Here is a 54,358-nt window from a genome sequence, read left to right as displayed (position 1 = left end):
CGCCGAGGGACTCGTGGGCGTCGGCGGCGGCGGGGCCGGGTACGCCGTCGGGGACTGTGAAGCCGCGGTAGACGCCGGTGACGATCGAGCCGAGCAGGGCGATGCCGAGGGCCGCGCCGAGTTCGTACGCGGTCTCGGAGACCGCCGAGGCGGCGCCCGCCTGTTCCTTGGGGACGCTGGAGAGGATCACGTCGGCGGTGACGGTGAAGGAGAATCCGGCGCCGGTGCCGACGACGAGCAGCACCGCGCCGAGGATCGGGTAGGGCATGTCGCCGTGCACCCAGATCAGCACGGCCAGGGAGATCCCGATGGCGGCCAGGCCGCCGGCGACCACGCCGCGTACGGAGTAGCGGCGGGCGACCTTGCCGGCGAGCAGGCCGGCGGTGACCGCGCCGACGGCGGCGGGCAGTTCGGCGAGTCCCGCTTCCAACGGGCCGCGGCCTTGGACCAGTTGGAGGAACTGGGAGAGGAAGAAGACCAGCCCGGACAGGCCGAGGATGGTCAGCAGGTCGGCGAGGACCGCGCCGGAGAAGCCGCGGTGGTGGAAGAGGCGCATGTCGAGGAGCGGCGCGGGCAGCCGGAGCTGGCGGCGTACGAACCACAGCAGCGCCAGCACGCCGACGACGCCGGCGGCGGCGATGTCCCAGCGCATGCCGTGCGCCGCCGCCTCCTTGATGGTGTAGACGACGCCGACGATGCCGATCAGCGAGAGGGCGACGCTGCCGAGATCCCAGGGGCCGGGTGAGGGGTCGCGGGACTCGGGCAGCAGTTTGATGCCGACGAGGACGAGGACCACCATCACGGGCAGGTTGATCAGGAAGACCGAGCCCCACCAGAAGTGCCCCAGCAGGAAGCCGCCGACGACGGGCCCGACGGCGGCGCCGGCCGAGGCCATCGCGCCCCAGATGCCGACGGCGAGGCTGCGTTCCTTGGGGTCGTGGAAGATGTTGCGGATCAGGGCGAGGGTCGACGGCATCAGCGTCGCTCCGGCTATCCCCAGCAGGGCGCGGGCCACGATCATCAGTTCGGGGCTGGTCGCGTAGGCGTTGAGCGCGGACACCGCGCCGAACGCGACAGCACCGGTGAGCAGCAGTTTCTTGCGGCCGATGCGGTCGCCGAGGCTGCCCATGGAGACCAGGAGCCCGGCGATGACGAAGGAGTACACGTCGCCGATCCACAGCAGCTGCGTGCCGGACGGCCGCAGGTCCTCGCTGAGGAACGGCGTCGCGAGGCCGAGCACGGTCGCGTCGACGGCGACGAGGAGCACGGCGAGGACGAGGACGGCGAGCGCCAGCCAGCGGCCGGGCGCGGGAACGCCGGTCCCCGTCGCCGGCAGGGCCCGGGTCTTCTCTGCGGACTCGCTCATTTCTCCATGCTCCGTCGGGCGCCGCCGAGCAGCAGCTCGACGATCGAGTAGTTGAGGTCCTTGCGGGCGACGCGCCCCTCGTGCACGGCCCAGGCGCCGGAGCCGATCAGCCCGTACAGCGCCTCGGTGAGCCAGACGGAGCTGAGGTCGATCCGGAAGTGTCCCTCTTCCTGGCCGCGGCGGAAGACGGCGTTGATACGGGCGTCCAGCCGGTCCCAGCCCTCGTGGGTGTCGCCCTCGAACAGCTGGTTCTCGGTGCAGAGGAAGGCCATGAAGGCGAAGACGGGCTCGGCCTCGGCGAGCAGTCGGCGCAGCGCCCCGACGGCGTCGCCCTCGTCGAGCCGGGCGGCGTCGAGGGCCTGCCCGAACTGGGCGATGCCCAGTTCTTCCAGGGCTCGTATGAGTGCGTCGCGCCCGGCGAAGTGACGGTGCAGGGTGGCGCGGCTGATGCCGGCGGCCCGGGCGATCTCGTCCATGGAGGCCGTGGCCTTGCGGCTGAGCAGGCCGGCGGCCTCTTTCAGTACGTGTTCACGATCAACGGCCATGAGACGCACCTTACCCGAATGAGACAGTGACGTCTCATTCGGGCCACGGTGCGCCCCGGCCGGATCTCAGGACCAGGGCAGCTGCGAGCGGTGCCGCCAGTAGGCCGCGGGAGCTTCGGCGAGCGCCGCCAGACGGGTGAGCTGGTCGTCGGTGAGGCCGAGCCGCACCGCGCCGACGTGGGAGTCGAGCTGCTCGGTGGTGGCCGCGCCGGAGAGCACCGTACCGGCCCACGGCTGGTGGAGGACGGCGGCCACGGCCACCGCGTCGGGGGCGGCGCCCGTCTCCTCGGCGATGCGCAGCAGCTCCGGCGGCGCGTACGCGGCACTCGCCAGCCGCCCGTTGGCGAGCGCCTCCTTGACGATCACCGATACGCCCGCCTCGTGGGCCTCGGCCAGCGCCGCGCCCGCGGCGGGCTCCAGCACGTTGTACGTGGACTGGACGGTGCGGAAGAGCGGCTCGCCCTCCCAGGTGACGCCGAGGGCGGCGCGGATGGCGTCGGCCTGGGCGGGGCCGCTGGTGGAGAGGCCGACCGTCACGCCGTCGGCGGCGAGAGCGGCCAGCCGCTCGTGCAGCGCCCGGTCGGTAAGGGCCGGGCTCTCGGGGGTGACGGAGTGGATCTGGTAGAGGTCCAGGCGCGGCCCGAGCAGGGCGTCGGTCTCGGCGCGCTGCCGCTCGTACGCGGCGACGCTGTGGTCCTTGACCTCGTGCACGTCGGCGTCGGTGCGCCAGTCGGCGACGTAGGTGTAGCCCCACTTGCTGCCGATCACCGCGTCCTCGGCGTCGGGGCGGCGCCGCAACCAGTCGGCGAGGAACTCCTCCGAGCGCCCGTAGGACCGCGCCGCGTCCAGATACCGCACGCCATGCCCGTACGCGGCGTCCAGCAGCAGGTGGGTGCGGTCGCGCAGCGCGTCGACGGTGCGCTGGGCCGGGAGGTCCCGGTCGCGGCCGTGGTTGATGTAGCCGGGGCGGCCGACGGCGGCCAGTCCCAGTCCGATGCGGGACGCCGGGGCGGCGGCTTCCGCGAGGCGCGCGAACGCCATGATGTTCTCCCGAGGGCCGATGTTTGTGCTGGTCGGATCGTTTCACCGTACCGGCAGCGGGGGCGGGGACCGGTCACCCGGCCCCCGCCCCTCCCCCGCCCTCAGCGCTTGGCGTCCGCCCAGGCCCGCTGCGCGGCGAGGTCGGTCTTGACCTCGGCGAGCTGCGCGGCCACCGCCGACGGCGCGGTGCCGCCGCGCCCGTTCCGGGAGGCGAGCGCGCCGGGCACGTCGAGGACCGTGCGGACCTCCGGCGTCAGATGCGGCGAGATCTTCGCGAACTGCTCGTCGGTGAGCTGGTCGAGCTCGATGCCGTGCGCCTCGCACTCCTTGACGCACTCCCCCGCGACCTCGTGCGCGACCCGGAACGGCACGCCCTGCTTGACCAGCCACTCGGCGATGTCCGTGGCGAGCGAGAAGCCGGCCGGGGCCAGCTCCGCCATGCGCTCGCGGTGCACGGTGAGCGTCGCCATCATGCCGGTGAACGCGGGCAGCAGCACCTCCAGTTGGTCGCAGGAGTCGAAGACCGGCTCCTTGTCCTCCTGGAGGTCGCGGTTGTACGCGAGCGGGAGCGCCTTCAATGTCGCCATCAGCCCCGTCAGGTTGCCGATCAGCCGGCCGGACTTGCCGCGCGCCAGCTCCGCGATGTCCGGGTTCTTCTTCTGCGGCATGATCGACGAACCGGTGGAGAAGGCGTCGTGCAGGGTGACGAAGGAGAACTCCTTCGTGTTCCAGATGATGACCTCCTCCGCGATGCGCGAGAGGTTGACGCCGATCATCGCGGTGATGAAGGCGAACTCCGCGGCGAAGTCCCGCGCCGCCGTGCCGTCGATGGAGTTGGCCGCGCTGCCGTGCTCGAACCCGAGGTCCGCCGCGACCGACTCCGGGTCGAGGCCGAGAGAGGAGCCGGCGAGCGCGCCCGAGCCGTACGGGGAGACCGCCGTCCGCTCGTCCCACTGCCGCAGCCGCTCCGCGTCGCGGGAGAGGGACTGGACGTGGGCCAGGACGTGGTGGGCGAAGAGGACCGGCTGGGCGTGCTGGAGGTGCGTACGGCCCGGCATGGCGACGTCCGGGTGCGCCTCGGCGAGGGCGGTCAGCGCGTCCTGGAGGTCGGCGATCAGGCCGCCGATGATCCGCGCGTGGTCGCGCAGGTACATCTTGAAGAGGGTCGCGACCTGGTCGTTGCGCGAGCGGCCGGCCCGCAGCTTGCCGCCGAGGTCGGGGCCGAGCCGCTCCAGCAGCCCCCGCTCCAGGGCGGTGTGCACGTCCTCGTCGGCGATGGTGCCGGTGAAGGAGCCGTCCGCCACGTCCGCTTCGAGCCGGTCGAGGCCCGTGAGCATGCGCGTGAGCTCGTCGGTGGTGAGCAGCCCGGCCTTGTTCAGCACGCGCGCGTGGGCGCGGGAGCCCGCGATGTCGTACGGGGCCAGCCGCCAGTCGAAGTGGACGGACGCGGACAGCTTGGCCAGGGCCTCGGCCGGCCCGTCGGCGAACCGACCGCCCCAGAGCCGGACATCACCGCTGTTGCCGTTGCTCACTTGCTCTGCTCCTCATAAGAGATGAGTTGAACCCGGCCCCGACCCATGCGCCCGCCCGGCGGTCGAGGACTTCCGGGAAGGGGCGGAGTGGGGAAATCTACATCTACACGCAGATGGCATAACTATGCAAGTCAATGCATGATTCGTCAATGCCGCCAGAGAGCGAACCTCGCGGGAAACCCGTACGTCAGGCCCCCGCCCGCCGCGCCGCCCGCACCACCTCGGCCAGCACCGGCACATGCCCGTGGTCGACGTCCTTGGTCGCGGTGAGCAGCGTGAGACGGCCGGACCCAGCCCGCTCGCACAGCTCCCGCACGGCCCGCTCCCCGTCCTCCTCCGCCAGCTCGGCGCGGTAGCGCTCGGCGAACTCGTCGAACTTGGCGGGGTCGTGCCCGTACCAGCGCCGCAGCTCGGCCGAGGGCGCGACGTTCTTGTCCCACTCGTCCAGCTCCGCCGCCGCCTTCGACAGGCCGCGCGGCCACAGCCGGTCGACCAGCACCCGCGTGCCGTCCGCCGCGTCGGGGGCCTCGTACACCCGCCGCACCCGCACCTCGTCCGTGTCGCGCGCCATCGCCTGCCTCCTGCCGTGGAGCGGTCCCCTCGCCCCATAATGCGAGGCATGGGAAAGGTGTACGAAAAAATAGAGGGCCGGCTGCGTACCTTCATCGAGGCGCAGCACATCTTCTTCACCGCCACCGCGCCGCTCGACGGGGACGGCACGGTGAATCTCTCCCCCAAGGGCCTGCGCGACTCGTTCGCCGTGCTCGACGAGCACACCGTGGCGTACCTCGACTACGCGGGCAGCAACGCCGAGACCATCGCCCATCTCCGCGAGAACGGCCGCATCACCCTCATGTGGTGCGCCTTCGACGGCCCGCCGAACATCGTGCGCGTACACGGCCGCGGCGAGCCGGTCTTCCGCGACGACCCGCGCTGGGAGGGGCTGCTGGCGCACTTCCCCGACAGCGACCCGGCGCAGCACGGACTGCGCGCCGTCATCGTCGTCACCGCCGAGCTGATCCGGGACACGTGCGGCTACGCCGTGCCGTTCATGTCGTTCGACGCGGACCGGGAACTGCACGGGAAGCGGTTCGCGCGCGAGACGGACGCGTCCCTGGACGCGTACTTCCACAAGAAGGAGCACATCGCGTCCAGCATCGACGGCCTGCCCGGCCTGCCCTTGCCGCTGCCACCGCTGCCCCCGGGCTCATGAAGGGCCGGGCCGCGGCGCTCGCCGCCGCGACGGCGCTCACCGCCGTCCTGGGCCTCGCGCCCCCGGCGCACTCCGCTCCCCCGCCCGTGCCCCCGCTCCCGTCCCGGATGGCCGACACCGGCGGCGGTACGCAGCTGATCACCGCGGAGGCGGCCCGTACGGACTCCACCACCGGCACCCTCACCTGGTGGGAGCGGCGCCGCGGCGGCTGGCGCGCGGCGGGCTCCGCCCCGGCCCGGTTCGGCGCCAAGGGCCTGACCGAGGGCCGCACCCGCGAACAGGGCACGAACACCACCCCCACCGGCCTGTACGCACTCCCCTACGCCTTCGGCAACGACGCCGCCCCGGCGGGCGCCCGCACCCCGTACCGCGAGGTCACCCCCGACTCCTGGTGGTGCGAGGACAACGCCTCCCGCTCCTACAACCGCTGGGTCGAGGGCCTGCCGTCCGACTGCGCGGCGAAGGAGTCCGAGCATCTCGCCGACTACCCCGTCCAGTACAGCCGGGCCCTGGTCATCGCCTTCAACTACACCCGGCCCGTCCACGGCCGCGGCGCCGGCATCTTCCTGCACGTCGACGGCCGCGGCGCGACCGCCGGCTGCGTCTCCGTCCCCGCGTCCGCCATGTCCGCGGTTCTCACCTGGCTCCGCCCCTCCGCCCGCCCCCACATCGCCATCGGCACCCGCTCCGGACCGACGGCGATCACCCGCTACTGACGCCGCCCGACGCCCTCCGGCGCCGTCGGGGACCCCCCGATTCGGCTCACCGGCCGGAACAGGGTATTTTCTTCTTGCACGCCCGACCGGGGAGAACCCCGGAGGCGGCGGGCACCGGGACGTGGCGCAGCTTGGTAGCGCACTTGACTGGGGGTCAAGGGGTCGCAGGTTCAAATCCTGTCGTCCCGACGGTGCAGCAGCGAGAGGGGCCCGGCGGCCGGAGTTGATCCGGCCGCCGGGCCCCTTCGCGTGTACGGGCCCGCTTCCCGCGTGTACGGGCCCGTACCCCGATCTCTCGGGTACGGGCCGCCCTGAATGCTCCCCCGCGTACGGGCTCTGGGAACGCGCCGGCGTCAGCTCGCCTTCTGGGCCAGCCGCAGCAGGTGGTCCGCCAGGGCCTGACCGCCGGCCGGGTCGCGGCTGATGAGCAGGAGGGTGTCGTCGCCCGCGATGGTGCCGATGATCTCGTGCACCCCCGCCTGGTCGATGGCCGAGGCGAAGAACTGGGCGGCGCCGGGCGGGGTGCGCAGGACGACGAGGTTGGCGGACGCTTCGGCCGAGATCAGCAGTTCGCCCGCCAGCCGCGCCATCCGCCCCTCGGTGGCCGACTCGCCGAGCGGCGCCCGGGGGGTGCGGTCGCCGCCTTCGGAGGGGACCGCGTAGATCAGTTCGCCGCCGGTGTTGCGGATCTTGACCGCGCCCAGTTCGTCGAGGTCGCGCGAGAGGGTGGCCTGGGTGACGGAGAGGCCGTCGTCGGCGAGCAGCTTGGCCAACTGGCTCTGCGACCGCACCGGCTGCCTGCCGAGGATGTCCACGATCCGGCGGTGGCGTGCGGTGCGGGTCTGCGGCACGGCCGGACCGCCCTGGGCCGGCTCCGCGGCCTCGGCCGCCTGGGCCGTCTCGGTCTCCTGCGCCTCGGTCATCGTTGTGTCAGTCCTCGGATCGTCGTTCCCCGTCGGCCGTGTCGGCCGCGTGCGTCCCGTGCGCCGCGTCGAGGACGGCGGGCAGCGCCCGCAGCAGCGTCTCCACCTCATCATCGGCGATGATCAGCGGCGGGGCGAGCCGCACCACGTCGGGTGCGACCGCGTTCACCAGGAGACCCGCTTCCTGCGCTGCCTGCTGCACCAGCGGTGCGAGGGGCTCGGTGAGGACAATACCCAGCAGCAGCCCGGAGCCGCGGACCCGGTCGACGAGCGGGTGTCCGATCGACGCGATCCCGTCACGCAGCCGCTCGCCGGAACGCTTGACTCCGTCGAGCGCCCCGTCGGCCGCCAGCGTGTCGAGAACGGCCAGGGCCGCGGCGCACGCGACGGGGTTGCCGCCGAACGTCGAGCCGTGCTGACCGGGCGTCAGCAGGTCGGCCGCGGCGCCGAAGGCCACGGTCGCGCCGATCGGCAGACCGCCGCCGAGCCCCTTGGCGAGGGTGACGACATCGGGCTCGACGCCCTGCGCCTGGTGCGCGAACCAGTGCCCGGTACGGCCGATCCCGGTCTGGATCTCGTCCAGTGCCAGCAGCGTCCCCGTGGCCCGGGTGATCTCGCGGGCCGCCGCCAGATAGCCCTCCGGGGGCACGACGACGCCGTTCTCGCCCTGGACCGGCTCCAGGACGACGAGCGCCGTCCGGTCGGTGACCGCCGCGCGCAGCGCCTCGGCGTCGCCGTACGGGACGTACGTGACGTCGCCGGGCAGCGGCAGGAACGGCTGCTGCTTCTTCGGCTGGCCGGTGAGCGCGAGGGCCCCCATGGTGCGGCCGTGGAACCCGCCGGCCGCGGCGACCATGTGCGTACGGCCCGTGAGCCGTCCGATCTTGAAGGCGGCCTCGACGGCCTCCGCGCCGGAGTTGGAGAAGTACACGCGGCCCGTGCGGCCGAAGAGCGCCAGGAGGCGTTCGGCCAGCGCCACCGGGGGCTCGGCGGTGAAGAGGTTGGAGACGTGGCCGAGGGTGGCGATCTGGTCGGACACGGCCCGTACGACCGCGGGGTGGGCGTGGCCGAGGGCGTTCACGGCGATGCCGCCGACGAAGTCGACGTACTCCTTGCCGTCGGCGTCCCAGACCTTGGCGCCCTCGCCGCGCACGAGCGGGACGCGGGGCGTGCCGTAGTTGTCCATGAGGGCGCCCTGCCAGCGCCGCGTCAGGCCGGCGTTGGTGTCCGCCGCCGCGCCCGTACCGGCCGTCGCGTTCGTCATGCCGTCCCCTCCTCGTCGGGCACGACCATCGTGCCGATTCCTTCGTCGGTGAAGATCTCCAGCAGGATCGAGTGCTGCACCCGGCCGTCGATCACCCGGGCGGTGTTGACGCCGTTGCGCACCGCGTACAGGCAGCCCTCCATCTTGGGCACCATGCCGCTGGCCAGCTCCGGCAGCAGCTTCTCCAGCTCCTTCGCGGTGAGCTGGCTGATGACGTCGTCGCTGCTCGGCCAGTCCGCGTACAGGCCCTCGACGTCGGTGAGGACCATGAGCGTCTCGGCGCCGAGGGCGGCCGCGAGCGCGGCGGCGGCGGTGTCGGCGTTCACGTTGTAGACGTGGCCGTCGTCCTCGCTGCGGGCGATGGAGGAGATCACCGGGATGCGGCCGTCGTCGAGGAGCGCCTGGACGGCGCCCGCGTCGATCCGCGTGATCCGCCCGACCCGGCCGATGTCGACGCGCTCGCCGTCCAGTTCGGCGTACCGCTTGGTGGCGCTCATGGTGTGCGCGTCCTCGCCGGTCAGGCCGACGGCGAGCGGCCCGTGCTCGTTGAGGAGGCCGACCAGCTCACGCTGCACCTGGCCCGCCAGCACCATCCGGACGACGTCCATCGCCTCGGGCGTCGTCACGCGCAGCCCGGCCTTGAACTCCGTGACCAGCCCGAGCCTGTCGAACTGCGCGGTGATCTGCGGCCCGCCGCCGTGCACGACGACGGGCTTGAGCCCGGCCTGCCGCAGGAAGACGACGTCCTGGGCGAACGCGGCCTTCAGCTCCTCGTCGACCATGGCGTTGCCGCCGAACTTGATGACGACGGTCTTGCCGTTGTGCCGGGTGAGCCAGGGCAGCGCCTCGATGAGGGTGCGGGCCTTGGGCAGGGCGGTGTGTTTGCGGGCGCTCATGACGAATACGCGCTGTTCTCGTGGACGTAGTCGGCGGTGAGGTCGTTGGCCCAGATGACGGCGGTCTCGGCGCCGGCCGAGAGGTCGGCGGTGATCCGGACCTCCCGGTAGCGCATGTCGACGAGCTCGCGGTCCTCGCCCACCGAACCGTTCTCGCAGACCCAGACGCCGTTGATGGCGACGTTCAGCTGGTCGGGGTCGAAGGCGGCCGCGGTGGTGCCGATCGCGGACAGGACGCGGCCCCAGTTGGGGTCCTCGCCGTGGATGGCGCACTTGAGGAGGTTGTTGCGGGCGATGGACCGGCCGACCTCCACCGCGTCGTCCTCGCTCGCGGCCCCCACGACCTCGATGCGGATGTCCTTGGACGCGCCCTCGGCGTCGCCGATGAGCTGCCGGGCCAGGTCGTCGCAGACGGCCCGTACCGCCTCGGCGAACTCGTCCCGCGCGGGCGTTGCCTCGGACGCGCCGGAGGCGAGCAGCAGCACGGTGTCGTTGGTGGACATGCAGCCGTCGGAGTCGACGCGGTCGAAGGTGGTACGGGTCGCCGCGCGCAGCGCCTCGTCGAGCTGGTCCGCGTCCACGTCGGCGTCGGTGGTCAGCACGACGAGCATGGTGGCGAGGCCCGGGGCGAGCATGCCTGCGCCCTTGGCCATGCCGCCGACGCACCAGCCGTCGCCCTCGGCGACCGCGGTCTTGTGCACGGAGTCGGTGGTCTTGATGGCGATGGCGGCCTTCTCCCCGCCGTGCTGGGAGAGCGCGGCGGCGGCCGCGTCCACGCCGGGGAGCAGCTTGTCCATCGGGAGGCGCAGGCCGATGAGGCCGGTGGAGGCGACGGCGATCTCGCCGGCGTTCAGGCCGAGCGCCGCCGCGGCCCGCTCGGCGGTGGCGTGGGTGTCCTGGAAGCCGAGGGGGCCCGTACAGGCGTTGGCGCCACCGGAGTTGAGGACGACGGCGGAGACCTGACCGCCCTTGAGCACCTGCTGGGACCAGAGGACGGGGGCGGCCTTGACGCGGTTGGAGGTGAACACGCCCGCGGCCGCCGAACGCGGACCCGTGTTGACGACGAGCGCCAGGTCCGGGTTGCCGTTCTCCTTGATCCCGGCGGCGATGCCCGCCGCCGTGAACCCCTTTGGTGCCGTGACGCTCACTTCATCTCCTCGTGTGGTGCCGTGGTTGGTGTGCCGGCCGTGCGGCTTGTGGCGCCTATGGCGCCTGTGATGCCCATGGCGCCTGTGATGCCTGTGGCGCCTGTGATGCCTGTGGCGCCTGTGATGACTGCGCTGATGGGGCGGTTCCGTGCCTGTACGGGGCCGGCGCTCACGACATGGTCCGTGCCCGTACGGGCCGTGCGGTCCTTACAACCCGTATGGCCCGTACGGTCCGTGGCGCTCGTACGGCCCGTGGCGCTCGTGCGGTCCGTATGCCGTCCGTACCGCTCACGGCGCGATCGCGGCCGTGGTCAGGCCCAGCTCCTCGGGGAGGCCGAGGGCGACGTTCATGCTCTGCACCGCGCCGCCGGCGGTGCCCTTGGCGAGGTTGTCGATGGCGCTGACCACGACGATCCGCCCGGCCGCGGCGTCGTACGCGACCTGGATCAGCGCGGCGTTGGAGCCGTACACGGCGGCGGTGGCGGGCCACTGCCCCTCGGGCAGGAGCGTCGCGAACGGCTCGTCCTGGAGGGCCTTCTCGTAGGCGGCCCGTACGGTCTCGGCGGTGACGCCGGGCTTGGCCTTCGCGCTGCACGTGGCGAGGATGCCGCGGGGCATGGGGGCGAGGGTCGGGGTGAAGGAGACGGTGACGGGCTCGCCCGCGGCGGCCGACAGGTTCTGGATCATCTCGGGGGTGTGGCGGTGGCCGCCCCCGACGCCGTACGGGCTCATGGAGCCCATGACCTCGCTGCCGAGCAGGTGCGGCTTGGCGGCCTTGCCCGCGCCGGAGGTCCCGGACGCGGCGACGATCACCGCCTCGGGCTCGGCGAGCCCGGCCGCGTAGGCGGGGAAGAGCGCGAGCGAGACGGCGGTCGGATAGCAGCCGGGCACGGCGACGCGCCGGGCCCCGCGCAGCGCGTCCCGCGCGCCGGGCAGCTCGGGAAGCCCGTACGGCCAGGTGCCCGCGTGCGGCGAACCATAGAAATTCTCCCAGTCCCCCGCGTCCGCCAGCCGGAAGTCGGCACCGCAGTCGACGACCAGCACATCGTCGCCGAGTTCGGCGGCGACGGCGGCGGACTGCCCGTGCGGCAGCGCGAGGAAGACCACGTCGTGCCCGGCGAGCGCGCTGACGGCGGTCGGCTCCAGCTCACGGCCGGCGAGCGGCAGCAGATGCGGCTGGAGCGCCCCGAGGAGCTGTCCCGCGTTGGAGTTCCCGGTCAGCGCACCGATCCCGGCGGCCCCGACCTCGGGGTGCCCGAGCAGCAGGCGCAGGATCTCCCCTCCCGCATACCCGCTCGCCCCGGCCACCGCCGCACGTACCGCCATCGGAAAACCCTCCTCGTTGATGGCATGACTATACGTTGCCCGACAGTGTTATGCAATGGCGCGCATATCTACGCGCTGCCCGGCCGGCGTGACCCAGCGGTTCAGTCGGCACTTGAGCACTCTTGAGCACTTCAGTCGGCACCGTGAGCGCTTGAGATGGCAGCGCGAGTCACTGGCACAACCCGCTGATCAGAGGCTTTTACATACTGACACTTCCGGCCGCCGACCAGCTGCGGCCGGCCGGCCAGCGGGCTCGCGGCCGCCTGACCCGCGCGAAGCCGAGGCGCTGCGGCCTGGGGCGCTCTTGTCCGAACATGCCGCAGGTCTGCGACCTATGCGGCGACCGGGACGGGATACGCCGGGAGCCGCCAGTCGCCGCCGCGGTCCTCCTTGGCGAACCGCGCGACGAGGTCGGGGATGCGGAAGAAGCAGGCGAGAGCGGTGGCCGTCTGGAAGGCGCTGATCGAGTGCCGGTTCATGGGCATGCCCACGCGCAGCAGGCGGGGGTTGACCTCGGCCTGGATCTCGTCGACGAAGGGCCGCAGCACGCGGTCGTAGTTCGCCAGGGCGGTGGGCAGGTCGTCGGCGTGCCGGTTGATCTCACCGGCCAGGACGTAGGCGCCGACCAAGCCGCCGGAGATGCCCATGCCGCTGTAGGGGGAGGCGCAGTGCGCCGCGTCACCGGCCAGGACCACGCGCCCCTCGGACCAGGTGTCGGTGCGCACCTGGGCGATCTCCTGGGAGTAGAAGAACGGGCTCGTCCGCATGCCCTCGACGAAGCGGTCGGTCTGCCAGCCGGCATCGCTGAAGCGGCGGGCCCAGAACTCCCGCTGCCGCTCAAGGGGGGCTCGGTGGATCGCGGAGGCTTCCGCCGACTCCTCGCGCATGACGAAGTACACCTGTGTCTCCGTCGCGTTGTGGCTGCGCCGCATGATCTGGCGGCCGCCCGGGACCATGCAGGTGTCGCGGATGTTGGTGTCGGAGGCGATGCGCGGAACGAACCAGTAGGCCATGTGGATGCCGACGCGCCAGTACGGGTCGGAGCCCGCCGGCAGGAGCTCCCGCCGGATGCGCGAACCCTGGCCGTCCGCGCCGACCAGCAGGTCGTACTCCCCGGAGGTCCCGTCCGAGAAGTGGACGGTGACGTGGCGCTCGTCCTGGTCGAAGCCGTCGACGCTCTTGCCGAAGACGTACTCGGTGTCGTCCTTGGTCGCGTCGTGCAGGATGCGCACCAGGTCGCCGCGCATGATCTCGTACTCCGAGGTGAGGGTCTGGCGGCCCTTGCCGGAGGTGTTCGCCATGATCGTCGCCCTCGGCTTCCCGCTGGAGTCGACGAACGCGACGCCCGCCTCGTCCACCAGCTGACCGCGCACGGTATCGAGCAGCCCCATCCGTTCGACCGCTTCGATGCCCTGCCCGCGCAGGTCGACCTGGGCGCCCGAGGCGCGCAGCGTCGGGAAGCGCTCGACGACCGTCACCTGGTGACCGCCGCGCGCGAGCCAGAAGGCCAGCGCCTGTCCGGCGATGCCGCCACCGGCTACGAGAACCCGCAGTGCGGAATTCGTGGTTTTGCCCGTCATGACGACCGCCCCAAAATCTATCGGTGATTGATTCCTTTTCAGAGTCTTCTATCACCGATAGAATGTCAACATGACCAAGATGAACCGTGCGGCCGTCGTCACTGAGGCGCTGGACCTGCTCGACGAAGTGGGCCTGGACAACGTGAGCACCAGGCGCCTGGCCAAACGGCTCGGCGTCGAACAGCCGTCGCTCTACTACCACTTCCGGACCAAGAAGGACCTCCTGGCGGCCATGGCGGAGGCCGCCATGGCCGCCCACGCCACCGCACCGCTCCCGGCGCCCGGGGACGACTGGCGCGAGTGGTTCCTGGAGAACTCGCGCAGTTTCCGGCGCACCTTGCTGCAACGCCGCGACGGCGCACGCCTCCACGCCGGCAGCACCCCGATCGGCGACCTCGACCGGATCCGGCACAAGATGAACTTCTTCGTCGCCTCCGGTGTGCCCGAGAAGGACGCGCAGATGGCGATGCTGGCCGCCGGCCGGTACACGGTCGGCTGCGTGCTGGAGGAGCAGGCGGACGCGGGCCCGGAAGAGGACCTGCCGGCCGACGTCCCGGTCCTCGACCACGAAGCGGCATTCGAGGCGGGCCTGGCTCTCATCCTCGGCGGCCTCGTACAACGCACCGCCCCGACCGGCTCCACGGCCCACCGGGAATCCGAACGCTGATCCCCGCATCGCCGGATCGCCGCATCACCGGGGTGTCGGGTCACCGGGTCGCCGCGTCACCGCTTCACCGCTTCACCGCCAGGACGGACCACGCCGGTTCGCCATCGCGCCGCCGTCAGCGTGGTGGCCAGTGGATCGGCGAAGTCCGCACCGACAACCTCGGGCGCCTCCTAGCACCCGGTCCCGAGGCCGACCGAGTCCGCTGCCGCGTCGACAGCTACCTCCTCATCGGCGGCCTGTAGGCAGCACATACCGGGGCGTACCTCACCCGGCTGCGGTCGTTCCGCAGCCGACTCCTTACGGTGCCCCCGTCATCGTCGCTGTCGGCCGCGTGGTCCTCGTCGTCGACGGCGCGGAGCTCCAGTCACAGCCGGACAGCCGCAACGTTCGACGGCGACGCCCCGCACACCGTCAGCACTGGAGGCGATGGTGGGGTCAATGCCGGGGAGCGTCGTCGCCGTGGTCGGGCGCTTCGGCGGCCAGCAGGTGTTCGGCGGCGCCTTCGAGGGCTCGGGCCGTCTCGATCGAGCGGGGGAGCATGGTCTTCTCGTAGGTGCGGATGGCGTCGTCGACGGTGGCGGCGTTCGCGAGGGCGAGAGCGAGGTCGTTGGCGTCGAGCATGGCGAGGTTGGCGCCGACGCCCAGTGGCGGCATGAGATGGGCGGCGTCGCCGAGCAGGGTCACCGTCGGGTTGTGCTCCCAGGCGTGCGGGACGGGCAGGGCGAAGATCGGGCGGTCGACGTAGGGGCCGTCGTTGTCGGTGATCATCTGACGCATGCGGGGCGACCAGTGGGCGTAGCGCTCCAGGAGCAGCGCGCGGATTCCTTCGGTGTCGCCCGGCGCCAGGCCGCTCGCGCTGGTCCAGGGGGCCGGGACGCGCTGGATGATGTAGACGCGGATGCGGTCGCCGCCGTTGCGCTGGGCGAACATCCCGCGCTCGCCGTCGGCGGCGTGGGCGCCGCCTTGGCCGATGAGTCCGGCGATGCCGGGGTGGCGGTTCTCGACGTCGGAGAACCAGGCTTCCAGGAAGGCCACCCCGGAGTACCGGGGGACGGCGGAGGATACGGCCGGGCGCACCCGGGAGTTGGCGCCGTCGGCGCCGATGACCAAGTCGGTCTCCACGGTGGTGCCGTCGGCGAAGCACAGCCGCCGCGGCCCCTCGGCGGGCCCGTCGACGCGGTCGAGGGCGTGGCCCCAGCGCACAGTGCCGGGCCGCAGCGAGTTGAGCAGGAGGTCGCGCAGCCGGCCGCGGTCGATCTCCGGCTTGAAGGTCTCGTCGGGATCCGGGACCTCGTGGGATGTGATCGCGCCCGTCAGGTCCAGCCGGCGCATCTCCTGCCCTTCGGGGCGGGCCAGTTCGAAGAACTGGTCGAGCAGACCGGCTTCGCGCAGGGCGATCTGGCCGTTGTCGGCGTGCAGGTCCAAGGTGCCGCCCTGGTCGCGCGCGTCGGGGCCGGCGTCGCGGTCATAGACGGTGACGGCCATGCCGTGCCGCTGGAGGATGCGGGCGCAGGTCAGCCCGCCGGGGCCGGCCCCGATGATGCTGATCCGGGCGCGTGCGGGGTTCGGAGAGCTCATGGGTCTTCCTTTCACCGGCGCGAAGCGGCGCGCGGCGGGAGCGAACGGAGGGTTCGAGGGAGGTGGCGAACGGAGGCTTCGATGGAGGCTTCGGCGGCGGCCTCTGGCGTCTCGGAGGCCGCCGCGCCAAGGCAGATGCGCCGCAGAACGGCGGCGGTGATCGGTGGTCCGTGATCTGTGATCTGTGACCGATGAGTTGCTCGGCCGCAGACGAGAAGCGACAGGCCGGGCGCTTGCGTGGTCCGCTGCGGCCTCAGCGCCTGAAAGTAGAGTACGAGTAAAAGTAGAACATGACAACTTAGTTACGCGTTCCACTCTCGGGTAGGCTGATGCCATGACCGAGCCCCCCGCCGCTGCCGGCCGCCGTGAACGCAAAAAAGCGGCGACCCGCCAAGCGATCGCCGCAGCCGCCCTCCGCCTCTTCCTGGAGCACGGCTACGACCACGTGAGCATCCGAGGCATCGCGGAAGCGGCGGATGTGTCGACCGCCACGGTGTTCAAGCACTTCACCGGCAAAGAAGCCCTCGTCTTCGACCAGGAAGAGAGCATGGACACGCGCCTGATCGCCGCGGTGCGGCAGCGGGCGCCCGGCGAAGACGTCCTCGACGCCCTGCGCCGGCACGTGCTCGACACCTGGCTGCCCATCGCGGCGCACCCGCAGTGGCAGGAGTTCAACCACCTGGTGACCGCCACGCCGGCCCTGCGCGCGTACGCCGAACGCATGTGGGCCCGGCACACCGACACCCTCAGCGCGGCCATCGCCGACGAGTTCGGCGCGGAGCACGACGACCTCGCCTGTACGGCCCTTGCCCGCTTCGTCCTTGAGGTCCCCGTCCTCGCTCAGGGCCGGAAAGACCACCGGGCCGCCGTCGAGGAGGTCTTCGACATCATCGCCAACGGCTGGCGGCCCCCCAGCGGGCCGACCGGGCCGCGAAGCACGTAAGGCGGCGGGCCAAGGCCGCCGGGCCGCCGGCCCGCGACAGTTGACATGCCTTCAGCGGTGGCTGACGACGGAGCGCCGCGGCCGGCGAGTGGGGCACGCTCCGTTCTTCGGTGACGGCGAACGCGTTGGCCTCACGGGGCGGTGTGCATAGGGTCAGCGGTCATGGCGACACGGCTTGTTCAGATCGCGATGAACGCCCAGGACGACTCCGCGCTCGGCCGGTTCTGGGCGGAGGCGCTCGGCTGGGACATGACCAGCGAGAGGCCCAACCTCCGCCCGTATCCCGGCGGCGATCAAGCGGCGGAGGCGGACCGGCTGCGGGCTCTCGGCGCCACCGACATCGACCTCGGCCAGGGCGACGTGCCGTGGACCTGTCTAATCGATTTGGAAGGCAATGAGTTCTGCGTCCTCACCCCGCGCTGACACGTAGCCTCGACGACACCCCGACACGACGACATACCGGCACATGAGCGCGTCGCGGCATGATCGGGGCATGAACCAGCGCGCCGAAGACGGCTACCTCCTGGACAACCGGCAGTCCGAAGCGGGCGAGCGTTTCGACGCGCTCGGCGCCCTCTTCGACGCCTCCACCTTCCGGCACATCGACGACCTGGGGATCGGGGAAGGCCGGCGCTGCTGGGAGGTGGGCGCCGGCGGGCCCTCGGTGGTGCGCGGGCTCGCCGAACGCGTGGGCGCCACCGGGTACGTACTCGCTACGGACATCGACACGTCGTGGACGGCGGCCGCGGCCGGGCCGCGGGTCGAGCTCCGGCGGCACGACGTCGCCGCCGACGCGCCTCCGGCCGGGCCCTTCGACCTCGTCCACGCCCGTCTGGTCCTCGTCCACGTCGCCGACCGCGACCGCGCCCTGCGCGCGATGACGAGCGCCCTGCGGCCCGGCGGATGGCTGCTGCTGGAGGACGCCGACCCGGCGCTCCAGCCCCTCATCTGCCCCGACGAGTCCGGCCCGCGGCAGCGTCTGGCCAATAAACTGCGCCACCGCTTTCGCGAACTGCTCGCCGAGCGCGGCGCGGATCTCTCCTACGGCCGCCGCCTGCCGCGCCTGCTGCGCGAGGCCGGACTGACCGACGTACGGGCGGACGCGTACTTCCCCGTCACGGGCCCGGCCTGCGCGGCCCTGGAGATGGCCACGGTGCGGCAGGTACGCGACCAGCTGGTGGCCAAGGGCCTCGCCACGGAGACGGAGATCGACACGCACCTCGCCAACATCGCGGCAGGCGGCCTGGATCTGGCGACGTCCCCGATGATCTCGGCGTGGGGACGGAAGCCCGACCCCGACGCCGGCTAGCCCTTCGGCTTCGCCGATCGGCCTTTTCGGTTCGCTGACGACTTGTCGGGGCCCCAACTCCCTTTCGCTGACGACTTCTCAGAGCTCCGGCTTCAGTTCGCCGACAACTCCTCCGATCCCAGCTTCAGTTCGCCGGCGACCGCCCAGGCTCCCAATCCCCCGCGAGACCGAGGCGGCCCGCGTTGACCCCCGCCTGGAACCGCGAGTCGGTCTCCAGTACGGACATCAGCTCCGCGACCCGCCTGCGGTAGGTCCGTACGGACATGCCGACGCGGCGGCGCGCCCGCTCAGACATCCGGCTCAAGCATCCCGCCGGTCGCGGATCACGAGCGAAGCCGGAACCCCGCCCCATTAGTGTGGCTTCGCATGACCGACTCCGAGTTCGAGATCACCGCGGACCTGATCCGTGACCTGCTGCGGGAGCAGCATCCGGACCTCGCGGGACTGGCCGTCCGCGAAGTAGCGGGTGGGTGGGGCAACCAGATGTGGCGCCTTGGGGACGACCTGGCTGTGCGCATTCCGCGTACAGAAGGCGCCCCGGACCTCCTGCGCAAGGAGTGCCGGTGGCTGCCCGTCCTGGCTCCGCGCCTGCCGCTTCCGGTCCCCGGCCCCGTACGGACCGGTGAACCGTCCGCGCGCTTCCCGAAGCCCTGGGCCGTCATGACGTGGGTCCCCGGCGAGCCGCTGGACGGCGCCTCCATCAGCCGCGGCGACCACGCGGCCGGCACTCTGGCGGGCTTCCTCAGGGCACTCCACGTGGAGGCGCCCGAATCCGCGCCGATCAGTGGGGACCGCGGCGAGCACCCCAAGAAGTGCACGGACGGATTCGACCACTTCTTCCATGCCGCCGTCCCCGACGACCTCGCCGACGATGTCCGGGCCGTCTGGGACGACGCCGTCGCGGCGCCCGAGTGGGAGGGCCCGCCGCTCTGGGTGCACGGCGATCTCCATCCCGCGAACGTCGTCGTCTCGGACGGGACGCTCTCGGGCGTGATCGACTTCGGTGACATGTTCGCCGGCGATCCGGCGTGGGACCTCGCCGCCGCATGGGTCATCCTTCCCGCCGGCGCCGCCGCGCCTTTCTTCGCCGCATACGCGCGGGCAGACGAGGGGACGATCCGGCGCGCCCGCGGGCTGGCCGCCCTGAAGAGCTTGTTCCTCTTGCTCATGGGCCAGAACGGCGACCGGGGCCTTCCTGGCGGCAAGCCGGCGTGGGGGCCCGCGGGCCGGGCGGCACTGGAACGTGTTCTGAGAGGCGGTTCGATGTAGGCACGGAGCGACCGGGCCTCATCCGCATACCCGCTGCCGGAGCCGCACGTCGAGGTTCTTGTGCTTGAGCGGGTACAGCCCGGTCACGGCCTCGCCCTTGATCTCGCGGCCTTCGGCACGGCCCGACGCATGCCTCAAGCCGAGACGGTTGTGGCCCCCGTGCCGCTTCCCATCCTCACCCCTCAGCCTTCGGAGAGCGGCGGCGGTACGGGTTCCAGCCCTCGCAGTGTGATGTCGATGAGGCGTTCGGCCTGCCCGCGCTGCTCGGGGGCGGCCGAGGTGAGGGCGATGCCGGCGAGGGCGGCGAAGAGGTCGGTCGGGCGGATGTCGGAACGCATCGTGCCGGCGGCGGTGCCCGCCTCCATGAAGGTCATGAGGGCCGACTGGATCATGTCGTGGCTGTCGGCGTAGGGGTTGGCGCCCGAAGCGACGACGGCCCGCAGGGCGTCGGCCATGCCGAGTTTGGCGGTGGCGTAGTCGATGAAGCGGTGCGTCCACTCGCGCAGCGCCTCGCGCGGCGGCAGCTCCGCGAGGAGGCCGGGGACGGATTCGCACAGCCGGGCCACTTCGTTGCGGTAGGCCGCCTCGACCAGGGCTTCGCGGGTGGGGAAGTTGCGGTAGAGAGTGCCGGTTCCCACGCCCGCTTCCTTGGCGATGCGCTCGAAGTGCGCATCGAGTCCCTCTTCGGTGAAGACGCGCACCGCGGCGGCCAGGATCTTCTCCCGGTTGCGCTGCGCGTCGGCCCTCAGCGGGCGTCCTGTGTCCCGGACCATCAGCGGCTCTCCATTCTCCGTCGCCCGTCGCCCCGTCGCCCCGCTTGCTAAGTGGAGGCACCGCCACTTACTCTGCACTAAGTGGCGGTGCCTCCACTTTAAGGCAGGACTCACCCCTGCCCTGCCCCACGCCCCTCCCCCAGTTCCCCGATCACCCCTAACTCCTGATCTCCCGAAAGGGCTGTCGAACATGTCTGGAATCGAAGGCAAAGTCATCGCGATCACGGGCGCCAGCAGCGGCATCGGCCAAGCGACCGCGCTGCTGCTCGCCGAGCGCGGCGCGAAAGTCGTCCTGGGAGCGCGCCGGCCGGAGCGCCTGAAGGCCCTGGCCGCCCGCATCGAGGAGGCCGGCGGCGACGCGGCCTGGGTGCGTACGGACGTCACGCGCAAGGACGACCTGTCCGGCCTCGTCAGGCTGGCGCGGGACCGGTTCGGCAAGCTCGACACCCTCGTCAGCAACGCCGGAGTGGGCCTGATCTCCCCGCTGGACGACCTGCGCGTCGAGGACTGGGAGGAGATGATCGACGTCAACCTCAAAGGGGTCCTGTACGGGATCGCCGCCGCCCTCCCCGTCTTCCGGGAACAGGGCTTCGGGCACTTCGTCAACACCGTGTCCACCGCCGGGCTGCGCATCGTGCCGCTCCAGTCGGTGTACGCCGGCACGAAGAACGCCGTGCGCACCATCTCCGAGGGCCTGCGCCAGGAGGCCGGCGACAGCCTGCGCATCACCGTCGTCTCGCCCGGCGCCGTCCGTACCGACTTCGCGGAACGCCTGGATCCGGCGATGCGGCCCCAGGTCGACAAGTTGATGGAGATCGGCCTCTCGCCGGACGCGGTGGCCCGCGCCATCGCCTTCGCCATCGAGCAGCCGGACGGCGTCGACGTGGGCGACATCGTCGTGCGCCCCACCGCCCAGGGGTAGACACCCTCACAGCCCGGGGGTAGACACCCTCACCGCCCGGGGGCAGGCACACACCCCACCACCCAGGGGCAGATACGCCCTGCCGCCCAAGGGCAGACCGGTCCAGCCGGGTCGGCCGGGCCGGCCGGACCGGCGGAGCCCGGCCGTCAGGCCCCCTCCGCCGGTTCGCGGCAGGGGTCGGCGGTCAGCGCGGCCGCGGTCTGGGTGAGGTGCTGGGCCAGGACCCCGGCCGCGGTGTCGGCGTCGCGGGCCAGCGCCGCCTCCTCCAGTCGGCGGTGCTCGTCGGCGCCGTCGCGGCCGGGGTCGCGGTGCGCCGACCAGCGGCGCGCCAGTTCGCTCGCGGTCCACATCCGGTCGAAGGTCGCCAGCAGAACGGGGTTGCCGCAGCCTTCCAACAGGGCTCGGTGGAAGACCCGGTGGGCCTCGGACCACGCACCGCTGTAGTACTCGCCCTCCTCCGGTACGTACGCCGGAGTGCGGGTCAGCCGGTGATGGGCGGCTCGTACGCGGGCCTCCCAGTCGATGTCGCCGCGCTCGACCGACATGCGCAGCACGACCGGTTCGATGGTCCGGCGGGCCTCCGCGATCTCCTGCCAGCGGCGGTCGGAGAAGGCGGGGACGGCGAAGCCGCGGTTGGGCAGCCGGTCGGCCAGGCCCTCGCCGGCCGCCCGTACGAGCGCCTCGCGCACCACGGCCAGGCTCACGCCCTGCTCCTTGGCGAGGTCCTGCGGCTTGAGGGCGTCGCCGGGGGCGTACTCCCCGCGCATGATCGCGTCACGCAGGTATGCGTAGACCTGCTCGGAGAGCATCTGCTTTCCCGGCGCGGCCGAGGTGCTTCGGGTCGTCTGGGTCATGCCATCACCATAGACGATTTCATTAATAATCGATTATTGGTGTTATCGTCGATCTATCGGCGGATGGCAGGCAGACGAGGGCAGTACCGCTGCCACTGCCAGTGCGCGACACTCAGCGGTCCGCCCGCCATCCGCCCCAGCACGGCCTGAAAGGAACGACACCATGAGTTCCAACGATCCCTTCGCCCGCCTTCCCGAGGCGGCCTCTTTCACCGTTACCAGCACCACCGTCGCCGACGGCGCAGCCTGGCCGTCCGAGCAGCTCTCCGGCATCTCCGGCGTGCCCGGCGGGCAGGACGTCTCCCCGCAGCTGTCGTGGAGCGGCGCGCCGGAAGGCACCAAGAGCTACGCCGTCACCGTCTACGACCCCGACGCCCCCACCGGCTCCGGCTTCTGGCACTGGGCGGTCGCCGACATCCCCGCCGACGTCACCGAACTGCCCGCGGGCGCGGGCGACGACACCGGTTCCGGCCTGCCCGAAGGCTCCTTCCAACTGCCCAACGACGCCCGCGCGATCCGCTTCCTCGGCGCCGCCCCGCCGGCCGGACACGGCCCGCACCGCTACTTCACCGTGGTCCACGCCCTCGACGTCGAGACCATCGGCGTCCCCGCCGACGCCACCCCGGCCGTCCTCGGCTTCACCATGGCCGGCCACATCCTCGGCCGCGCGGTCCTGACCACCACCGCCGAGACGCCGCCCGCGGGCGGGGAGCGCGCGGAGGGGGAGCCGCACACCGACAGCGGCACCGACACCGGCACCGGCAACAACGCCGAACGGATCGAGGTGTCCCGGCTCGTCCCCGCTGCCGCCGACGCCGTCTTCGCGGTCCTGGCGGACCCGAAGGGCCATGTGGACATCGACGCGTCGGGAATGCTCATCGACGCCGAGGGGCAGCCGGTCGAGCGGCCCGGCGACCGGTTCCTGGTGCACATGGACCGGGAAGCGATCGGGGATGTCCCTCTGGGCAAGTACGACGTCGAGGTCGTCATCACCGAGCTCACTCCGGGCAGGGAGATCGCCTGGACCGTCGAAGGCAAGATCCGGCCCCATGCCGGTCACATCTACGGCTACCGGCTGGAGCCGGCCGAGGGCGGCACCCTCGTCACGTCGTACTGCGACTGGTCCCGGACCAGCGAGGAATGGAAGAAGCGCATCACGTTCCCCGTGGTCCCCGAGTCCTCCCTCAAGGCCACCCTCGGAATCCTCGAACGCACCGTCCGCCGGCGGGCGGCCGCCGGGTCCTGACCGGCTGCCGGGTCCTGACCGGTTGCCGAGTCCCGACCGGACGGCCGTCCGCACGCGGGCGGTCGTCCCGGCCCGGTCGGCCATCCCGGTCCATCCCGGTCCGGCCCGGCCCGATCCGGTCGGCTTGAGCGGTCGGCTCGGACCGGCAGTTCAAGTCGACCGGCGTCGCACCGCCACGCTGTCGTCCGTACGACCGACAGACCCACGCCCCGGGCCGGCCCGCCTCCCCCACCGCCCGTACGCCCCGCCCATGCGCGCGGCTCCGGCGAATCTTGACAGATGCCTTTGCCGGTACGGCAAATAAGGGCATGAGCGACGACGATTTCTCCCAGGTGCTGGCCGCTGTCGGCCCACGGCTGCGCGTGCTGCGGAAGTCGCGCGGTATCACCCTGGCCCAGCTCAGCGAGCAGACCGGGATCTCCCTGAGCACGCTCTCCCGGCTGGAGTCCGGCCACCGCGAGCCGACGCTGAAGCTGCTGCTGCCGCTGGCCAAGGCGCATGGCGTCCCCCTCGACGAACTGGTCGGCGCGCCCCCGACCGGCGATCCGCGCGTCCACGCCCGGCCGTTCACCCGGCACGGCAAGACCTGGGTGCCCCTGACCCGGCATCTCGGGGGCCTGCACGCCTACAAGCAGATCCTCCCCGTCGCCGAGGCAGCCCGGCGCGACGAACGGCCCGAGCAGTCCACGCACGAGGGCTACGAGTGGCTTTACGTCCTCTCCGGCCGCCTGCGGCTCGCCCTCGGCGAGCACGACGTGCTCCTCTCCGACGGCGAGGTGGCCGAGTTCGACACCCGCACCCCCCACGGCTTCGGCAACGCGGCGGACCAGCCCACCGAATTCCTCGCCCTGTTCGGAGCTCAGGGCGAGCGGATGCACGTACGGGTGCGGACCACCGCCAAGTGAACCTCCATGTCGGGTTCTCACAAATCATGAGCACCGGACTCCGTGGATCACGGCATCCGGATCACCGGAATCCCCCTGTCAGAGTGGCAAGTGAGTCGATCGCTCCGCGCCGTCGTTCACGCGTGGAGTTATGACACCACTACAAAGGGGGTTATGCAGTGCGCACCACATCGAGCAGCGCCACGAGCGCCGATACGAGCGCCGATACGAGCGGCGTCACGAGCGCGGGTACAAGCGCCGGTACGAACAGCGCCACGAGCCCCGACTCCGACTCCAGCTCCGACTCCAGCTCCGGCTCCAGCTCCAGCTCCAGCTCCAGCTCCGACGGCGTGGTCGTCACCGGGCTCGGGGCCACCACACCGCTCGGCGGGGACACCGCGTCGACCTGGGCCGCGATGCTCGCCGGGGAGACCGGCATCCGCGCGATCGAGGAGGAGTGGGCGGCCGACCTGCCCGTACGGATCGCCGGTCGGCTGAAGGCCGAGCCAGGCGAGGTGCTGGACCGGGTGCAGGCCCGCCGCATGGACCGCTGCGAGCAGATCGCGCTCGTAGCCGCCCGCGAGGCGTGGGCCGACGCGGGAGCGCCCGGCGTCGATCCGGAGCGGCTGGCCGTCGTGATCGGTACGGGCACCGGGGGCGCCCTCACCATGCTCGGCCAGGACGACATCCTCGAAACCCGAGGTGTGCGGCGGGTGTCGCCGCACACCGTCCCGATGCTGATGGCGAACGGGCCCGCCGCCTGGGTCAGCATCGACCTCGGGGCGCGCGGCGGCGCGCACACCCCGGTCAGCGCCTGCGCGTCCGGGGCCGAGGCGATCTCGATGGGCCTGGATCTGATCCGCCTGGGCCGGGCCGACGTGGTCGTGGCGGGCGGTGCCGAGGCGTGTGTCCACCCGCTGCCGCTGGCCGGGTTCGCCCAGGCCAAGGCCCACTCGACGCGCAACGACGAACCCGAGCGGGCGTCCCGACCGTTCGACGCCGATCGCGACGGCTTCGTGATCGGCGAGGGCGGCGCCGTCGTCGTCCTCGAACGCGCCGGGTTCGCGGCCGCGCGCGGGGCCCGGCCGCACGCGACGCTGGCCGGGGCGGGCGTCACCTCGGACGCCCACCACATCACGGCCGCGCACCCGGAAGGGCAGGTCCGCGCCATGCGCCGGGCCGTGGCCCTGGCCGGGCTGTCGCCACTCGACATCGATCATGTCCAGGCGCACGCGACCTCGACGCCGAAGGGCGATCTGGTCGAGGCCGGATCGATCGCCGAGGCCATCGGCGCCCACCCGGCCGTCACCGCCGTCAAGTCGATGACCGGGCATCTCTTCGGAGCCGCCGGAGCGCTCGGCGCGCTGGCCGCGATCCTCGCGGTACGCGACGGCGTCATCCCCGCGACGCGGAACCTCGACACCCTGGACCCGGCCGTGGACCTCGACATCGTCGCCGGCGCACCGCGCCAGGGGCGGATCACGGCGGCGCTCGCGAACTCCTTCGGCTTCGGCGGGCACAACGCGTCGCTCGTCTTCACCTCCGCGCCCTGAGTCCGGAGTTCTGAGTCCGGAGGCCAGAGTCCGGAGATCTGAGACCGGAGTTCTGACACCTGCGTGCTGGGACCTGCGTCCTGAATCCTGAGTCCTCGGCTTCCGTCCTCCGGCGAATACGCGCCGGAACCAGGTCGGACCGGATCGGGACCGGGACCGGGCCGCTCCCCCGAACGGCCCGGTCCCGACGCGCGGTTACCAGCCCGCGCCCGCGGGCTGCCTGGTGACGGCGTTGATCCGGTTGAAGAGATTGGTCAGGCCGATCCACAGGACCAGGCCCGCCAGTTGCTTCTCGTCGTGGTGGCGCGCGGCCTCGTCCCAGATCTCGTCCGACACCGGGTCCGTACGGTCGCTGAGCCGGGTGGCCGCCTCGGCGAGCGCCAGGGCGGCGCGTTCGGCGTCTGAGTAGTAGGGCGCCTCGTGCCAGGCGGCCAGCGCGAAGAGCCGTTCGTCGCTCATGCCCGCCTTCTTGGCGCTGCGGGCGCCTCCGTCGACGCAGTAGCCGCAGCCGTTGATCTGGCTCACGCGCAGGTGCACGAGTTCGAGCGTCGCCTCCGGCACACCGCCCTGCTTGGCGGCCTTGGCCACGTCGAGTACGGCGGGTAGGGCGTCGGGAAGGACCGTCGCGGGGTTCTTCATACGTGCCTGCATCATCGTTCTCCTCTGATCGCATGATCACATCCGACCGCGTCCGGCCCCCAGCCGATCTCGTTCGATTGCATCCGATCGCGGTCGCTCGTCACATCCACCGGGATGTGTTCGTCACCGTGCTGACGGATCGCGACAGGAGAATGTGACTGATGGACGAGAACGACTTTCTGGCAGACCGCTTCGAGACGCACCGCGGTCAGCTGCGGGCGGTGGCGTACCGGATGCTCGGCTCGCTGGCCGAGGCGGACGACGCCGTGCAGGAGACCTGGCTGCGGCTGCACCGCTCGGACACCAGCGGTGTGGCGAACCTCGGCGGGTGGCTGACGACCGTCGTCGGCCGGGTGTGCCTGGACATGCTGCGTACGCGCGCCTCGCGGGGCGAACGGCCGCTGGATGTGCGGGTGCCCGACCCGGTGGTGAGCGGTCCGGCCGGGGCCGACCCCGAACACCAGGCGCTGCTCGCCGACTCCGTCGGGCTCGCGCTGCTGGTCGTCCTCGAAACGCTGAGCCCTTCCGAACGGCTCGCCTTCGTGCTGCACGACATGTTCGCCGTGCCGTTCGACGAGATCGCCCCGATGGTCGGGCGCACTCCGGCCGCGGCGCGGCAGCTCGCCAGCCGGGCGCGCCGCCGGGTGCGGGGTACGGAAACGGTGCCCGACCCCGATCTCGTCCGGCAGCGCGAGGTCGTCGACGCGTTCCTCGCCGCCGCTCAGCGCGGCGACTTCGACGCGCTCGTGGCCGTGCTCGACCCGGAGGTCGTGCTCCGCGCCGACGCCGGGGCCGCGGCGGGCGGCTCCGCGGAGGTCCGGGGCGCGCGGGCGGTGGCCGGCCGGGCCCTCCTGTTCCAGCGGACCGCCTCCCCGCACCCGCTGCCCGCGCTCGTCAACGGCGCCGCGGGGGTCGTCTCGGTGCGGGACGGACGGGCGGTGGCGGTCCTGGGCTTCACGGTCGCGCGGGGGAAGATCGTGGAAATCGATATCCTCGCCGACCCCGAGCGGCTGCGGCTGATCGATCCGGCGCCGCTGGAAGGCTGACGGAACGCGGGCCGTACGAAGGCCGTACGGGGGCGGTACGGGGGCGGTACGGGCGAAGCGGGCCGGAAATACGGGAATCGCTGAGGCAGCTTTCTGTACTTCCTGTTTACGTATCGGTTCGGCTTTTCTCGTGGCCGGCGGGATGTTCTCGCCCGGACGCCCATTCCGATTCCCGTTCCGGATTCTCGTTCCGGAACGGGAAAGAGGACAAGGAAGTTCCGCCCCCGTTCGCACTCTTCCCCTCCGAGTACGGGCTGACAGCGCGCCCCATACGGCCCGAGGCCGGGGTTTCCGCGCCTTTCATTCGTCCTCCATCTGCCCTCCATCCGGCCTCCATCCGGCCTCCTTCCACCGCCCTCGCACCGCCCATCCGCCTGACAGCCGCGGATGAATCCGACCGGGGCGGCCACCGCTGAATCCGTGTACTGCCCCCCTTTCAGGCGGGTGCAGGACGCCGGAATGAGGCGCCGGTCCGCCGGTCCGCCCACCGCCCTGCGCCTGCGGCGACAGCACACAACCCTTTGATGGACGTATCCGGGTGAGACGAATTCCAGATAGCGACCACGCGGGGTGCGTGACTTCTTGGGGATAAATCCGCTGAGTTCCGTATTCCTCTTGCTTGCCCTTGACTCAGCGGTGAAGCTTGCTCTTCCGATCCGCGTCGCGGACGGGATTTCCGGTCAAAAGCTCGACGCACAAGGAGAATCACATGGCATGGACTGCCGGAGGTGGCACCATCGCACCAGGGGCCACTCAGGAATGGACTTTCGACTGGGGCGGCAACGGCGACGTCGGCCCGCAATTGATCCAGGCACACCCGCTGAACCCCAACGGGTTGTTGTACACCGTCGAGATCGGCGAGGTGCTCGCGGGCGCCCACCTCTCGTACCGGGCCAGGGTCCGCAATGCCGGCCCCCTGACCGTCTCGTTCAACTGGCGCGGCGGGAGCGTGTGACCATGGCGACGATTCAGGTACTGCTCGACGAAGAGGGCAATGTGCTGGGCACCGCGCAGCAGCCGAGCGCGAGCGAGGGCGAGGCCGCACCTGGGCAGGTGGGCCTCGTGGCGGGAGCCGGGCAGCAACTGGCCGAGGTGGAGGTCGCCGACGAGGTGTTGGCGGGTTCTTCGGCCGATCTCTACGCACATCTCAAGCAGAATTTCCTGGCCTGACACCGCTGGATGACCATACGCATCTCATGAACCACATGAACCATGCGATCAATGTGAACCATCCGCACCAGGCGACGCAGCACACGCAGTACACGCAGTACACGCAGTAATGGACGCCCCGCGCTCGGCTGTTGGACGAGCGCGGGGCGTTCTGCGCGTCGTCCGGCGCATCGCGACAGGATGCCGCCGCTCATCCCGATCGGCAGGCATCCCGCACCCCACGACCGACGCCCCGCACCCCCATGACCGGCATCCCTCATACCGATCGACCGGTGCCCCTCATCCAGGACGGAAGCTGTCCTACTTCGCCACTACCGTCGGTCCTCCACTCGACCGGAGGAGACCGGCGATGAGCCACGTCACCACCAACCAGCCCGACGGCACCCCGACTTGGATCGACCTGAACGTCCCCGACCTGCAACGCGCGCTGGATTTCTACTGCGCGCTCTTCGGCTGGGAGTACAAGGTCGGAACGCCCGAGACCGGCTACTACACCACATGCCTGCTGCACGGCCGCCCGGCCGCCGCGATCCTGTCGACGCCCGGCGCGGACACCGCCCGCCGCGCGTGGGACGTGTATTTCGCCACCGCGGACTGTGACGGCACGGCAGAACGGGTCACCGCGGCGGGCGGCGTCATCGTCGAGGGGCCGGCCAATGTCATGAAGCTGGGACGGGGGGCCGTGGCCGTGGACCCGACCGGCGCCCGGTTCGGCCTCTGGCAGGGCCGCGCGCACCTCGGCTGCCAGATCGTCAACGAGCCCGGCGCGCTCGTCCGCAACGACCTGGTCACCTCGGACCCCGAGACCGCCCGCGCCTTCTACACCTCGGTCTTCGACTTCACGCTCGACGCCAACGAGGACCTTCCGGAGCAGGACTTCACGTTCCTGCGCCGCCCGGACGGCCATGAGATCGGCGGGATCTTCGGCCTCCCCGACGCCCCGGCCTCCGCCTGGGCGACCGTCTTCGAGGTCGCCGACACCGACGAGACGGTGCGGCGGGCACGGGCCGCGGGCGGCTCCTCCGAGGCGCCGCAGGACAATCCGTACGGGCAGACGGCGTTGATCACCGACCCGTTCGGCGCCGAGTTCTCCGTCATCGCGAGGTCCCCGGCCGCTCGATGAGGCCGGCCGGGGCCGGCCGCCGGTCCCGGCCGATCGCGCGGCGCAAGGGGGCAGCCGTCGAGACGACGAAGATCCCGAACAGCGTGATGGGCAGCAGCCCGACCGGGCGCAGCAGCCACGTGGGGTCGTCGCGCAGCCAGCGCCAGTTGATGACCCAGTTCCCCGCGACGTCCGCCGCCATGACCGCGGCCGCCAGCGGCGGCCCCCATGTCCGTACGAGCGCCGCGGCCGCCACGACCAGCGGGTCGAGGACGACCAGGCTCAGGAAGAAGAGCTGCAACGGCACCGGCCCGAAGGAGGCGTAGACGTGGACGCCGCCGCGCACGATGTCGACGAGGTGCGCGCAGGCGCCCTCGGTGAATCCGATCGCGTACGCGGCCAGCGTCCACCGCACCCGCCTCGGCCGACCGCTCCACCGCTCCCGCCACCCGATTCCCATCGAAGCACCTTAATCCGGGAGGGCCGCCGGGCCGGTCGCCGCCTTCGGCAGGCCCTCCCCCGTGAACCTCAACCCAGCGCCTCAACCCAGCACCTCCGCGCAGGCCGTACGGAGCCGGGCCGCGCCCTCCGCCAGTTCGCCGAGCCCCGCCGCGGCGGCGAAGCTCAGCCGCAGATACGCGCCCGTCGGCTCGGCGGCGAAGTACGGGCGCCCCGGGGCCATCGCCACACCCGCCCGCAGCGCGGCGGCCAGCAGCGCGTTCTCGTCCGTTCCGTCGGGCATCCGCAGCCACAAGAAGCAGCCTCCCGACGGGATATGATCGACCGTCACTTCCGGCAGCTCCTGGCACACCGCGGTGAGCAGCGCTTCACGCCGGGCGCGCAACTGGGCGGCGACGGTGCGCAGATGGCGCGGCCAGGCGGGCGAGCCGACGAGTTCGAGCACGGCTTCCTGCAAGGGCCGCGGCACGAAGAAGCTGTCCACGATCTGGGTCTCGCGCAGCCGCTCCAGGGCCGGGCCGCGGGCGACGAGGGCGCCCACCCGCATGCTCGGCGAGGTGACCTTGGTCAGCGAGGCGACATGGACGACGATGCCGTCGGGGTCGTCCGCGCAGAGCGTGGGCGGCAGCGGCGGCGCCCCCTCGTGGACGAGGCGGCGCGCGAAGTCGTCCTCGACGACGAACGCCCCGGCCGCGCGGGCGGCCTGGACGACCTCGCGCCGCCGCTCCTCGGCGAGCACGGCGCCGGTCGGGTTCTGGAACAGCGGCTGGCAGACGAAGACGCGGGCCCCGCTCGCCCGGAACGCGGCGGCGAGCAGGTCGGTCCGTACGCCGTGGGCGTCGATCGGCACGGGCACCGGGCGCTGGCCGCAGGAGCGGGCGGCGGCGAGCACGCCGGGGTAGGTCGGGGACTCCACGAGCACGGGCGCGCCGGGCGGGGCGAGGGCGCGCAGCGCCACGGTCAGGGCGCTCTGGCCGCCGGCGGTGACGAGCACGTCGCCGGCGGCCAGGGCGCCCGCCGGGCCGCCGATCTCGCGGGCGAACCAGGCCCGCAGCTCGCCGACGCCGTCGACCGGCGGGCGGTCCCACGCGCCGGGGCGGCGGCCGGCCCGCGCGAGGGCCGCGGACATGGCGCGCTCGGGCTGGAGGGCGGAGTGGAGGTAGCCGCCGTTGAGCTCGATGGCGCCGGGCGGCGGCACGGCGAGCGTGGCCAGCACCCCGGAGGCCCCGATCGAGCGCGGTACGTACTCGCCGCCGGTCTCGGCGCTCAGGGCCACCTCCTGCCAGGAGGTGTCGCCGGTGCGCCGCCCGCCGCCGCGCGGGCGGGCGGCCCGGTAGGCGCCGGCGCCGGGCCGGGTGACGACGAGCCCTTCGGCGGTGAGGGCGGCGAGCGCTCGGGTGACGGTCACGGGGCTGACGTGGAACCGCTCGACCAGCGCCCGACTCGCTGGCAGCTTCTCTCCTTCGCGATAGCGGTTGAGTTCATCACGGAGGACTCTGGCCAGTTCAGCGACGCTGTTACGCTCGTGCATGACAGCACAAGATAGCGCTACTCGCCCGGTCGCGATAGCAGTGGGCGGCGGAACTGTGCTCGCCGCCCTCGGCGTGGCCGCCTTCGCCCTCACCTTTCCCGCCACCGCCTGGGCCCTCGAAGGGCTCGGCCCGTGGTCCACGGTCGGCGCCCGGACCGCGCTGACCTCGCTCATCGCGATCATCGCCCTGGCCGCGCGGCGCGTGCCGCCGCCCGCCCGCCGGCACTGGGGCGGGCTCCTCGTCGTCGCCGCCGGGGTGGTCGTCGGCTACCCGATACTGACCACGCTGGCCCTGGAGACGTCCACGTCGTCGCACGCCGCCGTGGTGGTGGGCCTGCTGCCGGTGACCACGGCCGCGTACTCGGCGCTGCGCACGGGGACGCGGCACTCGCGTACGTACTGGGGCGCGGCGCTGGCCGGGGCGGCCGTGGTCATCGCGTTCGCCCTCCAGCAGAGCGGCGGGGCCCTCTCGACGGCGGACCTCTATCTCTTCGCGGCCCTGCTGATCTGCGCGGCGGGCTACGCGGAGGGCGGCCGGCTGGCTCGGGAGATGCCGGGGTGGCAGGTCATCGGCTGGGCCCTGGTCCCGTGCCTGCCGGTGGGCCTGGCATGCTCCGCCGTCGCGCTGTCCTTCGAACCGGCGCGTCTGACGGGGCACGTGGTGGCCGGGGTGGTGTGGCTGGCGGTGGGCTCGCACTGCTTCGGGCTCACGGTCTGGTACCGGGGCATGGCCGCCATCGGCGTCGCCAAGGCCAGCCAGCTCCAGCTCGCCCAGCCGCTCCTGACGCTCGTGGCGTCCGTACTGCTGCTCGGCGAGCACCTGACGCCCGCGGCGCCGCTCGCCGCCTGCGGGGTGCTGGCGTGCATCGTCGTGACGCAGCGCACGAAAAGCTGAGCGACGACGTGGCCGCGAGGCGCGAAAGCCGCGCGACGACATGACCACCCGGCGCGAGGAGCCGGGCGGAACGGACGTAACCCAGCACACGAGAAGCCGACCGGCCCCGTCACCGCACACGCACGAGAAGCCGCCCAGCACCGTCGCCGCACCGCGCAAAAAACACCGACCGACACCGGCCGTCCCCGCGCCGCCCCCGGAACGCCGACCGGCACCGTCAAGACAGCAGCGCGCGCAAAGCCGACCGGCACCGGACCAACTCACCGGCCCGAAGGGCCGATTGGCATTGGTGTTCTCCTGCCGACTCCGCCTACGCCCCGTACAATTGCCGCCACTGACCGCATCCCTTCGGAGGAAGGTCGCCGCCGATGCGTGCGAGTGTGGGAGACCGGCTGCTGGTACACGGCAGGATCGTGGGCCAGCACGACCGGGTCGTGGAGATCATCGAGGTGCTGGGCCCGGACGGAGCCCCGCCCTACCGGGTCCGCGCCGAGGACGGTCACGAGGCGATCATGTCGCCGGGGCCCGACTCGGTCGTACAGCACGCGAACGAGCCGCAGGCGTAGGGCCGGGGCCGTCCCGGTTCAGCGGGGCGGCCGCACCCGGTACGGATAGTGGTCGGCGACCACTCGGGCCATCGCCCCGATCCGGTCGGCGACCACATCCCGCGCGGTGAAGAAGACATTGCCGCGCACCTCCGGATACCGCCGGTCGAAGGTGAGGTGGCGGGAGAGTTCCGCGGGGTCCTGCCAGGGGGCGGGCTGCGCCGGATCGCCCGCTTTGTAGAGCGCCTCCCCGATGTAGAGGTGCACGCCGGTGCCGCGTACGGTCGCGGCCCACCAGGGCACGAGCGCGGCGTAGTCGGCGACGGCGAAGCCGATATGCCAGTAGACCTGCGGGACGACGTAGTCGATCCAGCCCTCCAGGACCCATTTGCGGGTGTCGGCGCACAGGTCGTCGTAGGTCTGCACGCCGGCGCGGGTGTCCGAGCCGAGCGGGTCGGTGGCGCGGTTGCGCCATACCGCGAAGGGGCTGATGCCCAGCCGCGCCCGGCTGCCGCTCCGCCTGATCCGCTGCCCGGTCTCGCGCACCAGGCGGTCGATGTTGTCGCGCCGCCACGCGCCCCGGTCGGGGAAGTCCGCGCCGTACCGCGCGTACGCGGCGTCGTCGTCGAAGACCTGGCCGGCGACCGGGTAGGGGTAGAAGTAGTCGTCGAAGTGGACGCCGTCGATGTCGTAGCGGTCCACGGCGTCGAGCATCGCGTCCTCGACGAAGCGCCGGACCTCGGGCAGCCCCGGGTTGTAGTAGAGCTTGCCGCCGTAGGGCACTGCCCAGTCCGGGTGCAGCCGCACGGGGTGGCTCGCCGCGAGCCTGGCCGGGTCGGTGTGGTTGGCGACGCGGTACGGGTTGAACCAGGCGTGCAGCTCCAGTTCACGGGCGTGCGCCTCGCGGACCGCGAAGTCCAGCGGGTCCCAGCCGGGGTCCCGGCCCTGGGTGCCCGTGAGGTACTGCGACCACGGTTCGTACGGGGAGGGCCAGAAGGCGTCGGCGGTGGGTCGCACCTGGAGGATGACGGCGTTGAGCCGCCGCCGTACGGCCGTGTCGAGGAGGGCGAGCAGCTCGGCGCGCTGTCGCTCGACGCTCAGGCCGGGCCGGGAGGGCCAGTCGAGGTTGGCGACGGTGGCGAGCCACATGCCGCGGAACTGCCGCGCGCCGTGCGCCCCGGCACCGCCCTTCGCCGCCGCGTCCCCGGCGCCGAGCAGCAGCGCCGCGGAGCCCGCCGCGACCACCGTGAATCCTCTTCGCGTCATACGTCCCATCTGGCGCCCCCTGACTGCCGACCGGGCCACACCGTCCGGGAACAGCATGCCCGCCCCGGGCCCGTCGGCACCGCTGGGCGCGGGGTAACGTCTGCGCGGAGGCGTCCGTCGGCACCCGCGGCGGCCGGCCGGTCGATGAGGATCAGCGAAGGGCACGAGGTGACGGACACGATGGCCGATATTGCACGCGTCGGAGTGGTGGGCTGCGGCCAGATGGGCGCCGGCATCGCGGAGGTATGCGCCCGGTCGGGGCTGGAGGTCATGGTCGCGGAGACCACCGGCGAGGCCCTGGAGCTGGGCCGTACCCGGCTGGTCAACTCCCTCACCAAGGCGGCCGAGCGCGGCAAGACGACCGTGGCGGAGCGGGACGCGACGCTGGAGCGGCTGAGCTTCACCACCGATCTGGGCGAGTTCGCCGACCGGGACCTGGTCATCGAGGCGGTCGTCGAGAACGAGCAGGTCAAGACGGAGATCTTCCAGGTGCTCGACCAGGTGGTCACCCGCCCGGACGCCATCCTGGCCTCCAACACCTCCTCGATCCCGCTGGTGAAGCTGGCCGTCGCGACCTCCCGGCCGGACCAGGTCATCGGCGTCCACTTCTTCAACCCGGCCCCGGTGCAGAAGCTCGTCGAGCTGATCCCCGCACTGACCACCGGCGAGGAGACCATCAAGCGGGCCGAGGCGCTCGTCGGGGACGTGCTCGGCAAGCACGCGATCCGGGCGCAGGACCGCTCGGGCTTCGTCGTCAACGCCCTCCTCATCCCCTATCTGCTCTCCGCGATCCGGATGTTCGAGTCGGGCATCGCCAGCCGCGAGGACATCGACAACGGCATGGAGATGGGGTGCGCGCACCCCATGGGCCCGCTGCGGCTGTCCGACCTGATCGGCCTGGACACGGTCGCCTCGGTCGCGGACTCGATGTACCAGGAGTTCAAGGAGCCGCTGTACGCCGCTCCCCCGCTGCTCCAGCGCATGGTGGACGCGGGCCGTCTCGGCCGCAAGACGGGGTCGGGCTTCTACCCGTACTGAGCGACTGCGGTCACTGAACGGCTGCGGTCGCTGAGCATCTGTGCCACTGCGCACATCTGTCCCACTGCGCGCACCTGTGCCACTGGGCACATCTGTCCCGCTGAGCGCCCGTTCCGTCGTCAGCCCCCCGCAAAGGGCCCTTCCGCGATCCCGAGGTTTGAGCGGCGCGCGCCCCCTGTTCACACGGGGCGCGCGCCGCTGACCCGCGACTGTCTTCCGCACACGCTCCCGCCCCGCCTGGCCGCGCGGTTGACTCGGTTCGCCGGCATTCCCACGTCCGCCGGCCATCCTCGGATGATCTCCCGGAAGGGGTACGGACCGTGACCACCGATCCCGAGCAGGCCGTAGTGTCGGCGGAGCTCGCGGAACTCCGCCGCGACCTTGAGGTGGGCATCGCCCGCATCGATGGTCAACTGGCGCTCCTCGCCCTGCGCGGCGATCAGAGCGAGCAGGATCTGAGCACCGTGAACGTGCACGTGAGAGCGTTGGAGCACGGCCGTTGGCCGCTGCCGTCGCTGGCCGCGCTCACCGGCCTGGCCGCCCTGGCGATCGCCTTGTGGCAAGCGCTCGGCCGATGAGCGCGGGGTGCGCCTCACCGATGCGGGGCGCGGTGCACGCCGGTTCGCTCCGGCGTGCCGGGGGCTTCTCAGCCGAGCCGCATATGGTGCAGCAGCAGAAGAGCGGCCGCCATATTGGCGGCCGGGACCTCACCACGCGCGATCAGGTCGGGCACCAGTTTCAACGGCACCCACTCGCGCCGGTCCGATTCGAAGCCGTCCTCGGGCTGCCCGGTGTAGACGGCCTCCGGCGTCCAGTAGATGTGGTGCCGGGCGTCGGTGAGGCCGTTGGACGGCTCCACCGTCATGAGGTGCCGCAGCGCGCCCGGTCGCCACCCGGTCTCCTCCTCCATCTCGCGCGCCGCCGCGGACTCGATGTCCTCGCCGTCCTCGACGACTCCGGCGGCCAGTTCCCAGCCCCAGTTGTCGGTGATGAAGCGGTGCCGCCACAGCAACAGGACTTCGTTGGCCTCGTTGACCACCGTGGCGGCCGCGACGGGCCGCAGCCGTATCAGGTAGTGGTCGAGGTGAGCGCCGTCGGGGAGTTCGACGTCTGCGAGGTTGACCCGGAACCACCGGTTCTCGTACACGGTCTGCTCCCTGAGATTCTTCCAACGCACGTGTGTGCCACCTTCCGTTCAGGTGGCCACCTGCCCGGCATGGCCCTCACAGGGGCACGCGCAGCGCCCCGTCGATCATTTCGGCGGCCTCGGCCGTCGCCGCGCACCCACTCTCGATCAGGTGCTCGCGCACCGCCCTCAGCCGGTCCCTCAGCCGTTGTGATTCCATTCCGCGTGCCTGCTCGGTCATCTCCCTGGCGGTGGCCACCGCCTTGTCCGCGTCTCCTTGACGCAGTTCGATGTGCGTGAGCATGGCGAGCCGGTGCACACGGCCCCGGTCGTGGGCCGGGGAGTCGACCGCCTGGTCCGCGTGGACCCGGGCGGGTTCGAGGTCGCCGAGGCTGAGGAGCGCCTCGGCGACCTGCACATTGACCAGGCCGGGCTGTACGTACCCGGTCTCGACGGGCTCCTGGCCGGGGCGGATGCGCTCGGCGGCGGACTCGGCGCGCCGGATGCAGGCGAGCGCCCCGGCTCCGTCGCCGAGCCGGGCGTACGCCTTGGCCTGCATCGCGTACAGATCGGCGGCGAGCGCCGGGGTGATGTGCGCCCCGACGGCCCGTAGCGCCGACTCCGCGAAGGCCACCCCTTGCCGGTACTCACGCAGGAACAGAGCCTGATTGACGAGCAGGGCGACGACGTACGCGCCGAGCCCGCGGTCCCCGCTGGCCTTGGCGAGCCGCAGCGCCTGGTGGAAGTAGCGCTGCGCGAGTCCGTGCGCGTCGGAGTCGTACGCGCAGATGCCGGCGACGGCGACCAGCCCGCCGGTCGCGCGGTGCAGCTGGCGGCCGGTGGCGTCGGTGTAGCTGCCGCGCAGCAGCGGCGCCGTCTCGAAGTTGAGGAAGCCCACGACGCGCGCCCGCGTCGCGACGCCGCCGGTCTTGCGGTACATCTGTTCGTAATGGGCCCGGGCCGCCCGCAGCATCTCGATGTCGGTCATGGTGACGCGGGTGAGCCCGTGCCGGGAGACGTCCGAGTCCTCGGGCGGGTTCTCCCACTCCCAGACGGGGATGACGGCCGGGGTGCCGGTGACGGCCGGGGCGCTGACGACGTGCGGCCGCTGCTGTTCGTCGGAGCGCCACAGGGCGGTGGCGCGCTCCACGAATCCGGAGAGCGGGGTGCTGGGGGCGCGGGGGCCGCCGGGGGTGCCGAGCCCGATGTCGTCGAGGGTCAGCGCGCGGTGCAGCCGCTCGCCGAGCACCTCGCAGATCAGGTCGGGCACCTGGCCGCGCGGCCGCTGGCCCTTCAACCACCGTGCCACGGCGGTGTGTTCGTAGCGGAGCGACAGCCCCCGGTTCCGGCCCGCCGCGTTGACGTGGGCGGCCAGACCGGCGTGGGAGATCCCCGCCTCGTCCAGTAATGCGTCGAGCAGTGCGTTGGGCTCCATCCTGCCCTCCTCTCGGGGCCCCGGCCCGTCGGGCCGGGGAGGCGAACGGGGCCCGTGGTCCGCGAGGGCGCGGCAGCGCTCCGCCGTCCACCGGGAAGTGGCAGGGTCCGGCGAGCGCGCTGGGCCGCGACAGCCGGGTGCGAGGTCCGTTCGTTCACGAGGGGGAGGAGTCAACGCGCCCTGTCGATCCGCTCGGTGAGGTCAGCGTAATCGAGCGGACTTCGCACGGGGTGTGAAGTTTTCCCCGCGGTATATGTCGGAAGGCGCCGGGTGGTGCGGGTCAGCCGCCGCACCGGCCGGAGCCCGCGAGGTGCGCCACCCCCGAGCCCGCGGTCACCCGCTGCCGGTCGTTGCGGACCACGAGGAGGGCCGCGTCGTCGGAGAGCCGGCCGCCGGTGTGCCGCAGCAGCGCGGTCCCCACACCGGTGATGACGTCCGCCGGGACGATGGGCGCGCGCCGTGCGGCGCGGGCGAGGGCGGGGCCGAGGGGGAAGAACTCGCCCGCCGCGTCGCGGGCGTCCTCCACTCCGTCGGTGTGCAGCACGAGGGCGTCGCCGGTCGGCAGCGGCGCGCCGCGTCCTACGGGCAGTTCGGCGGGGAGCGGGAACATCCCCAGGGGCGGCATCGTCTCCCCCATGGTCTCGACGGTGACGCGGGCGGCGCCGTCGGGCCGGGCGTGCAGCCGGTACGGCCAAGGGTGCCCGCAGTTGAGCGCGGCGACCTCGCCGTCCGGGCGGACTTCCAGCAGCAGTACGGTCACGAACTCCTCGGCGACCGACTGGTCCGCCTCGCCGCCGGCCGCCGGGGTCTCGGTCCTCGCCCGCTCCCGCAGGTGCCGCTGCAGGGCGCGCTCCAACCGGCGCAGCACGCCGCCGAGTTCGGGTTCGTAGTGCGCCGCCTCCCGGAAGCTGCCGAGCATCGCGGCGACCGTGCCGAGCGCGGTGAGCCCGTGGCCGCGTACGTCGCCCATCACGACCCGTACCCCGTACGGGGTGGCGAGCGCCGCGTAGAGGTCGCCGCCGATCAACGCCCCTTCGCTGGAGGAGAGATGGCCGGCCGCGAGCGCCAGTCCGTCGAGCCGCGGCGGCGGGCTGCGCAGCAGCGCTTCCTGCGCGGTGGCCGCCACCTCGCGGGCGCGGGCCAGCTCCTGGGTCAGCCGCCGGCGGCGGGCCATGGCCAGATAGCCGGCGCCGACGATGGCGAGGATCGCGCAGCAGGCGCCCAGCCGGCTGATGAGTTCGCCGCCGCCTACGGGCCCCAGCGGCACCAGCGGCACGAGGGCGAACAGCACGCACGCCCCGCCCAGGCCCAGGCACTGCCGGCGGCCGGTGCCCGCGCAGGCGATGGCCGGGGCCACCGCGAGGAACTGGACGGACTGCGCGCCGGACGGCGACAGCACGTCCCACGCGAGTACGCCCAGCACCCACAGGGCGGGCAGCACGAAGACGAACAACCGCCGGCGGCGCGCCGCCGCCTTCGGCCGCGTGCCGGCCGCCGTTCCATTACCGATCATGGTCGGCCCCCCTGGCAGCCAATGATGCGGTCGCCCCGGACCGGGTCCCTCACCGGACCTCCGTATGCCCCACGGCATCCGGCACGCGCTCCCACGACGTGGTCGGGTTCGCCCCCGTACGGTCTCCGTACGGGGATGAGCCTCCGCCTTGCGGGAGCACGCGCCGTTCGCCGTGGGGTCCGTCCTTCGGACGGGCTACGGAGGTTCGACGACAGGGCCTGGAAGACCGATGGATCAGTCCGATGCGGGCCAGGACGACCCGCACGATTCTTGCGACCATAGGCGTCCATGTGACCACTTGGCGTGGATATCTCACCCGATCGGGTGAGCTGTACGAGCGGCTTCGCGCGCGTAAGGCCGTATTCCGCCGATCGTCGGCCAGAACTCCTGCCGCTCCACGGCGCTCGGGCGGACCGATCCCCGCCCTCCCCCGCCGGTCCCCTGTGAGCGGCGGCGGACGACGGCGCGAACCCACGCGCGAGGGGCGCACCCGGCGGACCGGGTGCGCCCCTCACATCGATCGCGGCCGTGTCCGCCGCGCGGCGTCACGTCCCGCGCGGCGTCACGCCCCGCGCAGCACCGCGCCCGTACGCTCCAGCGCCGAGGCGACGGCCGCGTCGCGCGCGGCGGAGGCCTCCTCGGCGGTCAGGGTGCGGTCCGCGGCGCGGAAGCGCAGCGCGTAGGCCAGGGACTTCTTGCCCTCGCCGAGCTGCTCGCCGGTGAAGACGTCGAACAGCCGCAGCGATTCGAGGAGTTCGCCCGCGCCCTCGCGCAGCGCCGACTCGACGTCGGCCGCGGCGACCCGGTCGTCGACGACCAGCGCGACGTCCTGCGTGGCCACCGGGAAGGTGGAGACGTGCGGGGCGCGCACCACGCCCGTACCGGCCCGCTCCAGGCGGTCCAGGTCGATCTCCATCGCGCAGGTGCGCTCGGGCAGGCCGAGCGCCTTGACCACGCGGGGGTGCAGCTCACCGGCGTTGCCGACGAGCACCTCCTCGCCGTCCACGACGGCGAGCAGCACGGCGCAGCGGCCCGGGTGGAACGGCGCGTGCTGGTCCTGACGGACGATCAGCTCGACGCCCGCCTCGCGGGCGACGGTGCGGCCCGCCTCGACGGCGTCCGCCCACGTCGCGGGGCGGCCCTTGCCCCACCAGCCGGCCTGCTCGCGCGCCCCGGCGAGCACGACGGCGGCCCGGCGCGGCTGCGGGGGCAGCGACGCGTTCAGGGCGGCGATCTCCTCGTCGGTGGGGCGGCGGTCGACGGGCAGCCGGACCGCGGGCGCCTCGTGACCGGTGGGCCGGAAGACCAGCCCGGTCTCGAAGAGCGCGAGGTCGTGCTCGCCGCGGCCGTCGTTGCGGCGCAGCGCGGCGAGCAGCCCCGGCAGCAGCGCGGTGCGCAGCGCCGGCTCGCTCTCGGAGAGCGGGTTGACCAGGCGCACCACGGTGCGGCGCGGGTCGTCGGCCGCCAGGCCCAGCTGGTCGAAGACGTCCTCGCCCACGAAGGGGTAGTTGAGCGCCTCGACGAAGCCGGCGCCGGCCAGCGCGCGGCCGACCCTGCGGTGCAGCCGCTGCCGCTCGGTCAGCCCACGGCCGGCGGGCGGCTGCGGCAGCGTGGACGGCAGGTTCTCGTAGCCCTCCAGCCGGATGACCTCTTCGGCGAGGTCGTTCGGGTCGCCGAGGTCGGGCCGCCAGCTGGGCACGGTCACGACGAGCTCGTCCTGCCCGTACACATCGCAGCCGACCTCCTGGAGGCGGCGCACGACGGTCTCCCGGCCGTACTCCACGCCGGCCACCCGGTCGGGGTGGTCGGCGGAGATGCTGATGGTGCGGGGACCGCTGGGCGCGACGACCTCGGTGACGCCGGCCTCGGCGGTGCCGCCCGCGAGCAGCACCATCAGGTCGACGGTGCGCTGCGCGGCCGCGGAGGCGGCGTTCGGGTCGACGCCGCGCTCGAAGCGGCGGGCCGCCTCGGAGGACAGCTTGTGGCGGCGGGCCGTACGGGCGATGGAGAGCGCGTCGAAGTGCGCGGCCTCCACCACGATGTCGGTGGTGCCCCTGCGCTCGCCGGTCTCGGGGTCGCTGGTGACGTCCGCGATCTCGGTGTCGGCCCCGCCCATGACGCCGGCGAGCCCGATGGGCCCGCTGTCGTCGGTGATGACGAGGTCCTCGGCGTCCAGGACCCGCTTGGCGCCGTCGAGGGTGGTGAGCTTCTCCCCCTGCTGGGCGCGGCGCACGCCGATCGGCCCGTCGAGGCGGGACCGGTCGTAGGCGTGCAGCGGCTGGCCGAGTTCGAGCATCACGTAGTTGGTGACGTCGACGGCGAGCGAGATCGGGCGCATGCCGGCCTTCTGGAGGCGGCGCTGGAGCCAGATCGGGGAGCGGGCGTCGGGGTCGAGTCCGGTGACGGTGCGCGCGGTGAAGCGGTCGCAGCCGGCCGGGTCCGAGACCTTGACGAGGTAGCCGTAGGAGTTGGGCGGCGGCACGTCGAGGAGGGCCGGGTCGCGCAGCGGCAGCCCGTAGGCGATGGCGGCCTCGCGGGCGACGCCGCGCATCGACAGGCAGTCGCCGCGGTTGGCGGTGACGGCGATGTCCAGGACCTCGTCGACCAGTTCGAGCAGCGCGATGGCGTCGGTGCCGACCTCGTACTCGGGCGGCAGCACGATGATGCCGCCGGTACCGTCATCGCCCATGCCCAGCTCGTCGCCGGAGCAGATCATGCCGTGCGAGACCTTGCCGTACGTCTTGCGCGCGGCGATCTTGAAGTCGCCGGGCAGCACGGCGCCGGGCAGCACGACGACGACCTTGTCGCCGACGGCGAAGTTGCGGGCGCCGCAGACGATCTCCTGCGGCTCGCCGGTGCCGTTGGCCGTGCCGACGTCGACCGTGCAGAAGCGGATGGGCTTCTTGAAGCCCTCCAGCTCCTCGATGCTCAGGACCTTGCCGACGACCAAGGGGCCCTTGAGGCCGGCGCCGAGCTGTTCGACCGTCTCGACCTCAAGGCCGGTGGAGACGAGCCTCGTCTGGACGTCGCGGCCGGTCTCGGCGGCGGGCAGGTCGACGTACTCGCGCAGCCAGGAAAGCGGGATTCGCATCAGATCTCCATCCCGAACGGCCTGGTGAAGCGCACGTCGCCCTCGATCATGTCTCGCATGTCCTCCACGCTGTGGCGGAACATCAGCATCCGCTCAATACCGAATCCGAAGGCGAAGCCGCTGTACTTCCGCGGGTCGACGCCGCAGGCGATCAGCACCCGCGGGTTGACCATGCCGCAGCCGCCCAGCTCGATCCAGCCCTCGCTGCCGCACGTACGGCAGGGGCGGTCGGGGTCCCCGACCGAGGCGCCGCGGCAGACATAGCACTCCATGTCCATCTCGGCGGACGGCTCGGTGAACGGGAAGTAGTTCGGGCGCAGCCGGGTGGACATCCCCTCCCCGAAGAGCGCCCGCACCATGTGGTCCAGGGTGCCCTTGAGGTCCGCCATGGTCAGGCCCTCGTCGATGGCGAGCAGCTCGACCTGGTGGAAGACCGGGGTGTGGGTGGCGTCCAGCTCGTCCGTGCGGAACGTACGGCCCGGGCAGACGACGTAGATGGGCGGCTCGCGGTCGATCATCGAGCGGATCTGCACCGGCGAGGTGTGCGTGCGCAGCACGACGCCGGACTCCTCGCCCGATGCGCCCGCGACGGCCGCCGGCCCCTTGGCCCCGTCGGCCTCGCGCACGAAGAACGTGTCCTGCATCTCGCGCGCGGGGTGGTCCGGCGGGAAGTTCAGCGCGTCGAAGTTGAACCACTCGGCCTCGGCCTCGGGCCCCTCGGCGACCTCGTAGCCCATCGCGACGAAGACGTCCTCGATGCGCTCGGAGAGCGTCGTGATCGGGTGCCGGGCGCCGGCGAGGACGCGGTCGTGGGGCAGCGTGACGTCCACCGCCTCCTCGACCAGCACGCGCGCGTCGCGCGCCGCCTCCAGCTCCTCCTGGCGGGCCGCGAACGCCTTGTTCACGGCGCCGCGGGCCTGGCCGACCCGCTTGCCCGCGTCCGCCTTGGCGTGCGGCGGCAGCGCGCCGATCTCGCGGTTGGCGAGGGCCAGCGGCGAGCGGTCGCCGCTGTGGGCGGCCTTCACCTCGCGCAGGGCGTCGAGGTCGGCGGCCGCGACGATCGCGGCGACCGCCTCGACGCGCATCCGCTCGATCTCTTCCGGTTTCAGGGCCTCGACCTCGACCGGGTCATACGACTTATTGGGTGCGGACATCTCTTCCCGTGCTTCCGATTGGCTGCGCTTCGCCTCGGCTCCTGACAAGTGCTGTGGATGCCGAGCGGGTGCGCCGCTTAGCCCGACGACATTGATGCCAAAGGTGCCAAAGGTCGAGTCTAAAGGGCGTGGCCGGAGGGTGGGCCCGTGGGCCGCTCAGGCCAGGAAGGCCGGGGCGCCGACGGGCAGGGTAAATCGGAACTCGGCGCCGCCGCCGCGGGCCCGGCCGACCGTGATCGAGCCGCCGTGCGCCTCGACGATGCCCTTGACGATGTACAGCCCGAGGCCGGTGCCGCCGCGCTTGCTGCCGCGCCAGAAGCGGGTGAAGACGCGGCCCACCGACTCATCGGGGATGCCGGGGCCCTCATCGCTCACGGTGACCGCTGTCCTCTCCACGGCGGGGCCCTCCGAGTGGGCCCGCGCCACCACTGGTGACACCTCTATCGTGACCGTTCCCTCGCCGTGCCGCACGGCATTTTCCAGCAGGTTGCCGAGCACCTGGTCAATCTTGTCGGGGTCCGCCCAGAGCGCGGGCAGCGGCTCCCTGACCCGGATCAGGAACCGGTCGGTGCGCTGGCCCGCGGTGGTGTGCGCCTGGACGTGCCGACGGACGGCGGCGGCGATGTCGACGGGCTGCTTGCGCACCTCCAGCCGGCCGGAGTCGATCCGGGAGATGTCCAGCAGCTCGGCGATGAGCCGGGTGACGCGGTTGGCGTCGGCGTCGACGGTCTCCAGCATCAGCCGCTTCTGGTCGTCCGTGAACCGCTCCCACTTGGCGAGCAGCGTCGCCGTGAAGCCCTTGACGGACGTCAGCGGGGAGCGCAGCTCATGGGCGACGGTGGCGATCAGCTCGGCGTGGCTGCGCTCGGTGCGGCGGCGCGCCTCCGTGCCGCGCAGCTGGACGACCAGCCGGCGCACCGGGCCGGTGGGCCGGTCGCGTACGTACCGGGCGGAGACCAGGACCTCGCGGCCGCCGGGCAGCAGCAGATTCCGCTCGGGCTGCCCGGCGCGGATGGCGAGGCCGCCGTACGGGTCGGTCAGCGCCCACCAGCGGCGGCCTTCGAGGTCTTCGAGCGGCAGGGCGCTCTCCAGCGGCCGGCCGATGGCCTCGGCGGGCGGCACTTCGGTGATACGGGCGGCAGCGGCGTTGAAGCAGGTGACCTTGCCGGTCTCGTCCGCGACGACCAGCCCGTCCGGCAGGTCGTCGGGGTCGAGCCCGAGGGCGGTGAGGCCGTCGGTCCCCTGACCGTCGCCGCCGTCGCCGGGGTCCCCGCGGCCGTCGCGGGCGACGGGCGGGCAGGCATCGGCCGTACTGCTGCCGGAGGTCCTGACGTCCATCGCCGCACCCCCTCTCGGGCCCCCAGAGGGGCAACCCTACTAGCTGGATGTCACGGAGCGGCACCCTCCGGAAGCACGCTGCGCACGAGCGGAGGCGTAGAGGCAGACGGCGGCCGCCGTCGCGAGGTTGAGGCTCTCGGCCCGGCCGTGGATCGGTACGCGCACCACCTCGTCCGCGAGTGCGCGGGTCTCCTCCGGCAGCCCCCACGCCTCGTTGCCGAAGATCCAGGCGGTGGGGCCGCCCATCGCGCCGCCGTCCAGCTCCCCGTCGAGGTCGCGCTCGCCCGCGCCGTCGGCGGCCAGTACGCGCACCCCGGCGTCCGAGAGGCCCCGCACGGCCCGTTCCACGGGGACGCCGACGGCGACCGGGAGGTGGAAGAGGGAGCCGACGGAGGCCCGTACGGACTTGGGGTTGTAGAGGTCCACGGAGGCGTCGGTGAGCACCACGGCGTCGGCGCCCGCGGCGTCCGCGCAGCGCAGCACGGTCCCGGCGTTGCCGGGGTCGCGTACGTTCGCGAGCACGGCCACCAGCTTGGGGCGGGCCGCGAGGATCTCCTCGAAGGGCGAGTCGAGGAAGCGGCAGACGCCGACGATGCCCTGCGGGGTGACCGTCTGGGAGATGTCGGCGAGGGTCTCGGCGTCCGCGGTGTGCACCCGGGCGCCGGCGGCGTGCGCGGCCACGACGATCTCGGCGTAGCGCTCGGCGGCGTCGGGGGTCGCGAACAGCTCGGTCAGGGTGGGCTCGCCGTCGCCCCGGTGCGCCACCGCCTCGCGCACGGCCTGCGGGCCCTCGGCGATGAACCGGCGCTCCTTGCCCCGGAAGTTGCGGCGGGCCAGCCGCCGGGCGGCGGCGACGCGCGGGGAGCGTGGGGAGATCAGCTCGGGGGTGCCCATGGGCGGCGGCTCACTTCTTGTGCGGCGGCGGATTCGAGTGGGGGACGAGGCTCGCGCAGACAGCAGCGGACCCGCAGGCCGGGGCCTGCGGGTCCGCTCAGCTCAGCGCGGTGCGCGGCTCAATCAACTGCCGCGACGTGCCTGGGGTCGCTGTTCAGGCGGCCTTCGGGGCGTTGACGTCGCTCGGGAGCGCCTTCTGGGCGACCTCGACGAGCGCGGCGAACGCGTTGGCGTCGTTGACCGCGAGCTCGGCCAGGATCTTGCGGTCCACCTCGATGTTGGCGGCCTTCAGACCCTGGATGAGGCGGTTGTACGTCATGCCGTTCTGGCGGGCAGCGGCGTTGATGCGCTGGATCCACAGCTGACGGAAGTCGCCCTTGCGCTTCTTGCGGTCGTTGTAGTTGTAGACCAGGGAGTGGGTGACCTGCTCCTTGGCCTTGCGGTACAGGCGCGAGCGCTGGCCCCGGTAGCCGCTGGCCTGCTCCAGGATCGCCCGGCGCTTCTTGTGGGCGTTGACTGCCCGCTTGACGCGTGCCACTTGTTAACTCCTTGTAGCGGGGCCGCGGTCGTCTCTCACGCGGCCCGAAAACGAATAGGTCCCGGTATTCGGCCCTGCACGCCCCACTTCACGGGGCGCGCGGGTCACTTGCCGAGAAGCTTCTTGATCTTCTTGGCGTCGCCCGGGGCCATCTCGGCGTTGCCGGTGAGGCGACGCGTCAGCTTGGACGACTTGTGCTCAAGCAGGTGGCGCTTGCCGGCGCGCTCCCGCATCACCTTGCCGGAGCCGGTGATCTTGAAGCGCTTGCTGGCACCGCTGTGCGTCTTGTTCTTCGGCATGCGCCGTACTCTCCTCGTCGGTGGCGCTCCCCCGGCCGGCGGGCCGGCGTGCGGAAGCGTCAGGTGTTTCGGTCGGTGTGCGGAGCCGCTGCCCCGGCACGGCCGGGGCGCTCGGCCCCTGCCTCACGCCTCGGCGGGCTCCTCGGCGGCTGCCTGGGCCGGCTCCGCGACGGCTTCGTCACGGTCCTGGTGCGCGGTGCCGCGACGCTCCGCCTTGCGGGCGTCGGCCAGCTCGCGGGCCTCGGCCATCGCCTCGGTCTTCTTCTTGTGCGGGCCGAGAACCATGATCATGTTTCGGCCGTCCTGCTTCGGATTCGACTCCACGAAGCCGAGGTCCTGGACGTCCTCCGCGAGCCGCTGCAGCAGCCGGAAGCCGAGCTCCGGCCGGGACTGCTCGCGACCACGGAACATGATCGTGATCTTGACCTTGTCGCCCTGCTTGAGGAACCGGACGACGTGACCCTTCTTGGTGTCATAGTCGTGCGGGTCGATCTTCGGCCGGAGCTTCATCTCCTTGATGACCGTGTGCGCCTGGTTCTTGCGCGCCTCACGGGCCTTCATGGCCGACTCGTACTTGAACTTCCCGTAGTCCATGAGCTTGCAGACCGGCGGGCGAGCGGTCGCCGCCACCTCGACGAGGTCGAGGTCGTACTCCTGCGCAAGCTCCAGGGCCTTGGCAAGCGGCACAATGCCTACCTGCTCGCCGCTGGGACCGACGAGTCGCACTTCCGGGACTCGAATCCGGTCGTTGATGCGGGGCTCGGCGCTGATGGGGCCTCCTCGGTTGCACCACGCGACCGCCTGGCGGACAGCCGCGTAACGTCTGTTTCGGTATGACCAGCCCATCGTGACTCGTGACGCACAAAACGCCCCGGACGGGACACAGGCGGGCTCCTCACAAACCGGAACACCGCCGCGTTTCACCGCGGGGCGCATCGGGCGGTTCCACATCGTCCGTACGGAACGATGGGCACTGCCGGACCGGTGACCTGCCGTCCCTAGGGTCGGTCAGGTGGGAGATCGGAGCCTCCACTTGTGGGCCGGTCACATGAGTGTCCGGCCGGTCACCACCCACGATACCGCATCCGCGCGCACAAGGCCGCGCCGTACGCTGGAGCGCACCGTCCAGCAGGAAGAAGCGGAAGAACCACCATGAGCGACGCCACCCCCGCCCCCACGCCCGCCGAGTCCGGCCCCTCCGGCGAGGCGCCGGACTTCGGGGCGATGACCCGCGACATCGCGGACGTGCCCGCGGTCGAGGTGATCACCACGGTCGCGGTGCACCTGATGAGCTCCGCCGCGGTCAACCTGGGCCTGGCCGAGGAGGGCGACAAGCACAAGGACCTGGACGAGGCGCGCAAGCTGATCCAGGCGCTCGCCGGGCTCGTCGCCGCGAGCGCCACGGAGATCAGCTCCTTCCACGCGGGGCCGCTGCGCGACGGCCTCAAGTCGCTTCAGCTGGCGTTCCGCGAGGCGTCCGTGGTGCCGGACGAGCCGGGCCAGGGGCCGGGCGAGAAGTACACCGGCCCCGTCTTCGGCTGAGCACTGGGCGCCGGGCGCTGGGCGCTGGGCGCCCGAGCACGCCCGGCCCGTCTCCGTACGGCCCCCGTACAGTCCTCGTACCGGTCCGCGTACGACCCTCGGTACGGCCCTGAGTACGGGCCCCGTACGGAGACGGCCGCGGCGAGGCTCAGGCCGCCGACCGCTCGTCGGCGACCAGCTTGGGTTCCTGCGGCGGGTGCGTCACCTGGTGCACCACCGCCGCGATCGCACCGCCCACCAGCGGCGCGACGATGAACAGCCACAGCTGGGAGAGCGCCTCGCCGCCCGCGAAGAGGGCCGGGCCCAGGCTGCGTGCCGGGTTGACCGAGGTGCCGGTCAGCGGGATGCCGACCAGGTGGACCACGGCGAGGGCGATGCCGATCGGCAGGCCGTCGAAGCCGACGACCGCGACCCTGTGCGTCACCGCGAGCACCACGAAGACCAGCAGGAACGTCAGGATCACCTCGGCCAGGAAGGCGCCGCCGAGGCTGATGTGCACGGCCGAGCGGCCGCCCCAGCCGTTGCTGCCGAACGTCTCGTCGGTCTTGAGCCCCGGCACGGTCTGGGCGAGCCAGTACAGCAGGCCCGCGCCCACGATGCCGCCGACGAGCTGCGCGATCCAGTACTCGATGGCCGTACGGCCCGTGATGCGCCGGGCCAGCAGCATGCCGAGGGTGACGGCCGGGTTGACGTGGCAGCCCGAGACCGGGCCCAGCGCGTACGCCAGGGCCAAAAGGACGAAGCCGAAGGAGAGCGCGATGCCCAGGACTCCGATGTAGTCGGCGCCCAGGACCGCGGCTCCGACTCCGAAGAACACCAGCAGCAGGGTGCCGGTGAACTCCGATACGACAGTTCTCGTCTCCATGACGTCCTCCAGGCGGTGGATCTTGAACTGTCCCTGCATTGTCGGACGGTCCCGCCGGTTCCGCCTCTCGGAGCCGAGCGCCTGGATCAGCGCCTGGAGCGCCGCGTGGATCAGCGGCTGAACAGCACCTCGCCGGAGGGCGCGGCCCCCGGCGGCAGCAGCGCCAGGTCCAGTCCCCGTACGAGCCGGGCGCGCAGCACCTCGTCCGCCGCCAGCGCCTCGGCGACCCGCCCGGCCACCTCGCGCGCCGGGGCGCCGGGGTCGAGGGCGAGCGCCAGGGTCCCGTCGCCGTCCCCGGCCCCGGACAGCTGGGCGCTCAGCACGCCGGGCTCCGCCGCCAGCACGGCGCGCAGCGCGTCGGCCACCGCCGGGTCGGCGAGCGGGTCGGTGCTGGTACGCCCCTCGGCGAGGGCGAGCAGGGCGGGACCCGCCAGCGGGTAGGTGACCGGGCCCGCCAGGTCGAGGACGATCGTGTCGGCCTTCTCGTGGGCGGCGGCCCGCAGCGCCTGGTGCAGCGGCACGGCCACCGGCCGCGCGTCGGCGCGCCAGCGCGCGAGGCTCCGCGTCGAGGTGAAGGCGGGCAGCGCCCGGCGCCCGCCGGGCGCCTCCAGCGTCGGCACGGCCATGTCGCTGGTCTTCTCCCGGCGCAGCCCGTCGGCCCCGGTCTCGCTCTCGCCCAGCACCGCGACGACGGGTACGAGCAGCCGCGCGCCGGCCAGCGCGGCCAGGACGCGCGGTTCGGCGGACGCGTCCCGCGACCAGGCGTCGAGCGCCTCGGCGAGAGCGGCGTCGGCGGAGCCGTCGTCGTCGGAGAAACCGGGATCGGGAATGTTCTTGAGCTCCACGCGTCGAGGGTATCGGGGGCCCTGCGGCGGCTCGGCCTCGGGCCGGTGGTCGGGGCGTACGCGAAGCCGGGGGCGTGGCACGGCGGTTCGACGGCGTGGGCGGGCGGCGGCGACGGCGATCGTCCGTACGTGCGCGAAGCCGGCACCGCGAAACGCGCGGCCGGCGCGGGCAGGGCCAGCGGCGCGTACGAGCCGCGCCCGGCCGTCAGTACTTCAGTACGTCAGTACCTTCCGAACGTTCCCCGGTCCGGGCGCTGGCCGCCGCCGCGCCACAGGAAGACCGCGGCGACCAGCAGGAGCGTGCCCGTCGTCGCCGCGGCGATGGCGAGGGGGCCGAGGTTCACGCCGTCGTGCTCGGGGCGGCCGGTGCGGGGGCCTGTGCCGAAGTAGCGCTGGGCCTGGCCGGAGGCGAGCGGCTTCCTCGACTCCGGGGTGACACGGTCTCCGGCCGCGATGGCGGCGGCGGGGTCGACGAGCCCCGCGCCGAGGGAGTCGCTGCGGCCGCCCTCGGGGGCGTCCAGCGCGGTCTCGGTGAGCAGCCGGCGGATCTGGAGCGGGCTGAGGTCCGGGTGCGCGGCGCGGACGAGGGCGACGGCCCCGGAGACGAAGGCGGAGGCCGCGCTGGTGCCCCACCCCTCGTAGTAGTGGCGGTCCGGGTCGGCGATGACGACGTCGACGCCGGGCGCGCTGACCGTGGAGTACCAGCGGCGGGTGGAGAAGGAGGCGCGGGTGCCGTACCGGTCGACGGCGGTCACGGCGATCACGCCGGGGTAGGCGGCCGGGTAGGAGACGTGGTCGCCGCTCTCGCCGCCGTTGCCGGCCGAGGCGACGACGACGGCGCCCTTGCTCAGCGCGTACTGGACGGCGGCGTCCTCGCGGGGCTCGGGGTGCGCGGAGTCGCTGTCGTCGCCGAGCGACAGGTTGATCACGTCCGCGCCGTGGTCGGCGGCCCAGCGGATGCCGTCGGCGAGCGCGCCGCCGCGGATCTCGCGGGCCTTCTTACGGGCCGGGTCGCTGTCCTCCAGGATCACCCTGACGGGGAGGATCTTCACTTCGGGGGCCACGCCCAGGATGCCTTCGTCGTCGCCCGGCCCGTGGCCGCGGCCTGCGACGATCCCGGCCATGGCGGTGCCGTGCCGGGCCCAGGCCCGGTCGCCGCTGCCCGCGCCGAAGCCGATGAGGTCCTTGCCGGGCAGTACCTGGCCCGTGAGGTCGGGGTGGCTGTCGTCGACTCCGGTGTCGAGGACGGCGACGGTGATCCCCCTGCCCTTGGTGGTGCGCCAGGCGTCCTGGGCGTGGATGGCGTCGAGCCCCCACTCCTGGTCGCGTATGGCGTCGGCGTGCGCGGGGGCCGCCGTCGGGAGGGTGGGGAGTACGGCCAGCGCGGCGGCCGCCAGCGCGAAGAGCGCGCGGCGGGCGGGGGGCGTGGAGCGGGCCGGGAAATGACGGCTCGCGCGCCGGGTTTCCGGGCGCGGCGCGCGGCGCATCGTCATCGGGACGCCTCCTCGGCCGCTTTCTTCACGCCTTTGACAAAGGCGTGTTCGATCTGTTCGCAGACGCCCTTCGCGTCGTGTCCGAGCCCCGCCTGGGCGGCCACCGACGTGGCGCCCGGCGTGACGGCCCGGATCGCGGGCTGCGGATCGGCGACCTTGCGGCCGTCCGCGAACCCCGTCACCGCGTAGAGCACCACCGGGGTGTCGGTTCGGATCTTGAGCTGCCAGCTGGCGCGCTGCGCGTCGCCGAACCCCGCCGCCGAGGTGCCCTTCGCCGCGTACGGACGGGGCAGCAGATCGGCGCGCTCCGCCAGCCCCTCGTCCTCGAACCGCCGCTGAAGAGCGCCCATCTGCTCCGCGTCGGCCTTGGTGACGAGCACCCCGACCGTCGTCACGCTGGTGGTCGTCGCGTCGGCGTACGTGGCGCGCAGCAGCCGTTCGCAGCCGACCGGCGACAGCGCCTTGGCCAGCAGCGGGTCGAACGCTCCGGCGCAGCCGCTGTCCGGCGCGACCGCGATGCGCCGCCAGGTGCGGTCCGCGCCGCCGGGCCCCGCGGCCTCGCCGCGCAGGGCGAGCGGGAAGATCGCGTCCACGGTCGCCGTACGCCACCGCGTGCCGCCCTGCTCGTACGTGGCCTCCGCGGCCGACTCGGCCCCCGCCTCGCCGCCCAGCAGGCTGCCCGCCGCGGCGCCGCCGAGGAGGCCGAGGCCGAGCACGAGGCAGACGGCGGCCGCGAGCGCACGCCCACGGCCGCGGCCGGGCGGCCGCGGCGGCCGCTCGCCGGGCGCCGGGCCGGTGAAGGCGGGGTCCGGGGTCGCCGAGCGGTACCAGGGGGGTGTGGGCATGTGCTCCGCGCGTTCCGGGTGCGTGCTGACGGGCCGCGCCGAAGGCCTCGCCGGGGCGGTTCGCCACGTGGGCGGGGCGGGTACGGAAGGCGGCCGCGCGGGCCGCGGCGGGGGCAGTGGGGACTGGGAGCCCAGCACGCCTCGCGCCTCGGTGCTCAACTGCGCTCCCCCTCGCGAGCGGCCCGCCGTACCGCCCGACGGCCTTGCTGGGCAGGCCGGTTCGCATGCGGAGAACACCCCGCTGACCTGCCGGTCGCCATGGTGTACGCCACTCTACGGGGCGTCGGCCGCCCTTCGCACGGGCCATGCCTCTACCCAGCGGTGACGCCCTCTGGCAAGCTGCGGCCATGTACGCCGCAGCTGCCGACCGGGCCCGTTTCGACCGGGCCACCGCCCATCTCGACGCTCCTGTCGCCATCGTCGATCTGGCCGCGTTCGACGCCAACGCCGAGGATCTGGCGCGGCGGGCGCGGGGCAAGCCGATCCGGGTGGCGAGCAAGTCGGTGCGGTGCCGGGCGCTGCTGGAGCGGGTGCTGGCGCGGGACGGGTTCGCCGGGATCATGAGCTATACGCTCGCGGAGTCGCTGTGGCTGGCGCGGTCCGGTTTCGAGGACGTGCTGCTGGCGTATCCGTCGGCCGACCGGGAGGCGTTCGCGCTGCTGGCGGGCGACCCCAAGCTCGCGGGCGCGGTGACGGTGATGGTGGACGACGTCCGCCAGCTCGATCTGATCGACGCGGCGCGGTCCGGCGGCGGCGAGGAGATCCGGGTCTGCCTGGAACTGGACACCTCGCTGCGGCTGCTGGGCGGCCGAATACGGATCGGCGCGCTCCGCTCGCCGCTGCGCTCCCCCGCCCAACTGGCCGAGCTGGCCCGCGCGATCGACCGCCGGCCCGGCTTCCGGCTGGTGGGCCTGATGGCGTACGAGGCCCATGTGGCGGGTGTCGGCGACCGGCTGGCCGGGCGGCCGGTGCGGTCGCGGACCATCCGGCTGATGCAGTCCGCCGCGCGCAAGGAGCTGGCCGCGCGCCGGGCCGAGACCGTACGGGCGGTGCGGGCGGTCGCCCCGGACCTGGAGTTCGTCAACGGCGGCGGCACGGGCAGCGTGCAGCACACCGCGGCGGAGGACGCGGTCACGGAGGTCGCCGCGGGGTCCGGGCTGTACGTGCCGCGGCTGTTCGACAACTACACGTCCTTCCGGGGCCGCCCGGCCGCGCTGTACGCGCTGCCGGTGGTGCGGCGGCCCGGCGTGGGCGTGGTGACGGTGCTGGGCGGCGGCTATCCGGCGTCGGGCGCCGCGGGCGCGGACCGGCTGCCGGTGCCGTATCTGCCGGCCGGGCTGCGGCTCGACTCGCTGGAGGGCGCGGGCGAGGTGCAGACGCCGCTGCTGGGGCAGCCCGCGGACGACCTGCTGATCGGCGACAAGGTGTGGTTCCGGCACGCGAAGGCCGGCGAGCTGTGCGAGCGCTTCGAGGCGCTGCACCTGATCGACGGGGACCGGATCGTGGAGACGGCCCCCACCTACCGCGGTGAGGGCCGTACGTTCCTGTGACCGCGTCCGGCCCGCTGCCGGGCCGGACGGCAGGGGGCTTTAGAGGTGCGCCCGGTCGTGCTGGTCCGGGACGACCGTGCCGTCGGGGCGCCGGACCGGGCCGCTCGTGCCGTCCGTGTTCACGTACGCCGTCGTCGAGCACGGGTACGTACCGGACTTGGCCGGCATCGGGTCGATGAACATCGGCTGGGCGACCCAGCGGTGGTCGGCGTCGTCGTAGGCCCGGCACATCAGCTCGCCCTGGTTGCGGTTGATGGCCAGGTGCGCGCCGGTGGCGTCGTTCACGAACGTCACGTCGGTGTTCGCGTCGCCGCCGCCCAGCGCGATGCGGTGCGCCGGGTCCTGGAGGCGCCACGCCTCGGCGCCCTTCTTCTTGAAGATCTCCTGGTTGATCCAGCAGCGCTTGCCGTCCATGAACGGGATCGCGTCGCCGCCGGTGCCCTTGACGTCGCCGCAGGCGCGGATGCCGGTGGTCATCTTGCCGTGGCTGGTGAGGCTGCGGATGCCGATGGTGTGCTTGCGGTCCAAGCCGACGCCGCCCGACCACGCCTGGGCGATGGGCTCGGAGGAGGCGGAGACGATGTAGACGTC

At 72.6% G+C, this 54,358-nt stretch carries 56 protein-coding genes, 1 tRNA gene and 1 pseudogene (2 of these 58 only partly in view); 23 read left to right on the top strand and 35 right to left on the bottom strand.

All coding sequences use genetic code 11. The features are described 5' to 3' along the window. From AB0I22_RS07150 to AB0I22_RS07130, 5 genes are all read right to left on the bottom strand, one after another. Positions 1-1,366 carry the 5' portion of an MFS transporter gene (locus tag AB0I22_RS07150; protein WP_363129637.1) on the bottom strand. It extends 191 nt beyond the left edge of the window, so only the first 1,366 of its 1,557 coding nucleotides appear in the window; its start codon is at positions 1,364-1,366; the stop codon falls past the left edge of the window. Continuing rightward, positions 1,363-1,911 carry a helix-turn-helix domain-containing protein gene (locus AB0I22_RS07145; RefSeq protein ID WP_363129636.1) on the bottom strand — a complete coding sequence of 183 codons (549 nt, stop codon included), beginning with the start codon at positions 1,909-1,911 and terminating at the stop codon, positions 1,363-1,365. The genes AB0I22_RS07150 and AB0I22_RS07145 overlap by 4 nt, the downstream gene beginning before the upstream one ends. A gap of 66 nt (positions 1,912-1,977) precedes the next feature. After that, the gene (locus AB0I22_RS07140) at positions 1,978-2,952 is read right to left on the bottom strand and encodes an aldo/keto reductase (RefSeq protein WP_363129635.1); all 975 of its coding nucleotides are present in this window, start codon (positions 2,950-2,952) and stop codon (positions 1,978-1,980) included. Positions 2,953-3,053: 101 nt separating this feature from the next. Then, on the bottom strand, positions 3,054-4,484 hold the full coding sequence (argH, locus tag AB0I22_RS07135) for an argininosuccinate lyase (protein WP_363129634.1): 1,431 nt from the start codon (positions 4,482-4,484) through the stop codon (positions 3,054-3,056). 187 nt (positions 4,485-4,671) lie between these two features. Further along, complete coding sequence (locus tag AB0I22_RS07130) at positions 4,672-5,055, bottom strand: DUF488 family protein (protein ID WP_363129633.1); 384 nt, start codon at positions 5,053-5,055, stop codon at positions 4,672-4,674. A 48-nt stretch (positions 5,056-5,103) separates the two neighbouring features. On the opposite strand from AB0I22_RS07130, the gene AB0I22_RS07125 reads away from it, so the two are divergent. The 3 genes from AB0I22_RS07125 (at position 5,104) to AB0I22_RS07115 (ending at position 6,602) form a co-directional block, all read left to right on the top strand. Continuing rightward, positions 5,104-5,697: a pyridoxamine 5'-phosphate oxidase family protein gene (locus tag AB0I22_RS07125; protein WP_363129631.1), complete on the top strand. Its 594-nt coding sequence runs from the start codon at positions 5,104-5,106 to the stop codon at positions 5,695-5,697. After that, the gene (locus AB0I22_RS07120; RefSeq protein ID WP_363129630.1) at positions 5,694-6,413 is read left to right on the top strand and encodes a L,D-transpeptidase family protein; all 720 of its coding nucleotides are present in this window, start codon (positions 5,694-5,696) and stop codon (positions 6,411-6,413) included. Before AB0I22_RS07125 ends, AB0I22_RS07120 begins: the two co-directional genes overlap by 4 nt. A gap of 115 nt (positions 6,414-6,528) precedes the next feature. After that, positions 6,529-6,602 (top strand) — tRNA-Pro (locus AB0I22_RS07115). Positions 6,603-6,766: 164 nt separating this feature from the next. Here AB0I22_RS07115 and AB0I22_RS07110 read toward each other — a convergent pair. From AB0I22_RS07110 to AB0I22_RS07085, 6 genes are all read right to left on the bottom strand, one after another. Beyond that, positions 6,767-7,336, bottom strand: a complete 570-nt coding sequence (locus AB0I22_RS07110; RefSeq protein WP_363129629.1) for an arginine repressor — start codon at positions 7,334-7,336, stop codon at positions 6,767-6,769. 7 nt (positions 7,337-7,343) lie between these two features. Then, on the bottom strand, positions 7,344-8,600 hold the full coding sequence (locus AB0I22_RS07105) for an acetylornithine transaminase (protein WP_363129628.1): 1,257 nt from the start codon (positions 8,598-8,600) through the stop codon (positions 7,344-7,346). Next, positions 8,597-9,496, bottom strand: coding sequence for an acetylglutamate kinase (gene argB, locus AB0I22_RS07100; RefSeq protein ID WP_363129627.1), 900 nt, complete (start codon positions 9,494-9,496; stop codon positions 8,597-8,599). The genes AB0I22_RS07105 and argB overlap by 4 nt, the downstream gene beginning before the upstream one ends. Continuing rightward, positions 9,493-10,644 carry a bifunctional glutamate N-acetyltransferase/amino-acid acetyltransferase ArgJ gene (gene argJ, locus AB0I22_RS07095; RefSeq protein WP_363129626.1) on the bottom strand — a complete coding sequence of 384 codons (1,152 nt, stop codon included), beginning with the start codon at positions 10,642-10,644 and terminating at the stop codon, positions 9,493-9,495. The genes argB and argJ overlap by 4 nt, the downstream gene beginning before the upstream one ends. 288 nt (positions 10,645-10,932) lie before the next feature. Continuing rightward, positions 10,933-11,970 carry an N-acetyl-gamma-glutamyl-phosphate reductase gene (argC, locus tag AB0I22_RS07090; RefSeq protein WP_363129625.1) on the bottom strand — a complete coding sequence of 346 codons (1,038 nt, stop codon included), beginning with the start codon at positions 11,968-11,970 and terminating at the stop codon, positions 10,933-10,935. A gap of 332 nt (positions 11,971-12,302) precedes the next feature. Further along, positions 12,303-13,550 carry an FAD-dependent monooxygenase gene (locus AB0I22_RS07085; protein ID WP_363129624.1) on the bottom strand — a complete coding sequence of 416 codons (1,248 nt, stop codon included), beginning with the start codon at positions 13,548-13,550 and terminating at the stop codon, positions 12,303-12,305. A 70-nt stretch (positions 13,551-13,620) separates the two neighbouring features. Here AB0I22_RS07085 and AB0I22_RS07080 point away from each other — a divergent pair, with 70 nt between their 5' ends. After that, positions 13,621-14,217, top strand: a complete 597-nt coding sequence (locus AB0I22_RS07080; RefSeq protein WP_363129623.1) for a TetR/AcrR family transcriptional regulator C-terminal domain-containing protein — start codon at positions 13,621-13,623, stop codon at positions 14,215-14,217. A 435-nt stretch (positions 14,218-14,652) separates the two neighbouring features. Here the strand turns inward: AB0I22_RS07080 and AB0I22_RS07075 are convergent, their stop codons facing one another. Next, a complete protein-coding gene (locus tag AB0I22_RS07075) occupies positions 14,653-15,795 on the bottom strand; it encodes an NAD(P)/FAD-dependent oxidoreductase (RefSeq protein ID WP_363129622.1) in 1,143 nt (380 codons plus the stop codon). Positions 15,796-16,129: 334 nt separating this feature from the next. Between AB0I22_RS07075 and AB0I22_RS07070 the strand changes: the two genes are divergently transcribed. From AB0I22_RS07070 to AB0I22_RS07060, 3 genes are all read left to right on the top strand, one after another. Then, complete coding sequence (locus AB0I22_RS07070) at positions 16,130-16,738, top strand: TetR/AcrR family transcriptional regulator (protein ID WP_363129621.1); 609 nt, start codon at positions 16,130-16,132, stop codon at positions 16,736-16,738. A gap of 162 nt (positions 16,739-16,900) precedes the next feature. Continuing rightward, positions 16,901-17,161 (top strand): VOC family protein, encoded by a 261-nt coding sequence (locus AB0I22_RS07065; RefSeq protein ID WP_363129620.1) that lies wholly within the window; start codon positions 16,901-16,903, stop codon positions 17,159-17,161. Positions 17,162-17,231: 70 nt separating this feature from the next. Then, complete coding sequence (locus AB0I22_RS07060; protein ID WP_363129619.1) at positions 17,232-18,047, top strand: methyltransferase domain-containing protein; 816 nt, start codon at positions 17,232-17,234, stop codon at positions 18,045-18,047. A 124-nt stretch (positions 18,048-18,171) separates the two neighbouring features. On the opposite strand, the gene AB0I22_RS07055 is transcribed toward AB0I22_RS07060, so the two are convergent. Further along, positions 18,172-18,342, bottom strand: coding sequence for a hypothetical protein (locus AB0I22_RS07055; RefSeq protein ID WP_363129618.1), 171 nt, complete (start codon positions 18,340-18,342; stop codon positions 18,172-18,174). A 71-nt stretch (positions 18,343-18,413) separates the two neighbouring features. On the opposite strand from AB0I22_RS07055, the gene AB0I22_RS07050 reads away from it, so the two are divergent. Next, complete coding sequence (locus tag AB0I22_RS07050; RefSeq protein WP_363129617.1) at positions 18,414-19,316, top strand: aminoglycoside phosphotransferase family protein; 903 nt, start codon at positions 18,414-18,416, stop codon at positions 19,314-19,316. A gap of 182 nt (positions 19,317-19,498) precedes the next feature. Here the strand turns inward: AB0I22_RS07050 and AB0I22_RS07045 are convergent, their stop codons facing one another. Then, positions 19,499-20,089 carry a helix-turn-helix domain-containing protein gene (locus AB0I22_RS07045; protein WP_363129616.1) on the bottom strand — a complete coding sequence of 197 codons (591 nt, stop codon included), beginning with the start codon at positions 20,087-20,089 and terminating at the stop codon, positions 19,499-19,501. A 190-nt stretch (positions 20,090-20,279) separates the two neighbouring features. Here AB0I22_RS07045 and AB0I22_RS07040 point away from each other — a divergent pair, with 190 nt between their 5' ends. Beyond that, a complete protein-coding gene (locus AB0I22_RS07040; protein WP_363129615.1) occupies positions 20,280-21,011 on the top strand; it encodes an SDR family oxidoreductase in 732 nt (243 codons plus the stop codon). A gap of 146 nt (positions 21,012-21,157) precedes the next feature. On the opposite strand, the gene AB0I22_RS07035 is transcribed toward AB0I22_RS07040, so the two are convergent. Next, positions 21,158-21,865 carry a GntR family transcriptional regulator gene (locus AB0I22_RS07035; RefSeq protein ID WP_363129614.1) on the bottom strand — a complete coding sequence of 236 codons (708 nt, stop codon included), beginning with the start codon at positions 21,863-21,865 and terminating at the stop codon, positions 21,158-21,160. Between the two features lie 163 nt (positions 21,866-22,028). Here AB0I22_RS07035 and AB0I22_RS07030 point away from each other — a divergent pair. The 3 genes and pseudogenes from AB0I22_RS07030 to AB0I22_RS07020 form a co-directional block, all read left to right on the top strand. Further along, a pseudogene (locus tag AB0I22_RS07030) lies at positions 22,029-22,562 on the top strand (YbhB/YbcL family Raf kinase inhibitor-like protein); the annotation flags it as partial. A gap of 87 nt (positions 22,563-22,649) precedes the next feature. Next, positions 22,650-23,111, top strand: coding sequence for an SRPBCC family protein (locus AB0I22_RS07025; RefSeq protein WP_363129787.1), 462 nt, complete (start codon positions 22,650-22,652; stop codon positions 23,109-23,111). Positions 23,112-23,419: 308 nt separating this feature from the next. Beyond that, positions 23,420-24,016 carry an XRE family transcriptional regulator gene (locus AB0I22_RS07020; RefSeq protein WP_363129613.1) on the top strand — a complete coding sequence of 199 codons (597 nt, stop codon included), beginning with the start codon at positions 23,420-23,422 and terminating at the stop codon, positions 24,014-24,016. A gap of 151 nt (positions 24,017-24,167) precedes the next feature. Here the strand turns inward: AB0I22_RS07020 and AB0I22_RS07015 are convergent, their stop codons facing one another. Next, positions 24,168-24,356, bottom strand: a complete 189-nt coding sequence (locus tag AB0I22_RS07015) for a hypothetical protein (RefSeq protein WP_363129612.1) — start codon at positions 24,354-24,356, stop codon at positions 24,168-24,170. On the opposite strand from AB0I22_RS07015, the gene AB0I22_RS07010 reads away from it, so the two are divergent. Continuing rightward, the gene (locus tag AB0I22_RS07010; protein WP_363129611.1) at positions 24,346-25,548 is read left to right on the top strand and encodes a beta-ketoacyl-ACP synthase II; all 1,203 of its coding nucleotides are present in this window, start codon (positions 24,346-24,348) and stop codon (positions 25,546-25,548) included. The genes AB0I22_RS07015 and AB0I22_RS07010 overlap by 11 nt on opposite strands. A 195-nt stretch (positions 25,549-25,743) precedes the next feature. Here AB0I22_RS07010 and AB0I22_RS07005 read toward each other — a convergent pair whose 3' ends face one another. Continuing rightward, entirely contained in the window at positions 25,744-26,199 is a 456-nt protein-coding gene (locus tag AB0I22_RS07005; RefSeq protein ID WP_363129610.1) for a carboxymuconolactone decarboxylase family protein, read from the bottom strand. Positions 26,200-26,348: 149 nt separating this feature from the next. Here AB0I22_RS07005 and AB0I22_RS07000 point away from each other — a divergent pair, with 149 nt between their 5' ends. From AB0I22_RS07000 to AB0I22_RS06985, 4 genes are all read left to right on the top strand, one after another. Then, the gene (locus AB0I22_RS07000) at positions 26,349-27,233 is read left to right on the top strand and encodes a sigma-70 family RNA polymerase sigma factor (protein WP_363129609.1); all 885 of its coding nucleotides are present in this window, start codon (positions 26,349-26,351) and stop codon (positions 27,231-27,233) included. Positions 27,234-27,942: 709 nt separating this feature from the next. Continuing rightward, positions 27,943-28,188: a hypothetical protein gene (locus tag AB0I22_RS06995; protein WP_363129608.1), complete on the top strand. Its 246-nt coding sequence runs from the start codon at positions 27,943-27,945 to the stop codon at positions 28,186-28,188. Between the two features lie 2 nt (positions 28,189-28,190). Further along, a complete protein-coding gene (locus AB0I22_RS06990) occupies positions 28,191-28,403 on the top strand; it encodes a hypothetical protein (RefSeq protein ID WP_363129607.1) in 213 nt (70 codons plus the stop codon). A 349-nt stretch (positions 28,404-28,752) separates the two neighbouring features. Continuing rightward, positions 28,753-29,526: a VOC family protein gene (locus AB0I22_RS06985; protein ID WP_363129606.1), complete on the top strand. Its 774-nt coding sequence runs from the start codon at positions 28,753-28,755 to the stop codon at positions 29,524-29,526. Here the strand turns inward: AB0I22_RS06985 and AB0I22_RS06980 are convergent. Both AB0I22_RS06980 and AB0I22_RS06975 read right to left on the bottom strand, forming a co-directional pair. Next, positions 29,498-29,965, bottom strand: coding sequence for a hypothetical protein (locus AB0I22_RS06980; protein WP_363129605.1), 468 nt, complete (start codon positions 29,963-29,965; stop codon positions 29,498-29,500). The genes AB0I22_RS06985 and AB0I22_RS06980 overlap by 29 nt on opposite strands. Positions 29,966-30,046: 81 nt before the next feature. Continuing rightward, positions 30,047-31,495: a PLP-dependent aminotransferase family protein gene (locus tag AB0I22_RS06975; protein ID WP_363129604.1), complete on the bottom strand. Its 1,449-nt coding sequence runs from the start codon at positions 31,493-31,495 to the stop codon at positions 30,047-30,049. Here AB0I22_RS06975 and AB0I22_RS06970 point away from each other — a divergent pair. Both AB0I22_RS06970 and AB0I22_RS06965 read left to right on the top strand, forming a co-directional pair. Then, on the top strand, positions 31,494-32,390 hold the full coding sequence (locus AB0I22_RS06970) for a DMT family transporter (protein WP_363129603.1): 897 nt from the start codon (positions 31,494-31,496) through the stop codon (positions 32,388-32,390). The two genes, AB0I22_RS06975 and AB0I22_RS06970, sit on opposite strands and share 2 nt — an antisense overlap. A 368-nt stretch (positions 32,391-32,758) precedes the next feature. Next, on the top strand, positions 32,759-32,956 hold the full coding sequence (locus AB0I22_RS06965) for a DUF1918 domain-containing protein (protein ID WP_363129602.1): 198 nt from the start codon (positions 32,759-32,761) through the stop codon (positions 32,954-32,956). Positions 32,957-32,974: 18 nt separating this feature from the next. Here AB0I22_RS06965 and AB0I22_RS06960 read toward each other — a convergent pair whose 3' ends face one another. After that, entirely contained in the window at positions 32,975-34,210 is a 1,236-nt protein-coding gene (locus AB0I22_RS06960) for a family 10 glycosylhydrolase (protein ID WP_363129601.1), read from the bottom strand. 171 nt (positions 34,211-34,381) lie between these two features. On the opposite strand from AB0I22_RS06960, the gene AB0I22_RS06955 reads away from it, so the two are divergent. Continuing rightward, positions 34,382-35,239, top strand: coding sequence for a 3-hydroxybutyryl-CoA dehydrogenase (locus AB0I22_RS06955; RefSeq protein ID WP_363129600.1), 858 nt, complete (start codon positions 34,382-34,384; stop codon positions 35,237-35,239). 320 nt (positions 35,240-35,559) lie between these two features. Continuing rightward, entirely contained in the window at positions 35,560-35,817 is a 258-nt protein-coding gene (locus tag AB0I22_RS06950) for a hypothetical protein (RefSeq protein WP_363129599.1), read from the top strand. Positions 35,818-35,885: 68 nt separating this feature from the next. Here the strand turns inward: AB0I22_RS06950 and AB0I22_RS06945 are convergent, their stop codons facing one another. The 10 genes from AB0I22_RS06945 to infC all read right to left on the bottom strand — a co-directional run bounded on the left by AB0I22_RS06945 (position 35,886) and on the right by infC (position 47,473). Further along, complete coding sequence (locus AB0I22_RS06945) at positions 35,886-36,416, bottom strand: NUDIX hydrolase (RefSeq protein WP_363129598.1); 531 nt, start codon at positions 36,414-36,416, stop codon at positions 35,886-35,888. A gap of 46 nt (positions 36,417-36,462) precedes the next feature. Further along, positions 36,463-37,800: a transcriptional regulator gene (locus tag AB0I22_RS06940; RefSeq protein WP_363129597.1), complete on the bottom strand. Its 1,338-nt coding sequence runs from the start codon at positions 37,798-37,800 to the stop codon at positions 36,463-36,465. A gap of 280 nt (positions 37,801-38,080) precedes the next feature. Continuing rightward, entirely contained in the window at positions 38,081-39,313 is a 1,233-nt protein-coding gene (locus tag AB0I22_RS06935) for a PP2C family protein-serine/threonine phosphatase (RefSeq protein ID WP_363129596.1), read from the bottom strand. Positions 39,314-39,875: 562 nt separating this feature from the next. Continuing rightward, positions 39,876-42,404, bottom strand: coding sequence for a phenylalanine--tRNA ligase subunit beta (gene pheT / locus AB0I22_RS06930; protein WP_363129595.1), 2,529 nt, complete (start codon positions 42,402-42,404; stop codon positions 39,876-39,878). Then, positions 42,404-43,558 carry a phenylalanine--tRNA ligase subunit alpha gene (pheS, locus tag AB0I22_RS06925; protein ID WP_363129594.1) on the bottom strand — a complete coding sequence of 385 codons (1,155 nt, stop codon included), beginning with the start codon at positions 43,556-43,558 and terminating at the stop codon, positions 42,404-42,406. Before pheS ends, pheT begins: the two co-directional genes overlap by 1 nt. A 156-nt stretch (positions 43,559-43,714) precedes the next feature. Beyond that, entirely contained in the window at positions 43,715-44,896 is a 1,182-nt protein-coding gene (locus AB0I22_RS06920) for an ATP-binding protein (RefSeq protein ID WP_363129593.1), read from the bottom strand. A gap of 39 nt (positions 44,897-44,935) precedes the next feature. Beyond that, positions 44,936-45,790 (bottom strand): RNA methyltransferase, encoded by an 855-nt coding sequence (locus AB0I22_RS06915; protein WP_363129592.1) that lies wholly within the window; start codon positions 45,788-45,790, stop codon positions 44,936-44,938. A 154-nt stretch (positions 45,791-45,944) separates the two neighbouring features. Then, the gene (gene rplT / locus AB0I22_RS06910) at positions 45,945-46,328 is read right to left on the bottom strand and encodes a 50S ribosomal protein L20 (RefSeq protein ID WP_018103794.1); all 384 of its coding nucleotides are present in this window, start codon (positions 46,326-46,328) and stop codon (positions 45,945-45,947) included. A gap of 104 nt (positions 46,329-46,432) precedes the next feature. Further along, complete coding sequence (gene rpmI, locus AB0I22_RS06905; protein WP_071964711.1) at positions 46,433-46,627, bottom strand: 50S ribosomal protein L35; 195 nt, start codon at positions 46,625-46,627, stop codon at positions 46,433-46,435. Between the two features lie 123 nt (positions 46,628-46,750). Next, positions 46,751-47,473: a translation initiation factor IF-3 gene (gene infC, locus AB0I22_RS06900; RefSeq protein ID WP_363129591.1), complete on the bottom strand. Its 723-nt coding sequence runs from the start codon at positions 47,471-47,473 to the stop codon at positions 46,751-46,753. A gap of 306 nt (positions 47,474-47,779) precedes the next feature. Here infC and AB0I22_RS06895 point away from each other — a divergent pair, with 306 nt between their 5' ends. Beyond that, on the top strand, positions 47,780-48,169 hold the full coding sequence (locus tag AB0I22_RS06895) for a DUF1844 domain-containing protein (protein WP_363129590.1): 390 nt from the start codon (positions 47,780-47,782) through the stop codon (positions 48,167-48,169). Between the two features lie 148 nt (positions 48,170-48,317). On the opposite strand, the gene AB0I22_RS06890 is transcribed toward AB0I22_RS06895, so the two are convergent. The 4 genes from AB0I22_RS06890 to AB0I22_RS06875 all read right to left on the bottom strand — a co-directional run bounded on the left by AB0I22_RS06890 (position 48,318) and on the right by AB0I22_RS06875 (position 52,217). Beyond that, positions 48,318-49,034 carry an MIP family channel protein gene (locus tag AB0I22_RS06890; protein ID WP_363129786.1) on the bottom strand — a complete coding sequence of 239 codons (717 nt, stop codon included), beginning with the start codon at positions 49,032-49,034 and terminating at the stop codon, positions 48,318-48,320. Between the two features lie 110 nt (positions 49,035-49,144). Next, entirely contained in the window at positions 49,145-49,879 is a 735-nt protein-coding gene (locus AB0I22_RS06885) for an SseB family protein (RefSeq protein ID WP_363129589.1), read from the bottom strand. 221 nt (positions 49,880-50,100) lie between these two features. Further along, positions 50,101-51,366, bottom strand: a complete 1,266-nt coding sequence (mycP, locus tag AB0I22_RS06880) for a type VII secretion-associated serine protease mycosin (protein WP_363129785.1) — start codon at positions 51,364-51,366, stop codon at positions 50,101-50,103. Positions 51,367-51,368: 2 nt separating this feature from the next. After that, the gene (locus AB0I22_RS06875; protein ID WP_363129588.1) at positions 51,369-52,217 is read right to left on the bottom strand and encodes a hypothetical protein; all 849 of its coding nucleotides are present in this window, start codon (positions 52,215-52,217) and stop codon (positions 51,369-51,371) included. A gap of 347 nt (positions 52,218-52,564) precedes the next feature. Here AB0I22_RS06875 and AB0I22_RS06870 point away from each other — a divergent pair, with 347 nt between their 5' ends. Continuing rightward, positions 52,565-53,767 (top strand): amino acid deaminase/aldolase, encoded by a 1,203-nt coding sequence (locus AB0I22_RS06870; protein WP_363129587.1) that lies wholly within the window; start codon positions 52,565-52,567, stop codon positions 53,765-53,767. A 39-nt stretch (positions 53,768-53,806) separates the two neighbouring features. Here AB0I22_RS06870 and AB0I22_RS06865 read toward each other — a convergent pair whose 3' ends face one another. Beyond that, positions 53,807-54,358, bottom strand: partial view of a haloacid dehalogenase-like hydrolase gene (locus tag AB0I22_RS06865; protein ID WP_363129586.1) — the end only. Its footprint extends 735 nt past the window's final position; only the last 552 of its 1,287 coding nucleotides appear in the window; its start codon lies off the right edge, out of view; it ends in the stop codon at positions 53,807-53,809.

Source organism: Streptomyces sp. NPDC050610 (assembly GCF_040654875.1).
Classification (GTDB): Bacteria; Actinomycetota; Actinomycetes; order Streptomycetales; family Streptomycetaceae; genus Streptomyces.
Note: the sequence above shows the minus strand (reverse complement) of the source record. Positions and strands in the feature narration are given on the sequence as shown.

Coding starts and splice junctions, on each gene's coding strand:
- AB0I22_RS07085 (WP_363129624.1), bottom strand. CDS start 13,550: ATGACGGGCAAAACCACGAATTCCGCACTGCGGGTTCTCGTAGCCGGT.
- AB0I22_RS07125 (WP_363129631.1), top strand. CDS start 5,104: ATGGGAAAGGTGTACGAAAAAATAGAGGGCCGGCTGCGTACCTTCATC.
- AB0I22_RS06940 (WP_363129597.1), bottom strand. CDS start 37,800: ATGGAGCCCAACGCACTGCTCGACGCATTACTGGACGAGGCGGGGATC.
- AB0I22_RS07130 (WP_363129633.1), bottom strand. CDS start 5,055: ATGGCGCGCGACACGGACGAGGTGCGGGTGCGGCGGGTGTACGAGGCC.
- AB0I22_RS06875 (WP_363129588.1), bottom strand. CDS start 52,217: ATGCCCACACCCCCCTGGTACCGCTCGGCGACCCCGGACCCCGCCTTC.
- AB0I22_RS07045 (WP_363129616.1), bottom strand. CDS start 20,089: ATGGTCCGGGACACAGGACGCCCGCTGAGGGCCGACGCGCAGCGCAAC.
- AB0I22_RS06980 (WP_363129605.1), bottom strand. CDS start 29,965: ATGGGAATCGGGTGGCGGGAGCGGTGGAGCGGTCGGCCGAGGCGGGTG.
- AB0I22_RS06960 (WP_363129601.1), bottom strand. CDS start 34,210: ATGGGACGTATGACGCGAAGAGGATTCACGGTGGTCGCGGCGGGCTCC.
- AB0I22_RS06975 (WP_363129604.1), bottom strand. CDS start 31,495: ATGCACGAGCGTAACAGCGTCGCTGAACTGGCCAGAGTCCTCCGTGAT.
- mycP (WP_363129785.1), bottom strand. CDS start 51,366: ATGCGCCGCGCGCCGCGCCCGGAAACCCGGCGCGCGAGCCGTCATTTC.
- AB0I22_RS07035 (WP_363129614.1), bottom strand. CDS start 21,865: ATGACCCAGACGACCCGAAGCACCTCGGCCGCGCCGGGAAAGCAGATG.
- AB0I22_RS06935 (WP_363129596.1), bottom strand. CDS start 39,313: ATGATCGGTAATGGAACGGCGGCCGGCACGCGGCCGAAGGCGGCGGCG.
- AB0I22_RS07105 (WP_363129628.1), bottom strand. CDS start 8,600: ATGACGAACGCGACGGCCGGTACGGGCGCGGCGGCGGACACCAACGCC.
- AB0I22_RS07075 (WP_363129622.1), bottom strand. CDS start 15,795: ATGAGCTCTCCGAACCCCGCACGCGCCCGGATCAGCATCATCGGGGCC.
- AB0I22_RS07070 (WP_363129621.1), top strand. CDS start 16,130: ATGACCGAGCCCCCCGCCGCTGCCGGCCGCCGTGAACGCAAAAAAGCG.
- AB0I22_RS06890 (WP_363129786.1), bottom strand. CDS start 49,034: ATGGAGACGAGAACTGTCGTATCGGAGTTCACCGGCACCCTGCTGCTG.
- AB0I22_RS07055 (WP_363129618.1), bottom strand. CDS start 18,342: ATGTCTGAGCGGGCGCGCCGCCGCGTCGGCATGTCCGTACGGACCTAC.
- AB0I22_RS06895 (WP_363129590.1), top strand. CDS start 47,780: ATGAGCGACGCCACCCCCGCCCCCACGCCCGCCGAGTCCGGCCCCTCC.
- AB0I22_RS07040 (WP_363129615.1), top strand. CDS start 20,280: ATGTCTGGAATCGAAGGCAAAGTCATCGCGATCACGGGCGCCAGCAGC.
- infC (WP_363129591.1), bottom strand. CDS start 47,473: ATGGGCTGGTCATACCGAAACAGACGTTACGCGGCTGTCCGCCAGGCG.
- AB0I22_RS06915 (WP_363129592.1), bottom strand. CDS start 45,790: ATGGGCACCCCCGAGCTGATCTCCCCACGCTCCCCGCGCGTCGCCGCC.
- AB0I22_RS06870 (WP_363129587.1), top strand. CDS start 52,565: ATGTACGCCGCAGCTGCCGACCGGGCCCGTTTCGACCGGGCCACCGCC.
- AB0I22_RS07065 (WP_363129620.1), top strand. CDS start 16,901: ATGGCGACACGGCTTGTTCAGATCGCGATGAACGCCCAGGACGACTCC.
- AB0I22_RS06990 (WP_363129607.1), top strand. CDS start 28,191: ATGGCGACGATTCAGGTACTGCTCGACGAAGAGGGCAATGTGCTGGGC.
- AB0I22_RS06995 (WP_363129608.1), top strand. CDS start 27,943: ATGGCATGGACTGCCGGAGGTGGCACCATCGCACCAGGGGCCACTCAG.
- AB0I22_RS07120 (WP_363129630.1), top strand. CDS start 5,694: ATGAAGGGCCGGGCCGCGGCGCTCGCCGCCGCGACGGCGCTCACCGCC.
- AB0I22_RS07110 (WP_363129629.1), bottom strand. CDS start 7,336: ATGACCGAGGCGCAGGAGACCGAGACGGCCCAGGCGGCCGAGGCCGCG.
- rpmI (WP_071964711.1), bottom strand. CDS start 46,627: ATGCCGAAGAACAAGACGCACAGCGGTGCCAGCAAGCGCTTCAAGATC.
- AB0I22_RS06955 (WP_363129600.1), top strand. CDS start 34,382: ATGGCCGATATTGCACGCGTCGGAGTGGTGGGCTGCGGCCAGATGGGC.
- AB0I22_RS07005 (WP_363129610.1), bottom strand. CDS start 26,199: ATGCAGGCACGTATGAAGAACCCCGCGACGGTCCTTCCCGACGCCCTA.
- argC (WP_363129625.1), bottom strand. CDS start 11,970: ATGGCGGTACGTGCGGCGGTGGCCGGGGCGAGCGGGTATGCGGGAGGG.
- AB0I22_RS07020 (WP_363129613.1), top strand. CDS start 23,420: ATGAGCGACGACGATTTCTCCCAGGTGCTGGCCGCTGTCGGCCCACGG.
- AB0I22_RS07050 (WP_363129617.1), top strand. CDS start 18,414: ATGACCGACTCCGAGTTCGAGATCACCGCGGACCTGATCCGTGACCTG.
- pheT (WP_363129595.1), bottom strand. CDS start 42,404: ATGCGAATCCCGCTTTCCTGGCTGCGCGAGTACGTCGACCTGCCCGCC.
- AB0I22_RS06965 (WP_363129602.1), top strand. CDS start 32,759: ATGCGTGCGAGTGTGGGAGACCGGCTGCTGGTACACGGCAGGATCGTG.
- AB0I22_RS07145 (WP_363129636.1), bottom strand. CDS start 1,911: ATGGCCGTTGATCGTGAACACGTACTGAAAGAGGCCGCCGGCCTGCTC.
- AB0I22_RS07000 (WP_363129609.1), top strand. CDS start 26,349: ATGGACGAGAACGACTTTCTGGCAGACCGCTTCGAGACGCACCGCGGT.
- AB0I22_RS07140 (WP_363129635.1), bottom strand. CDS start 2,952: ATGGCGTTCGCGCGCCTCGCGGAAGCCGCCGCCCCGGCGTCCCGCATC.
- argB (WP_363129627.1), bottom strand. CDS start 9,496: ATGAGCGCCCGCAAACACACCGCCCTGCCCAAGGCCCGCACCCTCATC.
- AB0I22_RS07060 (WP_363129619.1), top strand. CDS start 17,232: ATGAACCAGCGCGCCGAAGACGGCTACCTCCTGGACAACCGGCAGTCC.
- AB0I22_RS06985 (WP_363129606.1), top strand. CDS start 28,753: ATGAGCCACGTCACCACCAACCAGCCCGACGGCACCCCGACTTGGATC.
- AB0I22_RS06970 (WP_363129603.1), top strand. CDS start 31,494: ATGACAGCACAAGATAGCGCTACTCGCCCGGTCGCGATAGCAGTGGGC.
- pheS (WP_363129594.1), bottom strand. CDS start 43,558: ATGTCCGCACCCAATAAGTCGTATGACCCGGTCGAGGTCGAGGCCCTG.
- AB0I22_RS07080 (WP_363129623.1), top strand. CDS start 13,621: ATGACCAAGATGAACCGTGCGGCCGTCGTCACTGAGGCGCTGGACCTG.
- AB0I22_RS06920 (WP_363129593.1), bottom strand. CDS start 44,896: ATGGACGTCAGGACCTCCGGCAGCAGTACGGCCGATGCCTGCCCGCCC.